Source organism: Thermus igniterrae ATCC 700962 (genome assembly GCF_000376265.1).
Classification (GTDB): domain Bacteria; phylum Deinococcota; class Deinococci; order Deinococcales; family Thermaceae; genus Thermus; species Thermus igniterrae.
Genome location: NZ_AQWU01000057.1, coordinates 1 through 42,385 on the forward strand (window position 1 = coordinate 1; position 42,385 = coordinate 42,385).

The 42,385-nt window shown below is 68.7% G+C and carries 40 protein-coding genes; 18 read left to right on the forward strand and 22 right to left on the reverse strand.

Annotated elements, in window-relative coordinates:
* From B128_RS0104770 to B128_RS0104810, 9 genes are read right to left on the reverse strand one after another with little or no spacing between them, the layout of a single operon-like run.
* On the reverse strand, positions 1-744 hold the full coding sequence (locus B128_RS0104770; RefSeq protein ID WP_018111135.1) for a sulfite exporter TauE/SafE family protein: 744 nt from the start codon (positions 742-744) through the stop codon (positions 1-3).
* 5 nt (positions 745-749) lie between these two features.
* On the reverse strand, positions 750-1,685 hold the full coding sequence (locus B128_RS0104775) for a 2-hydroxyacid dehydrogenase (protein ID WP_018111136.1): 936 nt from the start codon (positions 1,683-1,685) through the stop codon (positions 750-752).
* Positions 1,682-2,995, reverse strand: coding sequence for a TldD/PmbA family protein (locus B128_RS0104780; protein WP_018111137.1), 1,314 nt, complete (start codon positions 2,993-2,995; stop codon positions 1,682-1,684). Before B128_RS0104780 ends, B128_RS0104775 begins: the two co-directional genes overlap by 4 nt.
* Positions 2,996-3,012: 17 nt before the next feature.
* Complete coding sequence (locus tag B128_RS0104785; RefSeq protein ID WP_018111138.1) at positions 3,013-4,407, reverse strand: TldD/PmbA family protein; 1,395 nt, start codon at positions 4,405-4,407, stop codon at positions 3,013-3,015.
* Between the two features lie 32 nt (positions 4,408-4,439).
* Entirely contained in the window at positions 4,440-5,336 is an 897-nt protein-coding gene (gene holA / locus B128_RS0104790) for a DNA polymerase III subunit delta (RefSeq protein WP_018111139.1), read from the reverse strand.
* 1 nt (position 5,337) lies between these two features.
* Positions 5,338-6,495 carry an acyl-CoA dehydrogenase family protein gene (locus tag B128_RS0104795; protein ID WP_018111140.1) on the reverse strand — a complete coding sequence of 386 codons (1,158 nt, stop codon included), beginning with the start codon at positions 6,493-6,495 and terminating at the stop codon, positions 5,338-5,340.
* A gap of 32 nt (positions 6,496-6,527) precedes the next feature.
* Complete coding sequence (locus B128_RS0104800; RefSeq protein ID WP_018111141.1) at positions 6,528-6,737, reverse strand: heavy-metal-associated domain-containing protein; 210 nt, start codon at positions 6,735-6,737, stop codon at positions 6,528-6,530.
* 5 nt (positions 6,738-6,742) lie between these two features.
* Positions 6,743-7,168, reverse strand: coding sequence for a DUF1999 family protein (locus tag B128_RS0104805; RefSeq protein WP_018111142.1), 426 nt, complete (start codon positions 7,166-7,168; stop codon positions 6,743-6,745).
* Positions 7,169-7,175: 7 nt separating this feature from the next.
* On the reverse strand, positions 7,176-8,504 hold the full coding sequence (locus B128_RS0104810; RefSeq protein WP_018111143.1) for a vWA domain-containing protein: 1,329 nt from the start codon (positions 8,502-8,504) through the stop codon (positions 7,176-7,178).
* Positions 8,505-8,537: 33 nt separating this feature from the next.
* Between B128_RS0104810 and tsaD the strand changes: the two genes are divergently transcribed.
* Complete coding sequence (gene tsaD / locus B128_RS0104815) at positions 8,538-9,524, forward strand: tRNA (adenosine(37)-N6)-threonylcarbamoyltransferase complex transferase subunit TsaD (RefSeq protein WP_018111144.1); 987 nt, start codon at positions 8,538-8,540, stop codon at positions 9,522-9,524.
* A gap of 39 nt (positions 9,525-9,563) precedes the next feature.
* Positions 9,564-12,560 (forward strand): preprotein translocase subunit SecA, encoded by a 2,997-nt coding sequence (secA, locus tag B128_RS0104820; protein ID WP_018111145.1) that lies wholly within the window; start codon positions 9,564-9,566, stop codon positions 12,558-12,560.
* Positions 12,561-12,608: 48 nt separating this feature from the next.
* Here the strand turns inward: secA and B128_RS0104825 are convergent, their stop codons facing one another.
* The 7 genes from B128_RS0104825 to B128_RS0104855 all read right to left on the reverse strand — a co-directional run bounded on the left by B128_RS0104825 (position 12,609) and on the right by B128_RS0104855 (position 20,175).
* On the reverse strand, positions 12,609-13,343 hold the full coding sequence (locus B128_RS0104825) for a YebC/PmpR family DNA-binding transcriptional regulator (protein WP_018111146.1): 735 nt from the start codon (positions 13,341-13,343) through the stop codon (positions 12,609-12,611).
* The gene (locus tag B128_RS0104830) at positions 13,330-14,865 is read right to left on the reverse strand and encodes a cation:proton antiporter family protein (protein ID WP_018111147.1); all 1,536 of its coding nucleotides are present in this window, start codon (positions 14,863-14,865) and stop codon (positions 13,330-13,332) included. Before B128_RS0104830 ends, B128_RS0104825 begins: the two co-directional genes overlap by 14 nt.
* Before the next feature lie 68 nt (positions 14,866-14,933).
* Positions 14,934-15,569, reverse strand: coding sequence for a DsbA family protein (locus B128_RS0104835; RefSeq protein ID WP_026175027.1), 636 nt, complete (start codon positions 15,567-15,569; stop codon positions 14,934-14,936).
* A 34-nt stretch (positions 15,570-15,603) separates the two neighbouring features.
* Positions 15,604-16,548: a polyamine aminopropyltransferase gene (gene speE / locus B128_RS0104840; RefSeq protein ID WP_018111149.1), complete on the reverse strand. Its 945-nt coding sequence runs from the start codon at positions 16,546-16,548 to the stop codon at positions 15,604-15,606.
* A 2-nt stretch (positions 16,549-16,550) separates the two neighbouring features.
* On the reverse strand, positions 16,551-16,949 hold the full coding sequence (speD, locus tag B128_RS0104845; RefSeq protein WP_018111150.1) for an S-adenosylmethionine decarboxylase: 399 nt from the start codon (positions 16,947-16,949) through the stop codon (positions 16,551-16,553).
* A gap of 38 nt (positions 16,950-16,987) precedes the next feature.
* Complete coding sequence (locus tag B128_RS0104850; protein WP_018111151.1) at positions 16,988-19,582, reverse strand: DNA translocase FtsK; 2,595 nt, start codon at positions 19,580-19,582, stop codon at positions 16,988-16,990.
* Between the two features lie 101 nt (positions 19,583-19,683).
* A complete protein-coding gene (locus B128_RS0104855) occupies positions 19,684-20,175 on the reverse strand; it encodes an OmpH/Skp family outer membrane protein (protein ID WP_018111152.1) in 492 nt (163 codons plus the stop codon).
* Between the two features lie 97 nt (positions 20,176-20,272).
* On the opposite strand from B128_RS0104855, the gene B128_RS0104860 reads away from it, so the two are divergent.
* Complete coding sequence (locus tag B128_RS0104860) at positions 20,273-20,713, forward strand: hypothetical protein (protein ID WP_018111153.1); 441 nt, start codon at positions 20,273-20,275, stop codon at positions 20,711-20,713.
* A gap of 88 nt (positions 20,714-20,801) precedes the next feature.
* A complete protein-coding gene (locus B128_RS0104865) occupies positions 20,802-21,434 on the forward strand; it encodes a CBS and ACT domain-containing protein (RefSeq protein ID WP_018111154.1) in 633 nt (210 codons plus the stop codon).
* Here B128_RS0104865 and pheA read toward each other — a convergent pair.
* Positions 21,431-22,252, reverse strand: a complete 822-nt coding sequence (gene pheA, locus B128_RS0104870) for a prephenate dehydratase (RefSeq protein WP_026175029.1) — start codon at positions 22,250-22,252, stop codon at positions 21,431-21,433. The genes B128_RS0104865 and pheA overlap by 4 nt on opposite strands.
* A gap of 53 nt (positions 22,253-22,305) precedes the next feature.
* On the opposite strand from pheA, the gene B128_RS0104875 reads away from it, so the two are divergent.
* From B128_RS0104875 to B128_RS0104895, 5 genes are read left to right on the forward strand one after another with little or no spacing between them, the layout of a single operon-like run.
* A complete protein-coding gene (locus B128_RS0104875; protein ID WP_018111156.1) occupies positions 22,306-23,055 on the forward strand; it encodes a response regulator in 750 nt (249 codons plus the stop codon).
* Positions 23,056-23,058: 3 nt separating this feature from the next.
* Complete coding sequence (locus B128_RS0104880) at positions 23,059-24,081, forward strand: lipid II:glycine glycyltransferase FemX (protein ID WP_018111157.1); 1,023 nt, start codon at positions 23,059-23,061, stop codon at positions 24,079-24,081.
* A 45-nt stretch (positions 24,082-24,126) separates the two neighbouring features.
* On the forward strand, positions 24,127-24,681 hold the full coding sequence (locus B128_RS0104885) for a hypothetical protein (protein ID WP_018111158.1): 555 nt from the start codon (positions 24,127-24,129) through the stop codon (positions 24,679-24,681).
* The gene (locus tag B128_RS0104890; RefSeq protein ID WP_018111159.1) at positions 24,678-25,535 is read left to right on the forward strand and encodes an LptA/OstA family protein; all 858 of its coding nucleotides are present in this window, start codon (positions 24,678-24,680) and stop codon (positions 25,533-25,535) included. The genes B128_RS0104885 and B128_RS0104890 overlap by 4 nt, the downstream gene beginning before the upstream one ends.
* A gap of 12 nt (positions 25,536-25,547) precedes the next feature.
* Positions 25,548-26,483 carry a hypothetical protein gene (locus B128_RS0104895; protein WP_018111160.1) on the forward strand — a complete coding sequence of 312 codons (936 nt, stop codon included), beginning with the start codon at positions 25,548-25,550 and terminating at the stop codon, positions 26,481-26,483.
* Positions 26,484-26,488: 5 nt separating this feature from the next.
* Here the strand turns inward: B128_RS0104895 and B128_RS0104900 are convergent, their stop codons facing one another.
* Both B128_RS0104900 and B128_RS0104905 read right to left on the reverse strand, forming a co-directional pair.
* Positions 26,489-27,979 (reverse strand): ABC transporter ATP-binding protein, encoded by a 1,491-nt coding sequence (locus B128_RS0104900; RefSeq protein ID WP_026175032.1) that lies wholly within the window; start codon positions 27,977-27,979, stop codon positions 26,489-26,491.
* A gap of 55 nt (positions 27,980-28,034) precedes the next feature.
* Positions 28,035-29,159, reverse strand: coding sequence for a BMP family lipoprotein (locus B128_RS0104905; RefSeq protein WP_018111162.1), 1,125 nt, complete (start codon positions 29,157-29,159; stop codon positions 28,035-28,037).
* A gap of 61 nt (positions 29,160-29,220) precedes the next feature.
* Between B128_RS0104905 and ligA the strand changes: the two genes are divergently transcribed.
* Positions 29,221-31,245, forward strand: coding sequence for an NAD-dependent DNA ligase LigA (gene ligA, locus B128_RS0104910; protein ID WP_018111163.1), 2,025 nt, complete (start codon positions 29,221-29,223; stop codon positions 31,243-31,245).
* On the opposite strand, the gene thyX is transcribed toward ligA, so the two are convergent.
* Positions 31,242-32,048, reverse strand: a complete 807-nt coding sequence (gene thyX / locus B128_RS0104915) for an FAD-dependent thymidylate synthase (protein WP_018111164.1) — start codon at positions 32,046-32,048, stop codon at positions 31,242-31,244. The genes ligA and thyX overlap by 4 nt on opposite strands.
* Positions 32,049-32,238: 190 nt before the next feature.
* Between thyX and trpB the strand changes: the two genes are divergently transcribed.
* The 4 genes from trpB to B128_RS0104935 all read left to right on the forward strand — a co-directional run bounded on the left by trpB (position 32,239) and on the right by B128_RS0104935 (position 35,943).
* On the forward strand, positions 32,239-33,456 hold the full coding sequence (gene trpB / locus B128_RS0104920) for a tryptophan synthase subunit beta (protein ID WP_018111165.1): 1,218 nt from the start codon (positions 32,239-32,241) through the stop codon (positions 33,454-33,456).
* The gene (trpA, locus tag B128_RS0104925; protein WP_018111166.1) at positions 33,453-34,232 is read left to right on the forward strand and encodes a tryptophan synthase subunit alpha; all 780 of its coding nucleotides are present in this window, start codon (positions 33,453-33,455) and stop codon (positions 34,230-34,232) included. The genes trpB and trpA overlap by 4 nt, the downstream gene beginning before the upstream one ends.
* Positions 34,233-34,343: 111 nt before the next feature.
* On the forward strand, positions 34,344-35,126 hold the full coding sequence (locus B128_RS0104930) for an ABC transporter ATP-binding protein (RefSeq protein WP_018111167.1): 783 nt from the start codon (positions 34,344-34,346) through the stop codon (positions 35,124-35,126).
* Complete coding sequence (locus B128_RS0104935; protein WP_026175034.1) at positions 35,116-35,943, forward strand: ABC transporter permease; 828 nt, start codon at positions 35,116-35,118, stop codon at positions 35,941-35,943. The genes B128_RS0104930 and B128_RS0104935 overlap by 11 nt, the downstream gene beginning before the upstream one ends.
* On the opposite strand, the gene mqnC is transcribed toward B128_RS0104935, so the two are convergent.
* The gene (gene mqnC / locus B128_RS0104940) at positions 35,940-37,082 is read right to left on the reverse strand and encodes a cyclic dehypoxanthinyl futalosine synthase (protein ID WP_018111169.1); all 1,143 of its coding nucleotides are present in this window, start codon (positions 37,080-37,082) and stop codon (positions 35,940-35,942) included. The genes B128_RS0104935 and mqnC overlap by 4 nt on opposite strands.
* Positions 37,083-37,132: 50 nt before the next feature.
* Between mqnC and B128_RS0104945 the strand changes: the two genes are divergently transcribed.
* The 4 genes from B128_RS0104945 to metG all read left to right on the forward strand — a co-directional run bounded on the left by B128_RS0104945 (position 37,133) and on the right by metG (position 40,734).
* Positions 37,133-37,618 (forward strand): adenosine diphosphatase, encoded by a 486-nt coding sequence (locus B128_RS0104945; RefSeq protein WP_018111170.1) that lies wholly within the window; start codon positions 37,133-37,135, stop codon positions 37,616-37,618.
* The gene (bcp, locus tag B128_RS0104950; protein ID WP_156822389.1) at positions 37,618-38,088 is read left to right on the forward strand and encodes a thioredoxin-dependent thiol peroxidase; all 471 of its coding nucleotides are present in this window, start codon (positions 37,618-37,620) and stop codon (positions 38,086-38,088) included. The genes B128_RS0104945 and bcp overlap by 1 nt, the downstream gene beginning before the upstream one ends.
* A 2-nt stretch (positions 38,089-38,090) precedes the next feature.
* Positions 38,091-38,774 (forward strand): ribose-5-phosphate isomerase RpiA, encoded by a 684-nt coding sequence (rpiA, locus tag B128_RS0104955; protein WP_018111172.1) that lies wholly within the window; start codon positions 38,091-38,093, stop codon positions 38,772-38,774.
* 97 nt (positions 38,775-38,871) lie between these two features.
* The gene (gene metG / locus B128_RS0104960; RefSeq protein ID WP_018111173.1) at positions 38,872-40,734 is read left to right on the forward strand and encodes a methionine--tRNA ligase; all 1,863 of its coding nucleotides are present in this window, start codon (positions 38,872-38,874) and stop codon (positions 40,732-40,734) included.
* Between the two features lie 59 nt (positions 40,735-40,793).
* On the opposite strand, the gene B128_RS0104965 is transcribed toward metG, so the two are convergent.
* A complete protein-coding gene (locus B128_RS0104965; RefSeq protein ID WP_026175035.1) occupies positions 40,794-42,110 on the reverse strand; it encodes a S41 family peptidase in 1,317 nt (438 codons plus the stop codon).
* Between the last annotated feature and the right edge of the window lie 275 nt (positions 42,111-42,385).

A 42,385-nucleotide genomic window follows, 5' to 3' on the forward strand; every position in this document is an offset into this window, starting at 1 on the left:
TTACTTTTTGACGGGTGGGCGGAGGTACCGCCAGCCCGTCCAGGAGAGGACGGCGGCGAAGACCAGGCGCAGGCCGCCCTCGGGCAGGTAGTGGGCCAGCTCCCCCCCCAAAAAGGTGCCCAGGAGCACCCCAGGCACCAGGCCCAGGGCCAGGCCGCGCTCCACGTTGCCCAGGCGCAGGTGGGTGTGGGCCCCCACCAGGCTGGCGGGGACCATGGCCAGGAGGCTGGTCCCCTGGGCGGTGTGCTGGGGCAGGCCCAGGAGGAGGACCATGGCGGGCACCATGATGGTCCCCCCGCCCACCCCCATCATCCCCGAGAGGAAGCCGGTGAGGCCCCCGGCCAGGAGGAGCACCAGGTCCGTGAACACCTCCCCCTGCACCAGGCCCATGGGGGCCAGGTAGGGCTTGAGGAGGAGGAGCAGGGAGACGAAGAGGAGAAAGCCGCCGAAGGCCCGCTTGAGGTCCCTTTCTGGGAGGCTGTGGGCGTAGCGGGCGCCAAGCCGGGCGGTGAGGATGGCGGTGGCGGCCAGGAAAAAGGCGGCCTTCCCATTCAAGGAGCCCTGGAGCCCGTAGGTAAAGGACCCCATGAGCCCGGTGAAGAAGACCGCCACCAGGCTGGTCCCGTGGGCCTTGTGCTGGGAAAGGCGCAGGAGGCCCACCATGAGGGGGATCATCACCGTGCCCCCGCCTAGGCCCACTAGGCCGCCGAAGGCCCCGCCGAGAAAGCCGATGAGGAGGCTCATGGGGGCTATACTACCGGGTTTGGAGGTTCACGCCCTTCCAGCACGGCCAGCAGGTTTTCCACCGCCATCTCGGCCATGCGCTCCCGGGTGCGCCTGCCCGCGGAGCCCATGTGGGGGGTGATGACGGCGTTGGGGCGCCGGTAGAGGGGGTGGTCCGGGGGCAGGGGCTCGGGGTCGGTCACGTCCAGGCCGGCCCCGAAGAGGTGGCCCTCCAGGGCCTCCACCAGGGCCAGGGTGTCCACCAGGCCCCCCCGGGCGGTGTTGAGGAGGATGGCCCCCCGTTTCATGGCCCAAAGCCTTTCCCGGTTCATCAGCCGGTGGGTCTCGGGGGTGAGGGGGGCGTGGAGGGAGACGATGTCCGCGGTCTCCAGGAGTTCTTCCAGGGAAAGCCTGGGATAGGGGAGGGGTTTGGGCTGGCGGCTGGTGTAGGCCACCCGCAGGCCGAAGGCCTCGGCCCGCTGGGCCACCGCCTGGCCAATCCTGCCCATGCCCACGATGCCCAGGGTGAGGCCCTCCAGGTCCAGCCCCAGGAGGAGCTCCGGGTGCCAGGCCTGCCACTGCCCCTGCCGGGCGTAGTCCACCCCCTCCACCACCCGCCGGGCCACCGCCAGGAGGAGGGCCAGGGTGAGGTCGGCGGTGGCGGCGGTGAGGGCCTCGGGGGTGTGGGTGACGCGGATGCCCCGGGCCCGGGCGGCCTCCAGGTCCACGTGGTCCACCCCCACGCTGTAGCAGGCGATGACCCTAAGGGTTTTGGCCCGCTCCATCACCTGGGCGTCTATGCGGTCCTCCACCGTGGGGATGAGGCCCACCGCCCCTTCCACCTTCCTGAGGAGTTCCTCCCGGGGGAGGAAGAGGCCCTGGTGGACCACCACCTCGAGGCCCCGTTCCCGCAGGCGGTCCAGGGCCTTTCCGGGCAGGGTGCGGGTGACGAGGACCTTCATGCCCCGGCGAAGGAGAGCTCCGCCACCGCCACCGTGGGGCTACCGATGGCGGCGGCGGGCATGAGGTGCCACGTGAGGTCATCCCCCACCGCCTCCACCGCCTGGAGCAGGTCCAGGAGGTTACCACTCACGGCGAAGTTCTCCACCGCGTACTGCACCTTGCCTTCCGCCACCCAAAGCCCCAGGGCCTGCAGGGAAAAGTCCAGGCTCACGGGGTTGGCCCCCGCGTGGAGGCCCATGAACTCGGTGAGGAGGACCCCCTCCTCCAGCCTCAGGTTCCCCACGGGCCGCAGGTAGAGGTTGCTGGGGGCCACGTCCAGGGTGCCCTGGTAGCGGCGGAAGGCATGGCCGGTGTTGGCCTGGCCCAGGGCCCGGGCGCTTTCCGTGTTGTGGAGGAAGGTGCGGAAGACCCCCTCCTCAATGACCAGCGTGGGGCGGGCGGGGGTGCCCTCCGCGTCAAAGGGGCGGGAGAGGAGGCCCCGCTCCAGGGTGGGGTCGTCAATGAGGGTGATGAGCCTCGAGGCCACCTGCTCCCCCAGCCTGCCCAGAAGGCGGCTTTTCCCCTCCATGGCGTTTTTCCCGGAGAGGGCTTGGGCGAAGACCATGAGGAGGCTGGCCATGGCCCTGGGCTCCAGGTAGGCCCGGTAGCGGCCCGTGCGCAGGGGCTTTGCGCCCAGGAGCCTGGCGGTCTTTTCCCTTAGCTCCAAGGCGGTGCGCCCGGGCTCCAGGGTGTGGAACTCCTTGGCGGGGAGGAAGTCCCAGCCCTGCTTGAGGCTTCCTCCCTCCCCCATGACCAGGCTTCCCCCCAAGGCGGTAAGCCCCGTGCGGAAGGCGCCTTCCGCCCCCCGGGTGCTGGCCAGGCTCACCCGCACCTCCCGCTCGGTGTAGGTGGCCATCATCACCGCCCTGGTACGGGGGTCTTCCCGCAGGCCCGCCTCCAGGGCCAAGGCGGCCGCCTTCTTGGCCTCCAGGGGGGCGGAAAGCCCCTCCCCCAGGAGGTCGTGGGCCCCTAGGGGCTGGCCCTCGGGCAGGCTTCCCATCTTGCCGGAAAGGAGGGCGTTTTCCCGGGCCTCCGCCAGGGCCCAGTCCAGGGCCGCCGGGGAGAGCTCCTCGGTGTAGGCGTAGCCCACCCGTCCCTCCGCCACCACCCGCAGGCCCAGGCCCCCCTGCCGGGCCTCCTTGATCTCCTCCAGGGCCCCGTTCCGGGCTCGCAGGGAAAGCTCCCGTTCCTCCTGGAAGAGGACCTCGGCCTCGAGGCCCAGTTCCCGGGCCCGCCGCAACACGTAGCGCTTGGCTTCCTCTAGGGTCATGGTCCGTCCCCCTGGGGCTAGGCCCGCCCGCCCACCACGATCTCCGAGACCAGCACGTGGGGCTGGCCCACCTCCACCGGCACCGCCCCCGAGAGGCTGCCGCACATCCCGGGGGCGTTCTCCCAGTCCTTGGCCACCGCCACCACCTTCCTGAGGGTGTCGGGCCCCTTGCCCACCAGCATGGCCCCCCGCACGGGCTCCTCCAGGCGCCCCTTGCGGATGATGTACCCCTCCTGCACCGCGAAGTTGTACTCCCCGGAGCCCGGCTTCACCTGGCCGCCCCCCATCTCCTTGGCGTAGAGGCCGAACTCAATCCCCGCGAAGAGGTCCTCCACCTCCAGGTCCCCGGGGGCGATGAAGGTGTTGCGCATCCTGGAGGTGGGGGCGTAGGTGTAGTCCTGGCGGCGGCCGGAGCCCGTCATGGGGTAGCCGGTGAGGAGGTGGCCCAGGCGGTCCACCATGTAGGCCTTGAGGACTCCCTTCTCAATGAGGACGGTGCGCTCCGTGGGGCGGCCCTCGTCGTCTATTTCGCTGGAGCCCCAGGCATGGGGCAGGGTGCCGTCGTCCACGTAGGTGACCGCAGGGCTGGCCACCTCCTCCCCCAGGCGGTCGGCCAGGACGCTGGCCTTCTTGGCCACGCTGGTGGTCTCCAGGAGGTGGCCTAGGGCCTCGTGGAAGATGACCCCGCCGAAGGCGTTGCCCACCACCACGGGGAAGGTGCCCGCGGGGGCGGGCTTGGCCCGCAGGTTGGTGAGGGCCTGCCGGGCCGCCTTGGCCCCCACCTCCGCCGGGGGATAGAGGTCAAAGAGCTCCAGGCCCACGCTCTTCCCGGGGGCGGCGTAGCCCGTCTGCACCTCGGCCCCGTCCTGGGCCACGGCCAGCACGTAAAGCCGGGTGCGCACCCGCTCCTCCTCGGCCCAGGTGCCCTCGGTGTTGGCCACCAGGACCTCCTGGGTCCATTCCATGAGGCTGGCCTCCACCTCCTTGATCTCCGGGGCCAGGCGGGCCCCCGCCTCCGCCTCCAGGAGGCGCTCCAGGCGGAAGCGCTTGTCCTTTCCCTCCAGCGGCACCTTGGGGGTGTGGAGCCCCTGGGGAAGCCGCTTGCGGAAGTCCAGCCCCCCCCTACCCCGCTCGTCCACCCTCCCCAGGGCCCCCTTGGCCCGGAGGAGGGTTTCCAGGGCTTCCAGAAGCCCCTCCCGGGTGAGGTCGTTGGTGTAGGCGTAGACCACCTCGAGGCCGAAGAAGAGGCGGATGCCCGCGCCGTAATCCAGGCCGGAGACCGCCTCCTCCAGCCGGCCCTGGCGCACCTTCATCCGCCGCCTTTTGGAACGCTCCGCGTAGACCTCGGCGAAATCCGCTCCCCCCTCCAGGGCCCGCCGGAGCACCGCTTCCACCAGCTCGGCTTGGAGCATGCCCCGACTATACCAGGGGACTGACCAGCGGGTCAACGAAGGGGCGCGGGTTGCCCCAAAAGCCGGAGGACCGCCATCTCCAGGGCCAGCCAGGGGTCCTTGCCCTCCTTGGCCCGCCTTTCCGCGGCCATCAGGGTATCCAGGGCCTCCTTTAGGGCTTCCCGGGAGAGGCCCTTGGCCAGCTCTAAGGCCCGCCGGGCCGCGTAGGGGTGGGCCTCGAGGCGGGCCAGGTCCTCCTCCCTGGGCCGGGGGTTTTCCTGGAGGAGCATCCAGGCCCGGGCCAGGAGGCCCCACTGCCAGGCGAAGGCCCCCAGGAGCTTAAGGGGTTCCTCCCCCTCCTCCCTAAGGCGCCGGAGGCGGGCCAAGGCCCCCTTGGGGTCTCCCTCCAGCACCGCCCGCACCAGGTCAAAGCCCGTGATGGGGGGCTTCAGGGCCACCACCTTTTCCACCTTCTCCAGGGTGAGGGGAGGGGAGAGGAGGGAAAGCTTCTCCAGCTCCCGCTCCAGGGCCTCGAGGTCCCCCTCCAGGGAGGCCAGGTACTGCAAGACCCCCGCGGGAAGCCTAAGCCCCAGGCGCTTGGCCCGTCCCTCCAGGTGCCGCAGGAGGTCCTTTCCCCTGGGGGTGGGGAAGTCCCGCCGCTCCCGGGCGCGGTAGAAGGCCGCCCGGGCGGTAGTAGGCTTGGGGTCCAGGAGGAGGACGGGTACCCCCTCGGGCACCTCTTCCAAAAGGGGCTTCAGGGCCTTCCACTCCCCCTCCCCCACCTCCCGCAGGTCCAGCATGGCCCCTCCTCCCCCGAAAAGCCCCGGGCTTAGGGCCTGGGCCAAGGCCTCCGGGGTGGGCTCGGTGAAGCGGGTAAGACCCCTCAGCCGGGCCTCCTTCAGGAGCTCCTCCCGGGCCAAAAAGGGGTCGCCGGTGAAGGCGATGACCATACTAGAGGGCGTTGAGGCCGGTGGCCTCGCGCCCTAGGACCAGGGTGTGGATATCGTGGGTGCCCTCGTAGGTGTAGACGGTCTCCAGGTTCAGCATGTGGCGGATGGCGTGGTACTCCAGGGTGATGCCGCTTCCCCCCAGGATGTCCCGGGCCAGGCGGGCGGCCTTGAGGGCCTTGGCCACGTTCTGCCGCTTGGCCAGGGAGACCTGGGCGGGCTTGAGCTTGCCCTCGTCCTTGAGCCGGGCCAGGCGCCAGGCCAGGAGGAGGCCTTCCGTGTGGTCCGAGAGCATCTCCGCCAGCTTGGCCTGGACCAGCTGCTTCTGGGCCAGGGGCGTGCCGAAGGTGCTCCGGCTCTTGGCGAACTCCACCGCCTCGGTGTAGACGGCCTCCAGCGCCCCCAGCACCCCCCAGGCGATGCCGAAGCGGGCCTGGGTGAGGCAGGAGAGGGGGGCCTTGAGACCCTCCGCCTTGGGCAGGCGCAGGGCCTCGGGCACCCGCACCTCCTCCAGGATGAGCTCGCTGGTCACCGAGGCCCTGAGGCTCATCTTGTGCTTCACCTCCCGGGCCTGGAAGCCCTTGCTGTCGGTGGGCACGATAAAGCCCAGGACCCGCCCCTCCTCGTCCTTGGCCCAGACGATGGCGATATGGGCCAGGTTGCCGTTGGTGATCCACATCTTGGTGCCGGAAAGCACCCAGGTGTCCCCCTCCCGGCGGGCTTTGGTCTTCATGTTGCCGTAGGGGTCGGAGCCCCCATTGGGCTCGGTGAGGCCGAAGCAACCCACCATCTCCCCCCGGGCCAGCTTGGGCAGGAACTCCCGCCTTTGCGCCTCGCTCCCGAAGGCGTAGATGGGGTACATGACCAGGGAGCTCTGCACGCTTACGAAGCTCCTGAGCCCCGAGTCCACCCGCTCCAGCTCGTAGGCGATGAGGCCGTAGGCGGCGCTACTTACCCCGGCCCCCCCGTATTCCGGGGGCAGGGTGGGGCCTAGGAAGCCCAGCTCGGCAAACTGGGGGATCAGGTGGGTGGGGAAGACCCCCTCCTCCCACCAGTCGCGGATATAGGGCAGGGCTTCCTTCTCCAGGAAGCGGCGGGCGGCCTTTTGGATCTCCCGCTCCTCGGGGGTGAGGAGCTCCTCCAGGGCGTAGAAGTCCAGCATGCTCCACCTCGGCCCTCAGTCTACTGGGGGCCTCAAAGCATCCCCGCCAAAAACCCCTCTTCCCGGATGGTGCGGATGAGGTCCATCACCGTGAGGGCCTGGGGGTCGTACTCCACCAGGACCTGGGCAGGGCCCGTGGCCTGGGCCTGGGCCACCCCCTCCAGGCCCTTGAGGGCCTTGAGGATGCGTTCCATCCCCTCGGGGGTGGGCTCCCCCCGGATACCGATGAGCACGCGGTTCATGCCCCCTATTCTAAGACGCCCCGGGTCTCCCCCCTGGCCCCCCGGCTTCCCAGGACCCGTACCGCCAGCACCAGGGGCCCCACGGCAAAGCCCTGGGCCTTAAGGGCCTCCGCCAGCTCCTCCCGTGCCGGGTCCAGGTGCAGGGCCACCTCGTAGACCCCGGCGTCGTAGGCGCTCTTGACCACCGCCTGCAGGAGGCCTTCCAGGACCTCCTTGTTCCTTCCCTCCAGCCGGGTGACCAGCACCGTGGTGGCCTCCCCCTGCCACACCGCCTGGGCCAGGGCAAAGCCCAGGGGGGTTTCCCCCTCCTCGGCCAGGAAGGAGTGGCCGGTGCGGGCGAAGTGGCGCACGGCCCCCAGGCTCAGGGGGCGGTTTCCCGCCACCTGGTTGAGGCGTTCTATGTCCAGCTCGCTAAAGGGGCGGAAGCGCATGGCCCCATTATGCCCCCTGGGGCCTTGCCCTTCGGAAGAAGAGGGCCTCCAGGAGGAGGACTAAGGCGGCCAAAAGGGCCAGGAAGCGCCCCGCCCCTCCTGGGGCCTTGGGCAGGAAGCTTGCCCCCGGGATGGGAAGGAGGGTCTCCTGGGGGGCCAGGAGGCCGGTGGGGGCCTCGCGGTAGGGCCGGAGGAAGTTGTAGACCAAAAGGGGGAAGAAGGGGCGGTCCTGGAGGGCTTCCAGGGGAGGCAGATAAAGCCCTTTGGGGGCGAAGTAGAGGAGGCCCTGGCCTCCCTCCCCTTCGGCCAGGGGCTGCCAGGGGGCAGGAGGGCGGGGTGGCGGGGGGAGCCTCTCCCCCAGGAGGGCCACCCCCTCCAGGAGGGGATGGGGGGTGGTGAGGAGGACGGGGGTGGGCCTTCCGCCGGAAGGGGCCAGGTAGAGGCTTGGCCGCTCCGGGGCACCCTGGGGCACGCCCACCCGCACCAGGACCTCGTCCCCCGGGATGGCCCCCAGGAGGGCAAAGAGCCGCCCCAGGGCCGGCAGGGGAGGGTAGTCCACCCCCAGGCGCCGGAAGCCGAAGGCCGCGGCGTCGTCCAGGTCCAGGGCCCCGCCGTTCAGGACCCGGGCGCTGAAGCTTGGGGGGAGGCCCTCGAGGCGGGCGTACCCCCGGGCGGGCACCTCCACCTGGAAGGTGCCTTCCCCCACCCGTACCCGGGCGGTAAGGGGCCTTTGGGCGCTATTCCCCAGGGCCAAAAACCCCTGGGCCACCGCCACCAGGCCCAGGTTCTCCTGGGGGCTTCCCACCCCCAAATACCCCTCGGCCCCCGGGGGCGGGGGGCCGTCCGTGGCCACCACCACCGGGGCCCTGAGGAGCCGCCTGCCCAGGGCCATGCCCCCTTCCAGGTCCGCCCGCCGGTCCCCCGCTTCCAGGGCCAAAAGCCTCTCCCGAAGGGCCACCCCCGGGGCGGGGCCGAAGGCCCTGGGTTCCTCCCCGGCCCGCACCAGCACCGCCTGGGGGGCCCGCTCCAGGAGGGGTAAAAGCCTCTCCTTGGCCAGCTCCAGCCGGGTCTTGGTCCCCTCCCGGGCGGCCATGCTGGCGGAGGCGTCCACCACGAAGACCATGGGGGAGGGTCCCAGGGGAGGGTCTTCCAGGGCCAGGACCATGAGGCCGGTGGCCAGGAGCAAAAGGGCAAGCCGCAGGTCCAGCCGGGGCCGGAAGCGCCGCCTCTTTCCCCGCCGCCAGAGCCATACCCCCGCCCAGGGCCTGGGCCTCGGCCGCCTGGCCCGGTAGAGGAGGTAGACCAGGAGGAGGAGGGGAGGGAGGAGCCAGAGCACCGCCTTAAGCCTACTTTCTGCTAGGGTGAGGGCGTGTGGGTCCTGGGCATAGATACCTCCTGCGACGACACCGGGGTGGGCCTGGTCAGGAACGGCCAGGTGGTGGTCAACCTGGTGGCCAGCCAGGTGGCCCTGCACGAGGCCTACGGGGGGGTGGTGCCGGAGCTGGCTAGCCGGGAGCACCTCAAGGCCCTCCCCTCCCTCACGGAGCGGGCCCTGGCCGAGGCGGGGATAGGCCGCAAGGACCTGGACCTCATCGCCGCCACCCGGGGCCCCGGGCTCATCGGCGCCCTCCTGGTGGGCTACACCTTTGCCAAGGGGCTGGCCTGGGCCCTGGGGCGTCCTTTCTATGCGGTGCACCACCTCGAGGCCCACATCGCCGCCGCCTGGCCCGAGGACCTGGAGCCCCCTTTTTTGGCCCTGGTGGCCTCAGGGGGGCACACCCACCTCTTTGAGGTCCAGGCCCTGGGCCGCTACCGCCTCCTGGGGGCTACCCGGGACGACGCCGCCGGGGAGGCCTTTGACAAGGTGGCCCGCCTCCTGGGCCTGGGGTTTCCCGGGGGGCCGGAGATTGAGCGCCTGGCCCGGGAGACCGGGGAGGCCATTCCCTTCCCCATTCCCCTCAGGGACCAGAAGGGGTACGACTTCAGCTTCTCCGGCCTCAAGACCAAGGCCCTGCAGCTGGTGGAAAGGGGGGCACCCAAGGCGGCCTTGGCCAAGGGCTTCCAGCAGGCGGCCATAGGCCACCTGGCGGAGGTGGTCCTCCGGGCGGCCCAGGATACCGGGCACCGGGTTCTCCTGGTGGCGGGGGGGGTGGCGGCCAACCAGGTCCTTCAGGAGCGCTTCCGCCGGGCGGGGCTTAGGGTCTACTTTCCCGCCAAGGGCCTTTCCCAGGACAACGGGGCCATGGTGGCCCTGGCCGCCTGGCGCCGGCACCAGGCCGGCCTTCCCCCAAGCCCCCTCTCCCTGGGGGCCACCGCCTACTGGCCCCTGGAGGAGGTGGGAAGGGAAGGAGCATAGGGGGTTTCTCATCCACAAAGGGGTACAATCGGGCCTAGGATGCTGGGCCTCATACGGAAGCTTTTTGACAACAACGAGCGGGAGATCGCCCGCTACCACAAGCAAGTGGTGGAGCCCACCAACCGGCTGGAGCCGGAGGTGGAGCGCATCCCCGACCTGGCGGCGGCCTACGCCGAGCTACGGGAAAAGTACCGCCAGGGAGCCTCCCTGGACGAGCTCCTCCCCATGGCCTTTGCCCTCACCCGGGAGTCGGCCAAGCGCTACCTGGGTATGCGCCACTTTGACGTGCAGCTCATCGGCGGGGCGGTGCTCCACGAGGGCAAGATCGCCGAGATGAAGACCGGGGAGGGCAAGACCCTGGTGGCCACCCTGGCCGTGGCCCTGAACGCCCTCACCGGCAAGGGCGTGCACGTGGTCACGGTGAACGACTACCTGGCCCGGCGCGACGCGGAGTGGATGGGCCCCGTCTACCGCGGCCTGGGCCTGACGGTGGGGGTGATCCAGCACAGCTCCACCCCCGAGGAGCGGCGCAAGGCCTACCTGTCCGATGTCACCTACGTGACCAACTCCGAGCTGGGCTTTGACTACCTGCGGGACAACATGGCCATCAGCCCCGAGCAGCTGGTCCTGCGCCACGACACCCCCCTGCACTACGCCATCATTGACGAGGTGGACTCCATCCTCATTGACGAGGCCCGCACCCCCCTCATCATCAGCGGCCCGGCGGAGAAGGCCACGGACCTCTACTACAAGATGGCGGAGATCGCCAAGAAGCTGGAAAGGGGCCTTCCCCCGGAGCCTGGGGTGCGCAAGGAGCCCACGGGGGACTACACCATAGAGGAGAAAAACCGCTCCGTCCACCTCACCCTCCAAGGCATCGCCAAGGCGGAGAAGCTCCTGGGGGTGGAGGGGCTCTTTAGCCCGGAGAACATGGAGCTGGCCCACATGCTCATCCAGGCCATCCGGGCCAAGGAGCTCTACCACAAGGACCGGGACTACATCGTCCAGGACGGCCAGGTGATCATCGTGGACGAGTTCACCGGCCGCCTCATGCCCGGCCGCCGTTATGGGGAGGGCCTCCACCAGGCCATTGAGGCCAAGGAGGGGGTGCGCATTGAGCGGGAGAACCAGACCCTGGCCACCATCACCTACCAGAACTTCTTCCGCCTCTACGAGAAGCGGGCGGGCATGACGGGCACCGCCAAGACGGAGGAGAAGGAGTTCCAGGAGATCTACGGCATGGACGTGGTGGTGGTGCCCACCAACCGCCCCATGATCCGCCAAGACCACCCCGACGTGGTCTACCGCACGGAGAAGGGGAAGTTCTACGCGGTGGTGGAGGAGATCGCCGAGAAGTACGAGCGGGGCCAGCCCGTCCTGGTGGGGACCATCAGCATAGAGAAGTCGGAAAGGCTCTCCCAGATGCTCAAGGAGCCCCGCCTCTACCTGCCCCGCCTGGAGATGCGCCTGGAGCTCTTCAAGAAGGCCAGCCAGAAGCAGCAGGGGGAGGAATGGGAGCGCCTAAGGAAGCTGCTGGAAAAGCCCACCCAGCTCAAGGACGAGGACCTGGCGGCCTTTGAGGACCTCATTCCCGCCAAGGGGAACCTGCGGGCGGCCTGGGAGGGCCTGAAGCGGGCGGTGCACACCCTGGGGGTGCTCCGCCAGGGCATCCCCCACCAGGTGCTGAACGCCAAGCACCACGCCAAGGAGGCGGAGATCGTGGCGCAGGCGGGCCGGAGCAAGACGGTCACCATCGCCACCAACATGGCCGGCCGGGGGACGGACATCAAGCTGGGGGGCAACCCCGAGTACCTGGCCGCCGCCCTTCTGGAGAAGGAGGGCTTTGACCGCTACGAGTGGCGGGTGGAGCTCTTCATCAAGAAGATGGTGGCGGGGCAGGAGGCGGAGGCCCTGGCCCTGGCCCAGGAGCTTGGCGTCCGCGAGGAGCTCATCGCCAAAATCCGGGAGATCCGCGAGACCTGCAAGGCGGACGAGGAGCGGGTGCGCCAGCTGGGGGGGCTTTTCATCCTGGGCACGGAGCGGCACGAGTCCCGGCGCATTGACAACCAGCTCCGGGGCCGCGCCGGCCGCCAGGGGGACCCCGGGGGAAGCCGCTTCTACGTGAGCTTTGACGACGACCTCATGCGCCTCTTCGCCTCCGACCGGGTGATCGCCATGCTGGACCGCATGGGCTTTGACGACTCCGAGCCCATTGAGCACCCCATGGTGACCCGGTCCATTGAGCGGGCGCAAAAGCGGGTGGAGGACCGCAACTTCGCCATCCGCAAGCAGCTATTGCAGTTTGACGACGTCATGGCCCGCCAGCGGGAGGTGATCTACGCCCAGCGCCGCCTCATCCTCCTGGGCAAGGACGAGGAGGTGCGGGAGGCCGCCCTTGGCATGGTGGAGGAGTCGGTGGCGGGGGTGGCGGAGAACTTCCTGAACCCCCAGGTCCATCCCGAGGACTGGGACCTCGAGGCCCTCAAGGCCGCCCTCCTGGACACCGTGCCCCAGCTTGCCGACTTCCCCTTTGAGGAGTTGCGCCGGCTCAAGCCCGAGGAGGGGGTGGAGCGGCTGGTGGAGGCCGCCCTGGAAGCCTACGGAGCGCGGGAGGCCGAGCTTTCCCCTTCCCTGATGCGGGCGGTGGAGCGGTTCGTGATCCTCAACGTGGTGGACTCCGCCTGGAAGGAGCACCTGCACAACCTGGACGTGTTGCGCCAGGGCATCTTCCTGCGGGGCTACGGCCAGAAGGATCCCTTCCAGGAGTACAAGATCGAGGCCACCCGCCTCTTCAACGACATGGTGGGCTTCATCAAGGGGGAGGTGGCCAAGTTCCTCTTCCGCCTCAAGGTGGAAGCGGAGCCGGTGCGCCCGGTGCGGGAGGCCCCCTATGTTCCCGTGCCGGAGCCCAGGCCCCAGGAGGCGGGTCCCTTCGGCGTGGAGCGGAAGCGCTCCACCCCTCCGCCCCAACCCGGTCTTTCCCGGGCGGAGCGGCGCCGCCTCATGCGGGAGGAGAAGAAGCGCAAGAAGGAGTAGGCCAAGGGAAAACCCGCCCGGGGAAGACCCCGGGCGGGTTCCTTTTGACTAGGCCTCCACCTGGAGGCTGGCGGGGTCCAGGTTGGTGTAGACGTTCTGCACGTCGTCCAGGTCCTCCAGGGCCTCCACCAGCCGCATCACCTTGGCCGCCTCCTCCGGGGAAAGGGCTACGGTGTTCTGGGGGTGCTGCACCACCTCCACCGCCTCCACGGGGATGCCCCGGGCCTTCAGGGCCTCGGCCACGCGGTAGGCCTCGGCGGGGTCGGTGTAGAGGGTGAGGCTTTCCCCCTCCTCTTCCAGGTCCAGGGCCCCCAGCTCAATGGCGGCCTCCTGGGCGGCCTCGGAGTTCTGGCAGACGATCACCCCCTTGCGTTCAAACTGCCAGGCCACGCTCCCCGAGGTGCCCAGGGAGCCCCCGTACTTGCTGAACACGTGGCGCACCTCCCCGGCGGTGCGGTTACGGTTGTCCGTGAGGGCGTAGACCAGAAGGGCCACCCCCCCGGGGGCGTAGCCCTCGTAGACGATCTCCTCGTACTGCTCGGCGCCCTCCCCGCCGCCCTGGAGCTTCTGCAGGAGGCGCTCAATGTTTTCCATGGGGACGTCGTCCGCCCGGGCGGCCTCAATGGCGTTTCTGAGCTGCACGTTGGCCTCGGGGTACGGGCTACCCCCGGCCCGGGCCGCCGCCTGGATGGCCCTGAGGTGCTTGGAGATGATCTTGCCGCGCTTGAGGTCGTTGGCGGCCTTTTTGCGCTTGATCTGTGCCCACTTGCTATGACCGGCCATGGCTCACCTCACCCATTATAGCCAGCTCCTCCAGTACCCTCTCCGCCAGGCGTTCCCCCGCTTCCCGGAAGGGGTGGAAGAGGAGGTTCACCCCGGCCGCCTGCAGGGGCGGGTCCTCCTCCAGGTGGAAGCTGGTGGCGGCCAGGATGCCCCCGAAGCCCCGCTCCTTCAACCACCGGGCGGCGAGGAGCTTGGCCTCGAGGTCCGGCAGGGCCAGGACCACCGCCTTGAGCCCTTTGAGCTCCAGGCGCTCCCAGAGCTCGGGGTCCTCGGCGTCCCCGTAGAGGACCCGCCTTCCCTTAGCCCGGTGCCGGGCCACCTTCTCCGGGTCGGCGTCCAGGCCCAAGGGCCTCTCCCCGGCCCCCTCCAGCATGCGGTAGACCGCACCCCCCGTGCGCCCCATGCCCACGATCAGCACCGTGGCCCCGTCCAGCCGCTCGGGCTCCTGGTCGGGGTGCTTTCCCGGGCGCTCCAGGCGCAGGAGGCGGGCTTCCAGGCGCTTGTAGAGGGTATGGCTGTAGCGGGCGATGGGAGCGGAGAGCACCATGGACAGGGCCACGCTGAGGGCCAGGGTGGCCAGGCTTAGGGGGAGGAGGCCGGCCCGCTCCAGGACCACCCCCACGATCAGGGCGAACTCGGAGTAGTTGCCCAGGTAGAGGCCGGCCACGAAGGAGGTGCGGGCCCTGAGCCCCACGAGGAGGAAAAGGGCGAAAAAGAGGGGGGCTTTGAGCAGGGAGAGGAGGAGGATGCCCGCCACCAGGCCCCCTTCCACCCCACCCAGCCCTTCCTTTAGGCCGATTTCCAGGAAGAAGGCCACCAGGAAGGCCTCCTTCAGGCTCCAAAGGGCCTTGGCCATCTCCGTGCCCTTGGGATGGCCGGAGAGGAGGGTGCCGGTGAGGAGGGCGCCCAGCTCCGGGGAAAGCCCCACCTGGCGGAAGCCCTCTCCCCCCAGGAGGGCTAGGCCCAGGCCGAAGAGGACCAGAAGCTCCTCGTGGCCGCTCCGCTCCAGGAGCCAGCCCACGCCCTGCCGCAAGAGGGGCAGGAGGAGGACCAGCCCGGCCCAGGGGCTCACCCCCCCGCCGCCATAAAGGGTCAGGAGGCCCACGGCCACCAGGTCCTGCAGGACCAGGATGCCGATGGCCAGGCGCCCGTGGTAGGTGGTGAGCTCCCGCTTGTCCTCCAGGAGCTTGGCCACCAGCACCGTGCTGGAGAAGGCCAGGGCCAGGGTCAGGGGAAGGTGCCGCACCAGGAGGAGGGCGGCCAGGGTGAAGAGGAGGAGGTGGAGGCTCCCCACCCCCAGCACCCGGGGCTCCAGGAGGTCCTGGAGCCTGAGCTTTAGCCCCACGCTGAAAAGGAGGAGTAAGACGCCGATCTCCGCGGCGTGGCGCAGGAACTCCGTCTCCCGCAGGCCCAGCCCGTGGAGGAGGAAGCCGGCCCCCAGGTACCCCACCAGGGGGGGAAGGCCGAGGCGGCTCACCAGGAGGCCCAGGACGAAGGCAGCGGCCACCCAGAGGGCTTCCATGCCCCAAGGGTAGCAGAGGGCAAGGGAACGGGCGGGGGTGTGTTTCCCCCGCCCCTACACCCCTAGGCCTACTCCTTTCCCGCCAGGGCCTTGTCCAGAAGCTCCTTCCAGCGGGCGTAGTCCATGAAGCCCCCGTACTTCTCCCCGTTGATGTAGAAGGTGGGGGTGCCGGTGAGGCCCAGGTCGCTGGCCAGCTTCTGGTCAGCCAGGACCGCGTCCCGGTGCTTACCCGAGGCCAGGCACTGGGCGAAGGCTCCCTGGTCCAGCCCCATCTGCCCCGCCAGGTCCGCCAGGTAGCGGTCCAGCACGGTACCCTGGAGGTTCCCCCAGGCGCTGGCGGCCCGGAAGAGGACCTCGTGGTACTCGTAGTACCGCCCCTGGTCGGCGGCGCAGGCCGCGGCCTCGCTGGCCCGGATCACGTTGGCCTGGCCGGGGAAGGGGAAGTCGCGGAAGAGGTAGCGCACCTTGCCGGTGTCCACGTACTCGGCCTTGATCCGGGGAAGCACGTTGAGGGCATGGTTCTGGCAGTGGGGGCAGAGGTAGTTGGAGAAGTCCACCACCACCACGGGGGCGTCCTCCCGCCCCAGGGCAAAGCGGGCCCCCTTGCCCGGGTCCAGGTTGGCCTGGCCCTTGGGCCCAAAGAGGATCCAGCCCAGGCCCAGGAGGGCCAGGGCCACCACTACGAGAACTATAGCGCGCGGCATGGGCTTACTCTACCACGCCCCGGGTGAGAAGCCCTTAACGGGGGTAGGGGGCCTGGCGGGCCTCCCCCTCGGGGGTGAGGTAGAAGGGGTTCTGGTCGGTGGAGACCAGGGTTTCCGTCTCCACCGCTTCCTGGATGTCCTTGGGCAGGACGAACATGGCCTCCAGGTAGGGGGCGGAAAGGTGCCTCAGGGCCAGGTTCCGCTCCCGGATGCGGGCCTCGATCACCCCCTCGGAGAAGGCCGCGGGGTCAAAGGCGTCGGAGGCCAGGAGGAAGCCGAAGTTCAGGAAGAAGCCCGGGATGTGGTTCTTGTAGCTCCGCACGTAGCGGAAGGCCTCCCGCACCGTGCGGTGCACCACGGGGTGGACGCGGTGGTGGGTGAGCATGATCATCCCTGCCTGCATGCCCATCACCCCGCCGGGGTTCAGGTGGCCCTTGACCAGGCGGTAGAACTCCACGGTGTAGAGGAGCCGGGCAGGGTTGTCCTCCCCCACGGGGTCGGTGAGGTCAATGATCACCACATCGTAGGTCTCCTGGGTCCTCTCCAGGTAGGCCCGGGCATCGTCTATGACCAGGACGGTCCTGGGGTCGTCAAAGGCCCCCTGGTGCCACTCGGGCATGTGGGCCTTGGCCACCTCCACGAGCTCCCCGTCGATGTCCACCATGACCGCCCGCTCCACCGTGGGGTGCTTCAGCGCCTCCCGCAAAGTAGCCCCCTCCCCACCCCCCACGATGAGTACCGTCTTGGGCTCGGGGTGGGAGAGCATGGCGGGGTGGACCAGGGTCTCGTGGTAGATGTACTCGTCCCGCTCCGTGCTCTGCACGTCCTTGTCCAGGACCAGCACCTTGCCAAAACCCTGGGTCTCAAAGAGGAAGTAGTCCTGGTACTGGGTGCGGCCCGAGGCGATCACCCGCTCCATACGCCGCACCATGGTCTCGTAGGGGGTGATGTGTTCAAAGAAGTACATGCCGTAGTCCATGGCTAACCTCCTGTGGCGCCGAGGGAGCGGCGCTTGATGGCATGTTCCGTGCCCCGCCAGTAGCGGAAGGCGGACTCCTCCTTGGCCCCGAAGGCCCGGGAAAGCCCCTTCAGAACCTCTTCCGGGTCCACCCCGTCCCGGTAGAAGTAGAGGTCCAAGGTGGCGGAGGCCCCGTCCTCGGGCCAGGTGTGGATCATCACCGCCGCCACCGGGCTCACCACCGCCGCCGAGAGCCCCTGGGGGTGGAACTTGTAGACCACGGACTGGGCCGACCCCCGGGGGGCCCCCAGGCGCATCACCGCGTCCAGCAGGGCCGCCTCCACCATCTTGGGGTTTTCCAGCACGTCCAGGTCGCAGCCGTAGATCTCCGCTACCCAGCGCCCGCCCGGCACCGTTTCCACAAGGGGCCATGATAGCACACCCTTTTGCTTGGGGCCCCTTAGCCGAAGAAGTCCTTGAGCTGGTCCTTGGTGATGAGGACCTCCCGGGGTTTGGACCCCCGGGCAGGCCCCACGATGCCCATGGCCTCGAGGGCGTCCATCAGCTTCCCCGCCCGGGCGTGTCCCACGGAAAGCCGCCGTTGCAGGCGGCTCACTGAGCCATAGCCCTCCTCCACCACGATCTCCGCCGCCTTGCGCAACAGGGGGTCGGAGAAGTCCACCTCTCCCGGCCCTCCCCCCTCCGGCCCCTTGGGGGGCTCAAAGTCGGCCCCGTAGGCCTCGGCGAAGCGGTCCTCGTGGCTTTGGCCCCGGAGGAAGCCGGCCAGGCGGGCCACCTCCTCCTCGGAGAGGTAGGGCACCTGCAGGCGCACGGGCTTGGTGAGGCCGGGCTGGTAGAAGAGGGCGTCCCCCTGGCCGATGAGCTTCTCCGCCCCCTGGGTGTCCAGGATGGTGCGGGAGTCAAAGCCGCTGGAGACGGCGAAGGCCAGCCGGGCGGGGATGTTCACCTTGATGAGGGAGGTGAGGATGTCCACGCTGGGGCGCTGGGTGGCGAGGATGAGGTGCATCCCCGTGGCCCGGGCCATCTGGGCGAGGCGCAGGATGGCCGCCTCCACCTCCTTGGGGGCGGTCATCATGAGGTCGGCCAGCTCGTCCACCACGATGACCAGGTAGGGGAGGGCCTCCTCGGGGCCCACCTTGGCGTTGTACTGCTCCAGGTTCCTCGCCCCCACCCCGCTCATCATCCGGTAGCGCCTTTCCATGTGGGCCACGGCCCCTTGGAGCACACCGGCGGCCTCCTCGGGGCTGGTCACCACCGGGCGCACCAGGTGGGGGATGCCCTCGTAGGGGGTGAGCTCCACCATCTTGGGGTCTATGAGGAGGAAGCGCAGGGTGGTAGGCAGGTGCCGGTAGAGGAGGCTGGCGATGAGCACGTTGATGGCCACGCTCTTGCCGCTTCCCGTGGAGCCGGCGATGAGGAGGTGGGGCATCTTGGCCAGGTCCCGTACCCAGATCTCCCCCTCAATGCTCTTGCCCAGCACCAGGGGCAGAAGGGCCTTGACATGCCGGAAGCTCTGGGAGAGGACGGCCTCGGAGAAGCGCACCAGCTCCCGCTTAGGGTTGGGCACCTCGAGGCCCACGGTGTTCTTCCCGGGGATGGGGGCCTCCACCCGCACCGCCCCCACGGCCAGGGCCCGGGCCAGGTCGTTTTGCAGGTTCTGGATGCGGCTGATCTTCTCCCCCGGGGCCGGCAGGAGCTCGTAGCGGGTCACGGAGGGACCCCGGGCGTGGCCCACCACCTCCGCCTGCACCCCGAAGTGCCGCAGGGTTTCGGCAATGGCCCGCTTTAGGCGCTCGCTTTCCTCCTCCAGGGCCCGGTTTCCCTTGGGCTCGGGGGGGTCCAGGAGCTCGGGGGTGGGGAGGGCCAGGGCCGTGGGGGGCGTGGCCCGGCGGGGCGGCTCGGGCTTGGCCTCCTGGGGCGGCGGGGTGGACTCGGGGAAGACCAGGTCCAGGTCAAAGGGTTCAGGGTCCGGAGCCGGCTCGGGCGGAGGGGCAAGGGGTTCCGGCGGAGAGCTTCCGGTCAGGAGGGCCCGCAGGCCCTCGCTTTGCGCCTCGGGGTGGCGGGCGAGGAAGGCCAACCACTGGGCGAGGGCCTCCTGGCGCTTTTCCAGGTCTTCCAGAAGCCCGCTGAGCTCCTCCCAGCGGGCGGCCCGCTCCTGCCGGAGCCTCAGGCCCTCCTGGAGGCCCCGGGGGGTGGGGGAAAGGCGGGGGAGGGGGGTTAGGGCCTTGAGGCGGGCGAGGAGGGCCTGGGCTTCCAACTGTAAAGCGGCCCGCCGCTCCTCCAGGGCTTCCCGCAAGGGGCCCTCCCCGGGTACCGGGCGGGCCAGGGCCTGCAGGAGGGCCTTGAGCCTGGGCTCCAGGGGCCTGGCTTCTTCCTCCATCCGCCTTTTGAGCTCGGCCACCCGCTCGGCCAGGAAGGTCCTGAGGGCCTCTTCCACCTCGGGAAGCTCCGCTGGGGAGAGGCGTTGGGCCAAGGCCTTCAGGGCGGTGTGCTCGGGGTAAAGACGGGCCAGGAAGGCTACCCTTTGCCTCAAGAGGAGGGTTTTCAGGCGGAAGCGCACCCGCCGCACCCCCTCCACCCCCAGGCGCAGGCCGGTGAGGAGGAGGTGGAAGAGAGGGCGGCGTAGCCAGAGGTCCAGGACCAGGCTGGCCAGCAGGGGGAAGAGGAGGAGGCCTAAGACCCCCGCCTGGGCGGTGAGGAGGTCCCGCCATCCTGCGCCCAGACGTCCCGAAAGGGGGCCGAGGAGGGGCAGGAGGGCCAGGGCCAGGAGGTGGAGGAAGAGGAGGTGGCGGAGAAGGGGCTTTAGGGGCTGTTCCCGGTAGAGGAAGGCGGCCAGGAGGAAGAGGTCCAGGGGGAGGAGGAAGGCCAGCAGGCCCAGGGGCTCGTAGAGGTGGCTCCTCAGGAAAGGCCCTAAGGCCCCGGAGGGGATGGGGAAGAGGGGGGCCAGGAGGAAGAGACCTCCAGCTCCTGCCAGGAGGGCGAAGCCCTCGAGGTCGCGGTTGCGCGTGGGCTTCGCGGGCTTCCGCTTGGCCATCAGAGGCATTATATAAAGCCCGGTGGGGAAGGGCTAGCAAAGGAGCGCTGGGCACCAGGCAAAAAAGGGGCCATCGGGCCCCCTTTAGGCTTGGCCTGGCCCTAGCGCTTCAGCTCGCGGATCACCGCCTGGGTGAGGTCGGTGTCCTCGTCCGCGTAGACCACCAGGCCGGACTGGGCCGCCACCTGGCGGCTCATGACCACGGCGAAGCCCTGGGCCTTGGCCACCTTGGCGATGGCGTTGTCCACGTCCTCCAGGATGGGCTTGAGCAGGGGGTTCTGCCGCTCCTGCCACTTCTTCACCGTGTCCTGGTAGGTCTTAAGGAGGGCGTCGTAGTCCTGGCGTTCCTTGGCCGTGGCCTGGCCGGACTGGACCTTCTGGGCCAGGGGCTTAAGTTTCTCCTCCAGGGGGGAGATCTCCTTGCGGGCCTGGGCCTGGAGGTCCTGGACCTTCTTGTAGTCGGGGTGGGCCTGGACCAGGGCGTCCGCGTCCACAAAGCCCACCCGGGTGGCGGTGGCCTTGTTCTGGGCCAGGAGGGGGGTGAGGAGGGCGCTAAGGGCCAGCAGAAGGGCAACCAGAGAGAACCGCTTCATAGGGCCAAGCCTAATGGCTTCCCGTGAAGCCCAGGTGAGAGAAGCCCTCCTTCCCTTTTGGGTCCCTTTGGGATACCCTGCCCCGAGGAGGTGGGATATGCGTAAGGCAATTTGGCTCTTGGTGCTGTTGGCCTTGGGGAGCGGTGCTCTGGCCCAGCGGGCGGTCTCCTTCCGCCTCTCCCTGCACCCCGCAGGCCCTGGGCTGGGTCTCGGCCTCGAGGCCCCCCTGGAGCGGAACCTGGCCTTCCGCGCCTTTTTGGACCTCTTTCCCGGGGGGCCCAGCTTCCTGGGGGCGGGGGAGGTGCTCTTCAAGCCCGACCTGGGCCAGGTGGACCGGGACCTGCGGGGGATTAGACCCTACTTTGGCGGCGGGCTTGGGGCCTTCTTTGGGGCCACGGGGGAGGTGGGCCTCCAGCTTTCCTTGGGGGTGGAGTTCCTCGTGGATGCCCGCACGGGGCTCTTCTTGGATGGGGAGTATTTCTACGCCTTCGGGGGCGGACGCTTCGGCCGCACGGTGATCGGGGCCAACCTGCGCTAGAGGTCCTGCCCTTCCCCCGTCCGGCCTTCCTGGACGGGGGACATTTTTCACCCGCACCTGGGGTAGACTAAAAACCGGAGGTGAAAGCATGCTGGTCAGGGACTGGATGACCAAGGACCCCCTCACCGTGACCCCGGATACCCCGGTATTGGAAGCCATAAACCTGTTGAAGCAGAAGCGTTTCCGCCGCCTGCCGGTGGTCAAAGACGGGAAGCTTCTTGGCCTGGTCACCGACAAGGACCTTAAAGACGCCATGCCCTCCAAGGCCACCACCCTCTCCGTGTGGGAGATGAACTACCTCCTCTCCAAGCTCACGGTGCAGGAGGTGATGGCCAAGTCCGTGATCACCGTGGGGGCTGACGAGCCCCTGGAGAAGGCCGCCCTCCTCATGGAGGAGAAGAAGATCGGCGGCCTGCCGGTGATGGAGGGGGACCGGCTGGTGGGGATCATCACCGTGACCGACGTCTTGCGGGCCTTCATTGAGGTGCTGGGGCTCAAGCTTGGGGGCCTGCGCATCACCGTGGACATCCCCGACGTGCCCGGGGCCCTGGCCCAGATGGCCCAGGCGGTCCCCCCGGCCAACATCGTCTCCATCGCCACCGCGGCCCACCTGGACGGGTACCAGCGGCTGGTGCTCCGGGTGGTGGGGGAGGACGTGGCCGGGGTGCCCGAGCGGCTTAGGGCCGCAGGGGAGCGGGTGGTGGAGGTCCGCCCCGGCTAGGCCCCGTTGCGGTAGGCGGGGTAGGAGCCCAGCACCTTCAAGAAGGCGGCCCGCCGCAGGAGGCCCAGGAGGGCCTGGGCGGGCCCCGGGTCTTCCAGGTGGCCCTCGAGGTCCAGGTAGAAGAGGTAGCTGAAGGGCTTGTCCCGCCTGGGCCGGGATTCCAGCTTGGTCAGGTTGACCCCGGCCTCGGCGAAGACCGTGAGGGCCTCCAGAAGCCCCCCGGGCCGGTGGCGCACGGCAAAGACGATGCTGGTCTTATGGGGGCCTTCTCCCTTCTTGGCCTCCTCCCGGCCGATGACGAAGAAGCGGGTGTAGTTGTGGGGGTAGTCCTCTATGTTCTCCGCCAGGACCTCGAGGCCATAAAGCTCCGCCGCCCGCCGGCTGGCGATGGCCCCTACCCCGGGCTCCGGGGCCTCCGCCAGGGCCCGGGCGGCCCCGGCGGTGTCGTACACGGGGATGGGGGTGAGGCGCATCCGGGCTAGGAAGCCGTCGCACTGGGCCAGGGCCTGGGGGTGGCTTTTCACCGCCTTCAGCTCCTTAAGCTCCGTTCCCTTGGGGGCCAAAAGGCAGTGCTCCACCCGGTGGACGATCTCCCCCACCACGTGGAGGTCGCTTTCCAGGAGGAGGTCGTAGGTCTGGTTGATGCTCCCGGCGGTGGTGTTCTCCACCGGCACCACCCCGAGCTCTGCCTCCCCTGCCTCCACCGCCTCAAACACCTGGTGGAAGGTAGGGAAGCCCAGGGGCAGGGCTCCGGGGAAGGTCTTGAGGAGGGCCTCCTCGCTGTAGGCCCCCTCGGTGCCCTGGAAGGCGATCCTCATGCTCCCCATGGTACACCCCATCCCATAGACAGGGAAAAGCCCCTTCCCTTAGCATGGCCCTCGTGGCGCGTCTTCTCGTGGTGGACGATGACCCCCGTATCCGCCACCTCCTGGAGGTGGTCCTCTCCGGGGCAGGGCACGAGGTGGTGTTGGCGGACTCCGCCAGGGCCGCCTTGGAGTTCCTGCGCAAGGAGACCCCCGACCTCATCCTGCTGGACGTGATGATGCCCGACATGGACGGGCTCACCCTCCTGGGGCGCATCCGCGCGGTGCGCCGCCTGGGCAAGGTGCCGGTGATCATGTTTACCGGGGGCGGTCAGGAGCTGGAGGGTCCAAGCCGCGCCCTGGGGGCGGACCTCTTCCTGGAGAAGCCCATCTCCGGACGCCGGCTCAAGCAGGCGGTGGAAAACCTCCTGGCCCGGGAGGGGTACCTCCTGCCCGGGGGGGAACGGGTGGCCACCCTGGCGGAGGTGGGGGCCCGCCTACGGCACGTCCTACCCGAGGAGGACCGCTTCCGGGCCCTTTGGCTCAAGGCGGCAAGCCGCCGCGCCTTTTTGAACAACCTGGTGGCTAAGGGCTGGACCGAGGCCCTCCTGCGGCGGCTTCTGCCCGGGGAGTACGACCTCTATGACCTCCTGGGCCACCTGGCCTACGGCTGGCCCCTCACATCCTTGCGGGAGCGGGCGGCCCGGGTCCAGGACCCCCGCTTTGGCCCCCTGGTGCAGGAATACCTCAAGCTCCAGCGCCTGCCCCTGGAGGGCGAAGGCCTTCTGGATGAGCTGGCCCAGGCCCTGTACGCTTAGGGGGTGTCAGAGCTTCTGGAGATCCGCGAACCCGAGGCCTGGAACCGCCTGGTGGCCGCCTTCCCCATCACCAGCGCCCTCCAGTCCTGGGGCTGGGGCGAGGTGAAGCGGCTTTCCGGCTGGGTCCCTAAGCGCCTGGCCGTCTACGGGAAGGAGGGCCTTCTGGGGGCGGCCCAGGTCCTCCTCAGGCCCCTGCCCGGGGGCCTGCGCCTGGCCTATGCCCCCCGGGGCCCCGCCCTCTTCCGCCTGGAGGACCTGCCCGCCGTGGCCCGGGCCCTGGCCCGGGGGGTGCGGGGCACCCATCTGGTTCTGGAGCCCGAGGCGGGGCTTGCCGCCGAGGCCCCCCCTCCATCCTTCCCCGGACTCCTCCCTGAGGAGCCCATCCAGCCGGGCTTCTCCCTCTGGCTGGACCTTACCCAGGGGGAGGAGGCCCTCCTTAAGGGGATGAAGGAGATGCACCGCCGCAACGCCCGCCTGGCCCTGAAGCGCACGGCCCTAGCCATCGCCGGGGAGGAGGCCTTCCCCGAGTTCTTCCGCCTTTTTGAGGAGACCAACCGCCGGGCCAGGCTTCTGCAGCACGCGGAGGCCTACTACCGCGCCGTCCTAAGGGAGATGAACCAGCCCCTGGGGGAGGCCTTTTTGGCCCTGGCCCTTAAGGAAGGGGAGCCCCTGGCCGCGGGGCTTTTCGTGGCCTTTGCGGGCAAGGTGGACTACCTCTATGGGGGGAGTAGCCGGGCCCACCCTGAGGCCAAGGCTCCCATGGGCATGCACCTGGCGGCCATCCGGCACGGCCTGGGGCGGGGCTACCGCATCTACGACCTCTGGGGGGTGCCGAGGAACCCCCAGGGAAGCCACGCCGAGGGGATATGGCGCTTCAAGGAGGGGTTTGGCGGCCAAAGGGTGCAGTTCCCCGCCTACGCCCTGCCCCTTTCCCCCCTCTACCGTCCCCTCAAGGCCCTCCTGCGCCTGCGCAAGACCTGGGTGAACCTCCGGGTGCGGGGCAATCCCAGGGACGTGCTGGGCTGAAGCCCCCTGTCATCTTTCTCAAGCCCTCATGGGTAAGGTGTAGGCGTGGTGCGGTTTCTCCTCCCCCCTTTAGCCCTGCTCCTTGTCCTCCTTCTCTTTTCCCCCCGGCCTTCCCAGGCGCCCGAGGGTGGGCCGGGGGTAAGGCTTGAGGGGGTGGAGTTCCTCCTCTTCCCCGAGGCGGAAGGGGTGGAGTGGCGCTTCACCGCCCGGGAGATGGTGGAGGAAGGGGGTCTTTTTCGCATCCGCGGGGGGCTTGCCGGTGGGCGGTACGTGGAGGGGCGGCTGGACCTGCGCCTTTTTGCCCCCGAGGTGGTGGTGGAGCCCGGGGACGACCTGCGGGCCCCCTACGCCCGGGTGGAGATCCTCAAGGGATGCTACCGCCTGGACCTCTCCGCCCCCGGGAGGGGAGAGGTGCGCATCCGGCAGAAGGAGGGCTTCCTGGCCCCCTGGGTGCGCATCGAGGCCCCCAACCTGCGGGGTGAGGCCCTGAACTTCCGCTCCGACTTCGCCCTGGAGCGGATGGAGGCCGATCGCCCCCGCTTTGAGTTCCCGGCGGGGGGGACCTTCGGCCCCTGCACCGTGGAAGGAGGTAGCGCATGAGAAGACTTCTTTGGCTTTCCCTGTTGGGCGTGGCCCTGGCGGCTTCCGGCGTGCGGGTGATCCAGGTGGAGGGGGGGAGGCTTTCCGGGGACCTGCGCTACGGCCCCTGGACCTTTGAGGGGGAGGTGCGGGGCCGGGTGAAGGACCTGGAGATCCGCGCCCCCAAGGCCACCCTCACCGCCCCCAAGGGCAAGACCATGCAGGAGGCGGAGGGGGAGCGAGAGGCCCGCTTTGAGGGAGGGGTGGTGGTCCGGCGGGGCCGGGTGGAGGCCCAGGGGCCCTCTTTGGTCTACCGGGAGCGCACGGGGGAGGGGGAGCTTCTGGGCCCTGCCCGGATGCGCCAGGAACCCCGGCCCGGGGAGGACCCCGTGGAGGTGGAGGCGGCCCGCATGACCTTCCAGGTGGACACCGACACCTCCACCAGCGAGGAGGCCCGCCTGAGGAGCGGCCAGCAGGAGGGGCGGGCAGGGTCCGTCTACTACGAGGAGGAGAAGGGCCTGGCCGTCTTTTCCGACCCCAAGGAGGTGGTCCTCACCCGCAAGCGCAGGGAGGGGGACCTGGTGATCCGGGCCAAGGAGGTGCGGAGCCTCACCGGTCCCAAGCGGCTCATCGCCACCGGAGGGGTGCGCCTGCAGGACGGGGACCTGGTGACCACGGGGGAAAGCCTCTACTACGACGACACCACCGGGGAGGCCATCGTCCTGGGCCGGCCGGCGGTGAGCGAGAACAAGAAAGAGGGGTTTAGGCTTTCCGGGAGCACCCTGCTCCACAACGTGAACCGCCATCAGGTGCGGGTTTACGGCCGGGCCTTCCGCCTGCCGGTGGAGGAGTTCAAAAAGCTTGGCGAGCGGTAAGCTTGGGAGGACGTGAACGCCCCTCGAGGCCCCACCCTCTTCCTGCTCCTGCTTGGGCTTTTCTGGGCTTTGGCCCAGGAGGTCTACCGCCCGGAGGTGGAGCTCACCCGCAAGGACAAGCGGGTGGTGGCCTGGGTGAGCGGGGAGGAGGGAAGCCTCTTCTACGCGGACTACGGGGACCTCTGGGTGGGGGTGCTCCGCGACCTGGCCCCGGGGAGGGTCCAGGTGGGGGAGCGGGCCTTCTTCCGTGACGAGGGGAGCGTCCTCGAGGAGGGCCTCCGGGTGGGGGACCGGGTGGAGGCGGCCTTCAACCCCGACCTGGAGCGGGAGGGCCTCCCTTACCTCATGCGCCTGCGGCGGGCGGGGGAGGGGAGGGGGGAGCGCTACCTGCGCCTGGTCCTCTTTGACCCTAAGGGGGTGGAGGTGCGCCTGGGAGAAGGGGTGCGGGCCACGGGGCCTTTAGGGGTGGTGGAGCGGGCGGGGCAGGAGGAGCTTTTTCTCTCTGGGGGCGAGGCCCGCTACCTGGAGGCGGAGGGGCGCCTGGAGCTCCGGCCCGCTTTGGGGGAGGTCCTGGTGGAGGAAGGGGCGGTGCGGGTCAAGGGAAGCCGCCTGCGCTACCAGAACGAGACCGGGGAGGCCTTTCTGGAAGGCCCCCTGGAGGTGCGCCGGGAGGGGGAAAAGCCCCTTTCGGGCAAGGCAGGAAGCCTCCGCTACCTTCTGGACGAGGACCGGCTTTGGCTCCTGGGCGGGGTGGAGTTCACCCAGGGGGGGCGGACCACCCGGGCGGAGCGGGCCCTCCTCAGGGAGAAGGAGGGGTACGCCTACCTCTTCGGCGGGGTGGAAAGCCGTGAGGAAAAAGGCCTGGTGCGGGGCGAGCGCGTGCGCTACGCCCTGCGCACGGGCGAGGTGGTGGTCCTGGGCCAGGTGGCGGGGGAGTTCAGGGAGTAGGGGCCCTAGGCGGGGATGCCCGCCATCAGGAGGCCCAGCCGCTCTTCCGTGGCCTCCTCGGGGGTGAGCTCCCCCACGATCCGGCCCCCGTACATCACCAGGATGCGGTCGGCCAGGGAGAGCACCTCCGAGAGGTCAGCGGAGACCAGGAGCACGGCCATGCCCTGGTCCCGGGCTTCCACCAGGCGCTGGTGGATGAACTCAATGGCCCCCACGTCTACTCCCCGGGTGGGCTGGGCGGCGATGAGGAGGCGGGGCCTGCGCAGGAGCTCCCGCCCCACCACGATCTTCTGCTGGTTGCCCCCGGAAAAGCGCCGGGCGGCCAGGGTGGTGGAGCGGGGGCGGACGTCAAAGCCCTCCACCAGGGCCTGGGCGTGGCGTTCCACGGCCGCCTGGTCCAAAAAGCCCAGGAAGCCGCGGAAGGGGGGGCGGTGCTGGTCGCCCAGGATGGCGTTTTCCCCCACGGAGAAGTCCAGGACCAGGCCCCGGGCGTGGCGGTCTTCGGGGACATGGCTCACCCCCCGGTCCCGCACCCCCCGGGCCAAGGGGGGGAGGGGCTGGCCCAGGTAGCGGGCCACCCCCCGGTGGGGGCGGAGGCCGGCCAAGGCCTCCACCAGCTCCGTCTGCCCGTTGCCCTCCACCCCGGCGATGCCCACGATCTCCCCGGCCCGCACGTGGAAGCTCACCCCCTTGAGCCGGGGCGGGGCCTCGAGGCCCTCCACCTCCAGCACCACCTCCCCCGGCCTGGCCGGGCCCTTCTGCACCCTGAGGACCACCTCCCGGCCCACCATCATCCGGGCCAGGGCCTCCAGGCTGGTCTCCTTGGTGCGTACCGTGCCCACCACCCGGCCATCGCGGATGACCGTGGTGCGGTCGGAGACCTCCAGCACCTCCTTCAGCTTGTGGCTGATGAAGATGGCGGCGTTGCCCTTCTGCACGTAGGCCCGGAGGAAGCGGAAGAGCTCCTCCGCCTCCTGGGGGGTGAGGACGGCGGTGGGCTCGTCCAGGATGAGGATGCGCGCCTCCCGGTAGAGGGCCTTGAGGATCTCCACCCGCTGTTGCAGGCCCACGGGCAGGTTTTCTATGCGCTCGTCCAGGGGCACCTGGAAGCCCAGCTCCTCCATGAGCCTGGTGGCCCGTTTCCTGGCCTCCTCCAGGTTGAGGAAGAGGGGGGTGCCCGGCTCGAGGCCCAGGACCAGGTTCTCCAGCACGGTAAAGGGCTCCACCAGCATGAAGTGCTGGTGGACCATGCCGATGCCGTGGGCGATGGCGTCCAGGGGGCTTTTGGGCCGGTAGGGCCTGCCGTCCACCCACATCTCCCCCTGGTCCGGGGGCTGGAGGCCGTAGACGATCTTCATCAGGGTGGACTTCCCCGCCCCGTTTTCCCCCACCAGGGCCAGGACCTCCCCCCACTCCAGGTCCAGGGAGATGCGGTCGTTGGCCAGGACCAGGGGGAAGCGCTTGGTGATGTCCTTGAGGACCAGGGCCTTCTCCACGCCCGGAGTATACAAAAAGGCCGGGGACAGGCCCCGGCCTCCTTCAGGTCCAGCCCTAGCGCTTCTCGGGTACCTTGAGCTGGCCCTTCACAATCTGCTGCTTCAGGGTCTCCAGCTTGGTCACGATGGCGGCGGGGATCAGGGCCTTGTTGTAGTCGTCCAGGGCGTAGCCCACCCCGTTGTTGGCCAGGCCGAACTCCCGCACCCCGCCCTTGAAGTTCTTCTGGACCACGCTCTTGATCACCTCATAGGTGGCCACGTCCACCCGCTTGAGCATGGAGGTGAGGCCGTGGTTCAGGGTGGCGGGGTTGTTGTCCGTGTCCCCCAGGTAGTTCTGGTTGGCGTCCACCCCGATGAAGAAGAGGGGTGTGGCCTTGGTGCCGTCGGTGCCGCAGGCCTTGGTGTAGTCCGCGTACTTCTGCACCTTGGCGTAGGGGTCGGCCTTGCGCACGAAGCGCACGGCGCCGCCTTCCTTCAGGCACTTGGCCTGCTTCACGTAGTCAATGAGGCCCAGGCCCGAGCCGCCCGCGGCCGCGTAGATGATGTCCGCCCCCTGGCGCACCTGGGCGGCGGCGATCTCCTTGGCCTTGGCGGGGTCGTTCCAGGCAGCGGGGGTGTTGCCCACGTAGCCCACCAGGACCTTGCCCTGGATCTTGTCCTCCTTGAAGGCATACTCCGCCCCGGCGCGGAAGCCCGCCTCAAACTTGTGGATGAGGGGGATGTCCATGCCGCCGATGAAGCCCACCACCCCGGTGCGGGAGAGCTTGCCGGCGATGTAGCCCACCAGGAAGCTCCCCTCGTGCTCGCGGAAGACCAGGCCCACGGCGTTGGCCAGCTTGCCCTCCCCGGGCACCGCGTCAATCACCGCGAAGTTCACCTTGGGGAACTCCTTGGCGTTGGCGGTGATGGCGGGCTCGTTGGCAAAGCCCACCCCGATCACCAGGTCAAAGCCCTCCTCCGCAAAGGTGCGGATGCCCTGGCCCACCTGGGCGGGGTCGGCGGGCTCAAAGTCAAAGAGCTTGACCCCAAAGTCCTTGGCTGCCTTTTGCGCCCCCTCCCAGGCGGACTGGTTGAAGGAGCGGTCAAACTTACCCCCCGCGTCAAAGGCGATGCCCACCCGGACCTGGGCCAGGCTCAGGCCGAGGGCCAATACCGCAACAAGAGCCAGGATACGCTTCATGTTCACCTCCGTCGGCTACTCGCCAGAGGGCATTATACCTGGGGCCGGGTAAACTCAAGGCATGACCCTGGAGGAGGCCAAAAGGCGGGTAAACGAGCTGAGGGACCTCATCCGCTACCACAACTACCGCTACTACGTCCTGGATGCTCCCGAGATCTCCGACGCCGAGTACGACCGTCTCCTGAGGGAGCTAGAGGAGCTGGAGGCCCGTTTCCCCGAGCTCCAAAGCCCCGACTCCCCCACCCAGCAGGTGGGGGCCAAGCCCCTGGAGGCCACCTTCCGCCCCGTCCGTCATCCCACCCGCATGTACTCCCTGGACAACGCCTTTTCCCTGGAGGAACTGCGGGCTTTTGAGGAGCGTGTGGAGCGGGCCCTGGGCCGCAAGGGGCCTTTTGCCTACACCGTGGAGCACAAGGTGGACGGGCTTTCCGTGAACCTGTACTACGAGGAGGGGGTCTTGGTCTACGGGGCCACCCGGGGGGACGGGGAAACGGGGGAGGAGGTGACGCAAAACCTCCTCACCATCCCCACCATCCCCCGGCGCCTAACGGGGGTGCCGGGGCGCCTCGAGGTCCGGGGGGAGGTCTACCTCCCCCTGGAGGCCTTCTTCCGCCTCAACGAGGAGCTGGAGGAGAAGGGGGAGAGGATCTTCAAAAACCCCAGGAATGCCGCCGCGGGAAGCCTCAGGCAAAAAGACCCCCGCATCACCGCCCAACGGGGCCTGAGGGCCACCTTCTACGCCCTGGGCCTGGGCCTGGAGGAGGCGGGGCCCAAGACCCAGTACGACCTCCTCCTGTGGCTTAGGGAGAAGGGCTTCCCCGTGGAGCACGGCTTCGCCCGGGCTGAGGGGGTGGAGGGGGTGGAGGCGGTCTACCAGGACTGGCTAGAGCGCCGCCGGCAACTCCCCTACGAGGCCGATGGCGTGGTGGTGAAGCTGGACGAGCTAGCCCTTTGGCGGGAGCTGGGCTACACCGCCCGCGCTCCCCGCTTCGCCATCGCCTACAAGTTCCCCGCGGAGGAGAAGGAGACCCGCCTCCTGGAGGTGGTCTTCCAGGTGGGGCGCACGGGGCGCATCACCCCCGTGGGCCTTTTAGAACCGGTCCTGCTGGAGGGGAGCGAGGTTTCCCGCGTCACCCTGCACAACGAGAGCTACCTGGAGGAGCTGGACCTGCGCGTGGGCGACTGGGTTTTGGTGCACAAGGCGGGCGGGGTGATCCCGGAGGTCCTGCGGGTGCTGAAGGAGCGGCGCACCGGGGAGGAGAGGCCCATCCGCTGGCCCGAGCGTTGCCCCGAGTGCGGCTTCCGCCTGGTCCAGGAGGGGAAGGTGCACCGCTGCCCCAACCCCCTCTGCCCCGCCAAGCGCTTTGAGGCCATCCGCCACTACGCCTCCCGCAAGGCCATGGACATCCAGGGCCTGGGGGAGAAGCTCATTGAGAAGCTTCTGGAAAAGGGCCTGGTGCGGGACGTGGCCGACCTCTACCGCCTGAGGAAGGAGGACCTGGTAGGGCTGGAGCGCATGGGGGAGAAGAGCGCGCAAAACCTCCTTCAGCAGATTGAGGCCAGCAAGCACCGGGGCCTGGAGCGCCTCCTCTACGCCCTGGGGCTTCCGGGAGTGGGGGAGGTCCTGGCCCGCAACCTGGCGGGGCGCTTCGGCACCATGGACCGCCTCCTGGGGGCCTCCCTGGAAGAGCTTCTGGAGGTGGAGGAGGTGGGGGAGCTCACCGCCCGGGCCATCCTGGAGACCCTCCAGGACCCCCAGTTCCGCCACCTGGTGGAACGCCTGAAGGCCGCCGGGGTGGAGATGGAGGCCAAGGAGCGGGGCGAGGAAGCCCTGAAGGGGCTCACCTTCGTCCTCACCGGGGAGCTTTCCCGGCCCCGGGAGGAGGTGAAGGCCCTCCTGCGCCGCCTCGGGGCCAAGGTCACGGACAGCGTGAGCCGCAAGACCAGCTTCCTGGTGGTGGGGGAAAACCCCGGGAGCAAGCTGGAAAAGGCCCGGGCCCTGGGGGTGCCCACCCTGGACGAGGCGGGGCTTTACCGCCTGATTGAGGAGCGCACCGGGAACAAGCCGGAAGCCCTTCTGGCCTAGCTCTCCGGGCCAAACACCTTTTCCAGGGCCTCCCTCACCCGGCTTTCGGAAAGGCCCAGGGCCCTCAGGGCCTCCCCGTAGAGCTCGGGGGTAAGGAGGCCCCGGAGGGCCCTTAGCTCCGTGCGGGAGAGGCTTGCCCCCTTGAGGATGTGCTCCTCAAAGGAGGCCCAGGCCAGGGGCACCCGCTCCTTTATCAGCTGGGCGATGGCCGAGGCGTACTGGCGGATCTCCCACTGGGCATGGGGGTCCAGGCGGAGCTTCAGGAAGTGGAAGAGGTTGTGCAGGTCCTGTTTCCAGTAGAACTCGGTGTAGAGGTTCAGGGGCAGGACCATGCGGGCCATCTCCCGGGCGATGCCCCGCTCCAAAAGGGTGTGGTAGGCCCGGTAGCTTTCCCGCTCCACCTCTTTCAGCTGGAGGGTGGCCTCCTCGTCGCCGAACGCGCCTTCCGAGCCCTGCTTGTTGCGTTTGGCCTGGCGCCGCCAGGCCTCTGGCTCGTAGAACTCCTCCTTCAGCACCGAGTAGCGTCCCGAGACCTCGTTGACGCTGGCCGTGCGGTGGCGGAACCACTGGCGCACCACGAACAGGGGGGCCTTCACGTGGAACTTGAACTCCACCATCTCAAAAGGAGAGGTGTGGCGGTGGCGCATGAGGTAGTCAATGAGGGCGGCGTCCTCCCGCACGCTCTTGGTGCCCTCCCCGTAGGACACCCGGGCGGCCTGGACGATGGCCGTGTCGTCCCCCATGGCGTCCACCAGGCGCACGAAGCCCTTGTCCAGGACCGGGATCTCCCTTAGGCCTTCCATGCCCAAGAGTCTACTTGCCCTTTGCCCGGGAGGGGTCTACCCTAGACCTATGCGGGTCAGGACCCCCTTTGCCTTTAAGTGGCGGCACGGGCGCTACAGGCCTTAGGCCAGTTTGCGGCTTGGCGAAAAGGCCTTAGGATGAGTAGGCTTGTGGCGCTTGGCGCCAGCCCTTCGGGCTTTTGGAGTGAGCATGCTGAGGTTGCCAGATTTTCCCCTGCCCGACCCCCGGGGTCGCTTCGGCCCCTACGGGGGGCGGTATGTCCCCGAGACCCTGATTCCCGCCCTGGAAGAGGTGGAGGCTGCCTACCAGGAGGCCAAGCGGGACCCGGCCTTCCTGGAGGAGCTGGCTCACTACCTTAAGACCTTTGCCGGCCGCCCCACGCCCCTCTTTCATGCCAGGAGGCTTTCCGAGTACTGGGGAGGGGCCCGGGTTTACCTGAAGCGGGAGGACCTCCTCCACACCGGGGCCCACAAGATCAACAACACCCTGGGCCAGGCCCTCCTGGCCCGGCGCATGGGGAAGAGGCGGGTGATCGCCGAGACGGGGGCCGGGCAGCACGGGGTCTCCGTGGCCACGGTGGCGGCCCTCTTCGGCATGGAGTGCGTGGTGTACATGGGGGAGGAGGACGTGCGCAGGCAGGCCCTGAACGTCTTCCGCATGAAGCTCCTGGGGGCCGAGGTGCGTCCGGTGGCCGCGGGGAGCCGCACCCTTAAGGACGCCACCAACGAGGCCATCCGCGACTGGATCACCCACGTGCGCACCACCTTCTACATCCTGGGCTCGGTGGTGGGCCCCCACCCCTACCCCATGATGGTGCGGGACTTCCAGAGCGTGATTGGGGAGGAGGTCAAGAGCCAGAGCCTGGAGCTTTTCGGCCGCTACCCTGACGCCCTGATCGCCGCGGTGGGAGGTGGGTCCAATGCCATCGGGCTTTTTGCCCCCTTTGCCTACCTGCCCGCGGGGCAAAGGCCCCGGCTGATCGGGGTGGAGGCCGCGGGGGAGGGGCTTTCCACCGGGCGGCACGCGGCCAGCATCGGGGCGGGGAAGCGGGGGGTTCTGCACGGGAGCTATATGTACCTCCTTTACGACCATGACGGCCAGATCACCCCGGCCCATTCGGTGTCCGCGGGCCTGGACTACCCCGGGGTGGGGCCGGAGCACAGCTACTTTGCGGACCAGGGAATAGCGGAGTACGTGAGCGTCACCGATGAGGAGGCCCTGGAGGGGTTTAAGCTTCTGGCCCGCCTCGAGGGCATCATCCCCGCCCTGGAGTCGGCCCACGCCATCGCCCACGCCGCCAAGGTGGTGCCGGAAATGGACAAGGACCAGATTGTGGTCATCAACCTCTCGGGCCGGGGGGACAAGGACGTGACCGAGGCCATGCGCCTTCTGGGGGGTGAGCTATGACCACCCGGGAGGCCTTCGCCCGGGCCAAGGCCGAGGGCCGCGCCGCCCTCATCCCCTACCTCACCGCGGGCTTTCCCAGCCGGGAGGGGTTTTTGGAGGCGGTGAGGGAGGTGCTTCCCTACGCCGACCTCCTGGAGATCGGCCTGCCCTACTCCGACCCCCTGGGGGATGGGCCGGTGATCCAGCGGGCCAGTGAGACGGCCCTCAGGAAGGGCATGAGCGTCCAGGGGGTCCTGGAGCTGGTGCAGGAGGTGCGGGCCCTCACGGACAAGCCCCTCTTCCTCATGACCTACCTGAACCCCGTCCTGGCCTGGGGCCCGGAGCGCTTCTTCAGCCTCTTCCGCCAGGCGGGGGCCACCGGCCTCATCCTCCCCGACCTGCCCCCGGACGAGGACCCCGCCCTGGTGCGCCTGGCCCAGGAGATCGGTTTGGAGACGGTCTTCCTCCTGGCCCCCACCTCCACCGAGCGGCGCATAGCCACCGTTGTGGGCTACGCCACGGGGTTCGTCTATGCGGTTTCCGTGACCGGGGTGACGGGGGCCAGGGAGCGCCTGCCCGAGGAGGTGAAGGACCTGGTGCCCCGCATCCGCGCCCACACCCCCCTGCCCGTGGCCGTGGGCTTTGGCGTCTCGGGCCGGGCCACCGCGGCCCAGGCGGCGGTGGCCGATGGCGTGGTGGTGGGAAGCGCCCTGGTGCGGGCCCTCGAGGCGGGCCACCCCTTGGGTCCCATCCTGGAGGACATCCAGGAAGGCCTTCGCCAGAAGGAGCCGGCCTAGGCCCCGCGGCGCCATGGGGGGCCCTTGCCCGGGGGGCCCCTTTCTGCTAGGCTTTTTGGGTTGCAGCCTGGGGTTGCCGGCCCCCCTCGGTGGGGGTTTAGGAGGTTGGGCGTGTGGGCCATTGAGGTAGAAAACCTGTCCAAGGTATTCCGAAAAACCACCTTCGGCCGCAGGCAGGAGGAGTGGGCCCTCAAAGGGGTTTCCTTCCGCGTGGCCCAGGGGGAAACCTACGCCCTTTTGGGGCCCAACGGTTCCGGCAAGTCCACCCTGATCCGCATCCTTTCCACCCTGCTCCTGCCCGATGCCGGACGGGTGCGTCTCCTGGGCCTTCCCCTGCCCCAGGAGGAGCGGAAGGTGCGGGAGCAGATCGGGCGGGTAAGCGTGGACGCAGCCTTTTACAAAAAGCTCTCCCCCCGGGAGAACCTGCTCTTCGCCGCCCAGCTCTACGGCATTCCCCCCAAGGAGGCGGAAAGGCGGGCCATGGCCATCCTGGAGCGGCTTGGCCTTGAGACCCGGCGTTTTGGCGACCCCTTGGAGGAGATGAGCCGGGGGATGCAGCAGAAGGTGGCCATCGCCCGGGCCCTCCTCATCCGTCCCCCCCTCCTCCTCCTGGACGAGCCCACCACCGGCTTGGACCCCAAAAGCCGCCGGGAGGTGCAGGGCTTTTTGGAGGAACTCAGGCGAGAGGAGGGGACCACCATCCTCCTCACCACCCACGACATGGCCGAGGCCGAGCGCTTGGCCCATCGCATTGGCTTTCTGGCCCGGGGGAGCCTGGTAGCCGAGGGGGATGCCCGGGCGCTCAAGGAGCTGGCCGGGGCCCAGGACCTGGAGGAGGCCTTTATCCGCCTCACGGGCGAGGCGTTCGCTCAGGAGGAAAACCATGATTCGTAGGGTGCTTCTGCCCATGTGGGCCTTCGTTTTCCGAGACTTCCATCTCACCCGGCGGTACTTCTCCTGGGTGGTGGTCTTCACCTTTTACGCCATCGTCAATGCCGCCACCATCGCCCTAATCGGGGTGGCCCAGGAAGATTTCCGCCTTACCCTGACCCTGGTCCTGGGGGCCCTCCTTTGGAGCTACCTCTCCGCCATGTACCAGGAGATCGCCAACTCCATCGCCTACGAGCGCTGGGAAGGCACCCTGGAGTACACCTTCATGGCTCCGGTCTCCCGGCTGGTGCACCTCTTGGGGGTGAGCCTTTTCGCCACCTTTTACAGCGTGGTGCGTACTGGAGTGATCCTCCTGGGCCTGGCCCTTTTCGTGGACCTAGACCTCTCGGGGGCGAACCTTTGGGGGGTGCTGGTGGTCCTTTTGGTGGGGAGCCTGGCCTTCATGGGCCTTGGGCTCATGGCGGCCATCCTCCCGGTGATGAGCCCGGAAAACGGAGCCCAGGCCACCAACATCCTCCAGGGGGTGCTCCTTTTGGTCTCGGGCATCTACTATCCCGTCTCGGTGCTTCCCCCCTGGCTCCAGCCCCTTGCCCACCTTTCCCCAGCCACCTATGCCCTCGAGGCCAGCCGCAAGCTCATGGGCATCAGCCACCCCGGGTCCAGCCCTGGCCACCTGGTGGGCGCTCCCTTGGGGGCGGTTTTGCCCGAGCTCCTCACCCTCTTCCTCATGGGCCTTCTCTTTATTCCCCTGGGGCTTTGGGTGTTTGCCCGGGCCGAGCGCTGGGCCAAGCACACCGGCAAGCTCAAGCGCACGGGTTAGGCCAGGGGAAGCTCCAAGGGCTCTTTTTCCGCCAGGATGGCCTCGGGGTCGGGGTAGCGCAGGATGCGGTAAAGGGGATCCCGCTCTGCCGGTCGGAAGCCTGCGTCCACGATGTGCCGCACGATTTCCCGCACCGTGGCGTGGGTGCGCCCGTGCCCCCCGGCCGCCGAGACCACGTTCTCCTCCAGCATGGTGCTGCCGAAGTCGTCCGCCCCGTAGAAGAGGGCGGCCTGGGCCACCTTGAAGCCCAGGGTGGGCCAGGAGGCCTGGAAGTGAGCGAAGTTGTCCAGGGCCAGCCGGGCGATGGCCAGGGTCTTCAGGTACTCGTGGGCCGTGGCCCCGGGGGCCTTGCCCTTCAGGCGGGTGTGCTCCACCTGCAAGGTCCAAAGGGCAAAGGCGGCGAAGCCGTTTCTGTACCGCTCCTGGGCCTTGTCCTGCTGGGCCCGGATTCCCAGGAGGTGGGCGGTGCGCTCCCTTGGGCCCTCCCCAAACCCGATGACCATGCTGGCCAGGGTGTAAAGCCCCAGGGCCTGGGCGGCGTCCACGATGCGGTACCAGTCGGCGGTAGGGATGCGGGCGGGGGCGGCCTTCAGCCGTACCTCGTCCACCAGAATCTCCGCCCCGGCCCCGGGCATCCCGTCCAGGCCTGCTTCCTTAAGCTTCTCCAGGATGGCCTCCGCCCTGAGGCCGGTAAGCCGTTCTAAGCCCAGGATCTCCTCAGGGCTGAAGGCGTCTATGCGCAGGTCGGGGAAGCGTCCTTTGAGGTAGCGCAGGAGGTCCAGGTACCACTCCAGAGGAAGCTCGGGGTTCACGCCCCCCTGCATGAGGATGCGCTTCCCCCCTACCCCGTAAAGCTCCTCCACCTTCTGGGCGATGGCCTCGTAGCTCAGGGTGTAGGCGTCCTTTTGCCTTTTGGTGCGGTAGAAGGCGCAGAAGGCGCAGGCCACGGTGCAGACGTTGGTGTAGTTGATGTTGCGGTCAATGAGGAAGGTGACCACCTCAGGGTCGGTCTTCCGCAGGCGCACCTCGTGGGCGGCGGCGGCCAGCTCGGGGAGGGGAAGGTCAAAGAGGGAAAGCACCTCGGCCTCCGAAAGCCTCTCCCCGGCCACGGCCTTCTCCAGAACGTCCATGGCCTCCATGCTACACCCTCTGGGTGGGGAAAGGCGTGCTTCCCGGTAAAATCTGGGGTATGGAACTCAAGCTCATTCCCCTGGAGAAACCGGACAACCTCAACGTCATCCTGGGCCAGGCCCACTTCATCAAGACGGTGGAGGACCTGCACGAGGCCCTGGTGACCGCCGTGCCCGGCATCCGCTTTGGACTGGCCTTTTCCGAGGCCAGCGGCAAGCGCCTCATCCGGCGCTCGGGCACCGACCCCGAGCTCACGGAGCTGGCGGTGAAAAACCTCCTGGCCCTGGCCGCCGGGCATACCTTTCTCATCGTCCTGGCGGAGGGCTTCTACCCCATCAACGTCCTCCACGCGGTAAAGGCCTGCCCGGAGGTGGTGCGCATCTTCGCCGCCACCGCCAACCCCCTTAAGGTGGTGGTGGCCGAGGAAGGGGAGCAGCGGGCCATCCTGGGGGTCATGGACGGCTTCAAGCCCCTGGGGGTGGAGGACGAGGCAGAGGTGGCCTGGCGCAAGGACCTCCTTCGCCGCTTCGGCTACAAGCTATAATGCCCGCCATGGAAGGAAGCCTCGCCCCCGACTTTGAACTCCCCGACCAGGAGGGCCGCCTCCACCGCCTCTCCCAGTACCGGGGCCAGTGGGTGGTCCTCTACTTCTACCCCAAGGACGACACCCCCGGGTGCACCAAGGAGGCCTGCGGCTTTCGCGACCACATGGGCTACCTGCAGAACCTGGGGGCCGTGGTCCTGGGGGTCTCCGCCGACGACGTGGAGAGCCACCGGCGCTTTGCCGAGAAGTACGGGCTCAACTTCCCCCTGCTGGCCGACCCCGAGCGCCAGGCCATCCTGGCCTACGGGGCCTGGGGCAAGAAGAACCTCTACGGCAAGGAGTACGAGGGGGTCCTGCGCCAGACCTTCCTCATAGACCCCGAGGGGCGCATCGCCAAGGTGTGGCGCAAGGTATCCCCGGAAGGCCACGCGGAGGAGGTGGCCCAGGCCCTCGAGGCCCTAAGGCAATGACTATGGAAAAGCCCCTGGAGGCCTACAAAAAGGAGGCAGCCCACGCTGCGGTGGCCTACGTGCAGGACGGGATGGTGGTGGGGCTGGGCACCGGGTCCACCGCCCGCTACGCCGTGCAGGAGCTGGCCCGCCGCCTCCGGGAGGGGGAGCTCCGGGGGGTAAGGGGCGTGCCCACCTCGGAGGCCACCAAGGAGCTGGCCCTGAAGGAGGGCATCCCCCTCATGGACCTTCCCCCGGAGGGGGTGGACCTGGCCATTGACGGGGCCGACGAGATTGCCCCTGACCTCTCCCTCATCAAGGGAATGGGCGGGGCGCTCCTGCGGGAAAAGATCGTGGAGACCACGGCCCGGGAGTTCATCGTCATCGCCGACCACACCAAAAAGGTGCCGGTCCTGGGCCGGGGGCCAGTGCCGGTGGAGGTGGTGCCCTTCGGGTACCGGGCTACCCTAAAGGCCATCGCCGCCCTGGGCGGGGAGCCCGAGCTGCGCATGGACGGGGACGAGTTCTACTTCACCGACGGCGGCCACCTCATCGCCGACGTGCGCTTCGGCCCCATCGGCGACCCTTTGGGCCTTCACCGGGCCCTCCTGGAGATTCCCGGGGTGGTGGAGACAGGGCTTTTCGTGGGCCTGGCCACCCGGGCCCTGGTGGCCGGGCCCCTGGGGGTGGAGGAGCTTTGGCCCTAGGTGTACAATCCCTTCCATGAAGGGCATGCCCCGGGGCTAGGGCGGGGAGGCTTTTCCCCGCCCGGGGCGCATGCCCCGGTTTTTTTGAGGAGGGCGCATGGAGAAGGTTTTCTACATCACCACCCCCATCTACTACGTGAACGCCGAACCCCACCTGGGCCACGCCTATTCCACGGTGGTGGCCGACTTCCTGGCCCGGTGGCACCGCCTGGACGGCTACCGAACCTTTTTCCTCACGGGCACGGACGAGCACGGGGAGACGGTCTACCGCGCGGCGGAGCGGGCGGGTGAGGACCCCAAGGCCTTCGTGGACCGGGTTTCCGAGCGCTTCCGGCGGGCCTGGGAGCTTTTGGGCATCGCCTACGACGACTTCATCCGCACCACGGAGGAGCGCCACCGGAAGGTGGTGCAGGAGGTCTTGAAGCGGGTCTACGAGGCCGGGGACATCTACTACGGGGAGTACGAGGGGCTTTACTGCGTCTCCTGCGAACGCTTCTACACGGAGAAGGAGCTTGTGGACGGGCTTTGCCCCATCCACGCCCGGCCGGTGGAGCGGCGCAAGGAGGGCAACTACTTCTTCCGCATGGAGAAGTACCGGGAGTGGCTCATTGACTACCTGCAGACCCACCCCGACCTCATCCGCCCCGAGGGCTACCGCAACGAGGTGCTCTCCATGCTCTCCGAGCCCATCGGCGACCTTTCCATCTCCCGTCCTAAGGCCCGGGTGCCCTGGGGCATCCCCTTGCCCTGGGACGAGGCCCATGTGACCTACGTGTGGTTTGATGCCCTCCTCAACTACGTTTCCGCCCTGGGGTATCCCGAGGGGGAGGCCTTCCAGACCTTCTGGCCCCACGCCTGGCACCTGATCGGCAAGGACATCCTTAAGCCCCACGCGGTCTTCTGGCCCACCATGCTCAAGGCGGCGGGGATTCCCATGTACCGCCACCTGAACGTGGGGGGGTTTCTCCTGGGGCCCGATGGCCGCAAGATGAGCAAGACCTTGGGGAACGTGGTGGACCCCTTCACCCTGGCGGAGCGGTATGGCCGGGACGCGGTGCGCTACTACCTCCTGAGGGAAATCCCCTACGGCCAGGACACCCCGGTGAGCGAGGAGGCCTTGAGGGCCCGCTACGAGGCCGACCTGGCCGATGACCTGGGGAACCTGGTGCAGCGCACCCGGGCCATGCTCTTCCGCTTTGCCGAGGGGCGCATCCCCGAGCCCGTGGCCGGGGAGGAGCTGGAGCAGGGCACGGGGCTTGCCGGGCGGCTCAGGCCCCTGGTGCGGGAACTGCGGTTCCACGTGGCCCTCGAGGAGGCCATGGCCTACGTGAAGGCCCTCAACCGCTACATCAACGAGAAAAAGCCCTGGGAGCTCCACAAGCGGAACCCCAAGGAGGCCCAGGCGGTGCTCTACCGGGTGGTGGAGGGGTTGCGCATCGCCTCCATCCTCCTCACCCCCGCCATGCCGGGGAAGATGGCCGAGCTCCGCCGGGCCCTGGGCCTGAAGGAGGAGGTGCGCCTGGAGGAGGCGGAACGCTGGGGGCTGGCCGAGCCCGTCCCCGTTCCCGCCGAGGCCCCGGTGCTCTTCCCCAAAGAGGAGAAGGGAGGCAAGGTGGAAAAAGAAGTTGGGCAGGACCGCCTGATCGGGATTGAGGACTTCGCCAAGGTGGAACTCCGGGTGGCCGAGGTGGTGGCGGCCCAAAAGCACCCCAACGCCGACAAGCTCCTGGTGCTCCGGCTTTCCCTGGGGAGCGAGGAACGCACGGTGGTCTCGGGGATTGCCCAGTGGTACCGCCCCGAGGACCTGGTGGGGAAGCGGGTGGTCCTGGTGGCCAACCTCAAGCCCGCCAGGCTCCGGGGGGTGGAGAGCCAGGGCATGATCCTGGCGGCCTCGGAGGGGGACCGGCTGGCCCTGGTCACGGTGGAGGGGGAGATTCCTCCCGGGGCCTTGGTGAAGTAGCCCCAAGGGCTAGAGGCCAGGGGAAACCCCCTGGCCTCCTTTTGCATCTTCCCCCTAGCCTAACGAAGCTCCTCCAGGGCCCGCTTCAGGATGGCGTCGTTCTCCAGGTCCAGGACCGCCTGGCCCCGCTCCTCGGAGAGAGGGCGCTGGCGCTGGGGTTCGGCGTAGCTGAACTTGCCCTCGGCGTCCGCCTTGACCCGGACGGTCTTGCCGTTCAAGGTTACAGTAACCTCTGCTCCCGGCGGAGCCCCGGCCCCCTGGAGGGAGAAGGGGGTGGGGAAGCGGGTGTCCCTTACCTCTATGTCCGGCTTGAGGCCTTCCTTGTTGAGGGCGCGGCGCTTGGGGGTCAGCCACTCAAAGGTGACCAGGGTGAGCTCCCCGCCGTTGGCCAGGGTGTAGGGGCTCTGGCCCACCCCCTTGCCGAAGGTCTTCTCCCCAACCACCTTGGCCCGGCCGTAGTCCTGGAGGGCCCCGGCCACAATCTCGCTGGCGGAGGCGGAGTTGCCGTTCACCAGGACCACCATGGGGCCTTCCCAAAGGGGCCTGCCGGAGGCCTCGCACCAGACCCGGGTGAGGTTCTTGGTGCGGGTGTAGACGATGGGGCCCTCCTTAAGGAAGGCACTGGCCACGGCGCACCCCTGGTCCAGGAGGCCGCCCCCGTTGTCCCGCAGGTCAAAGATGAGCTTCTTCACCCCCCGGGCCTTGAGCTCGTCAATGGCCCGCTTGAGCTGGTCCTCCACCTTGAAGTTGGCGAAGGTCTCCAGGGCGATGTAGCCCACGTCCCCGATGCGGCCGGTGGAGACGGAGATGATCTCCACCTTCTCCCGGACCAGTTCAAAGACCAGGGGGCTGGGCACCCCCTCGCGGCGCACCTTGATGGTGACCTTGGTCCCTTCCCGGCCGCGGATGCGGGCCACCACCTCCTGCAGGGCTAGGCCGGTCACGTCCTGGCCGTCCACCTCCAGGATCACGTCCCCGGCCCGCATCCCCGCCCGTTGCGCCGGCAGGCCCTTCATCACCCCTTCTATCCGGGCCCCGGTGCCGTCGGGGTTGGCGGGGGTGAGCGTGGCCCCGATGCCGAAGAACTCGCCCCGCAGGTCCTCCTGGCGCAGGCTGGCCCGCTGGGGCGGGGAGTAGCTGGTGAAGGGGTCCTTGAGGGCGGAAATCATGCCGCCAATGGCCCCTTCCAGGAGGGCGTTCAGCTTTTCCCGGGGTAGGGTTTCCAGGTAGTCCTGCTGAATTCTTTGGTATACCTCCAGGAGAGCCTGGCCGTTGGGATTCTGCAGGAGGCTTTCCGCCTGGGGGCGGGGAAGCTGGGCGTACACCAAGGCGGCCAGCACCCCAAGCCCCGCGATGAGCCACGCGCGTCGTTTCATCTTCTCCCTCACCTGAGCTCCACTATAGCGCTTTTCCATGAGAAGAAACCGTGGCCGCCCTTGCTTATAGTGAGCCCCCCTTTCGGATATTCAATGCATACCCCCTTGACAAGCCAAAGGAAAAGGGGGCGCTTGGTGAGCTGTGGAAGAACACCAGACGCCCCCTTCCATCCTACCCCTGTCCCTGGAGGAACTGGTCCCCCTGCTCCAGGCATGGCTCCAAGCCCGCTTGCCAGAAGGGGAGAGAAAACCCGGCAGGCCCAGGACCTTCTCCG

What these genes read in the sequence shown, in the direction of transcription:
- B128_RS0104770 (WP_018111135.1), bottom strand. Translation starts at nt 744, where the DNA reads ATGAGCCTCCTCATCGGCTTTCTCGGCGGGGCCTTCGGCGGCCTAGTG.
- B128_RS0104775 (WP_018111136.1), bottom strand. Translation starts at nt 1,685, where the DNA reads ATGAAGGTCCTCGTCACCCGCACCCTGCCCGGAAAGGCCCTGGACCGC.
- B128_RS0104780 (WP_018111137.1), bottom strand. Translation starts at nt 2,995, where the DNA reads ATGACCCTAGAGGAAGCCAAGCGCTACGTGTTGCGGCGGGCCCGGGAA.
- B128_RS0104785 (WP_018111138.1), bottom strand. Translation starts at nt 4,407, where the DNA reads ATGCTCCAAGCCGAGCTGGTGGAAGCGGTGCTCCGGCGGGCCCTGGAG.
- holA (WP_018111139.1), bottom strand. Translation starts at nt 5,336, where the DNA reads ATGGTCATCGCCTTCACCGGCGACCCCTTTTTGGCCCGGGAGGAGCTC.
- B128_RS0104795 (WP_018111140.1), bottom strand. Translation starts at nt 6,495, where the DNA reads ATGCTGGACTTCTACGCCCTGGAGGAGCTCCTCACCCCCGAGGAGCGG.
- B128_RS0104800 (WP_018111141.1), bottom strand. Translation starts at nt 6,737, where the DNA reads ATGAACCGCGTGCTCATCGGTATCCGGGGGGAGCCCACCCCCGAGGGG.
- B128_RS0104805 (WP_018111142.1), bottom strand. Translation starts at nt 7,168, where the DNA reads ATGCGCTTCCGCCCCTTTAGCGAGCTGGACATAGAACGCCTCAACCAG.
- secA (WP_018111145.1), top strand. Translation starts at nt 9,564, where the DNA reads ATGCTGGGCCTCATACGGAAGCTTTTTGACAACAACGAGCGGGAGATC.
- B128_RS0104825 (WP_018111146.1), bottom strand. Translation starts at nt 13,343, where the DNA reads ATGGCCGGTCATAGCAAGTGGGCACAGATCAAGCGCAAAAAGGCCGCC.
- B128_RS0104830 (WP_018111147.1), bottom strand. Translation starts at nt 14,865, where the DNA reads ATGGAAGCCCTCTGGGTGGCCGCTGCCTTCGTCCTGGGCCTCCTGGTG.
- B128_RS0104835 (WP_026175027.1), bottom strand. Translation starts at nt 15,569, where the DNA reads ATGCCGCGCGCTATAGTTCTCGTAGTGGTGGCCCTGGCCCTCCTGGGC.
- speE (WP_018111149.1), bottom strand. Translation starts at nt 16,548, where the DNA reads ATGGACTACGGCATGTACTTCTTTGAACACATCACCCCCTACGAGACC.
- B128_RS0104850 (WP_018111151.1), bottom strand. Translation starts at nt 19,582, where the DNA reads ATGGCCAAGCGGAAGCCCGCGAAGCCCACGCGCAACCGCGACCTCGAG.
- B128_RS0104855 (WP_018111152.1), bottom strand. Translation starts at nt 20,175, where the DNA reads ATGAAGCGGTTCTCTCTGGTTGCCCTTCTGCTGGCCCTTAGCGCCCTC.
- B128_RS0104860 (WP_018111153.1), top strand. Translation starts at nt 20,273, where the DNA reads ATGCGTAAGGCAATTTGGCTCTTGGTGCTGTTGGCCTTGGGGAGCGGT.
- B128_RS0104865 (WP_018111154.1), top strand. Translation starts at nt 20,802, where the DNA reads ATGCTGGTCAGGGACTGGATGACCAAGGACCCCCTCACCGTGACCCCG.
- pheA (WP_026175029.1), bottom strand. Translation starts at nt 22,252, where the DNA reads ATGAGGATCGCCTTCCAGGGCACCGAGGGGGCCTACAGCGAGGAGGCC.
- B128_RS0104875 (WP_018111156.1), top strand. Translation starts at nt 22,306, where the DNA reads ATGGCCCTCGTGGCGCGTCTTCTCGTGGTGGACGATGACCCCCGTATC.
- B128_RS0104890 (WP_018111159.1), top strand. Translation starts at nt 24,678, where the DNA reads ATGAGAAGACTTCTTTGGCTTTCCCTGTTGGGCGTGGCCCTGGCGGCT.
- B128_RS0104905 (WP_018111162.1), bottom strand. Translation starts at nt 29,159, where the DNA reads ATGAAGCGTATCCTGGCTCTTGTTGCGGTATTGGCCCTCGGCCTGAGC.
- ligA (WP_018111163.1), top strand. Translation starts at nt 29,221, where the DNA reads ATGACCCTGGAGGAGGCCAAAAGGCGGGTAAACGAGCTGAGGGACCTC.
- thyX (WP_018111164.1), bottom strand. Translation starts at nt 32,048, where the DNA reads ATGGAAGGCCTAAGGGAGATCCCGGTCCTGGACAAGGGCTTCGTGCGC.
- trpB (WP_018111165.1), top strand. Translation starts at nt 32,239, where the DNA reads ATGCTGAGGTTGCCAGATTTTCCCCTGCCCGACCCCCGGGGTCGCTTC.
- trpA (WP_018111166.1), top strand. Translation starts at nt 33,453, where the DNA reads ATGACCACCCGGGAGGCCTTCGCCCGGGCCAAGGCCGAGGGCCGCGCC.
- B128_RS0104935 (WP_026175034.1), top strand. Translation starts at nt 35,116, where the DNA reads ATGATTCGTAGGGTGCTTCTGCCCATGTGGGCCTTCGTTTTCCGAGAC.
- mqnC (WP_018111169.1), bottom strand. Translation starts at nt 37,082, where the DNA reads ATGGAGGCCATGGACGTTCTGGAGAAGGCCGTGGCCGGGGAGAGGCTT.
- B128_RS0104945 (WP_018111170.1), top strand. Translation starts at nt 37,133, where the DNA reads ATGGAACTCAAGCTCATTCCCCTGGAGAAACCGGACAACCTCAACGTC.
- bcp (WP_156822389.1), top strand. Translation starts at nt 37,618, where the DNA reads ATGCCCGCCATGGAAGGAAGCCTCGCCCCCGACTTTGAACTCCCCGAC.
- rpiA (WP_018111172.1), top strand. Translation starts at nt 38,091, where the DNA reads ATGGAAAAGCCCCTGGAGGCCTACAAAAAGGAGGCAGCCCACGCTGCG.
- metG (WP_018111173.1), top strand. Translation starts at nt 38,872, where the DNA reads ATGGAGAAGGTTTTCTACATCACCACCCCCATCTACTACGTGAACGCC.
- B128_RS0104965 (WP_026175035.1), bottom strand. Translation starts at nt 42,110, where the DNA reads ATGAAACGACGCGCGTGGCTCATCGCGGGGCTTGGGGTGCTGGCCGCC.